Origin of the sequence: Pseudomonas sp. LF-5 (genome assembly GCF_037626295.1) — a bacterium.
Classification (GTDB): Bacteria; Pseudomonadota; Gammaproteobacteria; order Pseudomonadales; family Pseudomonadaceae; genus Aquipseudomonas; species Aquipseudomonas monsensis.
In genome coordinates, this window is the sequence record NZ_JARKMT010000009.1 from 111,994 (window position 1) to 169,664 (window position 57,671).

The window sequence follows — 57,671 nt, forward strand, 5'->3', positions numbered from 1 at the left end:
GCTGACGTCCTGATCGCCGATCATGATCGCGCCGCCGCTGATGGTTTCCAGACCGGCGATGCAGTTCATCAGGGTCGACTTGCCGCAGCCCGACGGGCCGACCAGGATCAGGAACTCACCGTCCTTGATCGACAGTTCGATGTTCTTCAGGGTGTCCGGCAGGCCGGCACCGTAGGTCTTGTTGACGTTGCGAAGTTCGAGCGTTGCCATGATTACCCCTTGACTGCGCCGGCCGTCAGCCCGCGCACGAAATACTTGCCTGCGACCACATAGACCAGCAGGGTCGGCAGCCCGGCGATCATCGCCGCTGCCATATCAACGTTGTATTCCTTGGCCCCGGTGCTGGTGTTGACCAGGTTGTTCAGCGCCACCGTGATCGGTTGCGAATCACCGCTGGAGAACACCACACCAAACAGGAAGTCGTTCCAGATCTGGGTGAACTGCCAGATCAGGCAGACCATGATGATCGGCGTCGACATCGGCAGAATGATGCGGCGGAAGATCGTGAAGAAACCCGCGCCATCCAGACGTGCAGCCTTCACCAGCGCATCGGGAATGCTCACGTAGTAGTTACGGAAGAACAGCGTGGTGAACGCCAGGCCGTAAACCACGTGAACAAACACCAGCCCGGTGGTGGTGCTCGCCAGGCCCATCTTGCCGAGGGTAAACGAGGCCGGCAGCAGCACGGTCTGGAACGGCAGGAAGCAGCCGAACAACAGCAGCCCGAAGAACAACTGCGAACCACGGAAGCGCCACATCGACAGCACGTAACCGTTCAACGCACCGATGGCGGTGGAGATGATTACGGCCGGCACGGTGATCTTGATCGAGTTCCAGAAGTAACCGTCAACCGTGGCCCAGGCCTTGACCCAGCCGATACCGCTGACCACGGTCGGCCAGCTCAGCAGGTTGCCGGTGCTGATGTCTTCCGGGGTCTTGAAGCTGGTCAGCAGCATGACTACCAGCGGCACCAGGTACAGGAACACGGCGAAAATCAGTACCGCGTAGATCGCGATGCGACTCAGGCTGATGGCAGGTTTGGCAGCGAGACTAGTCATGACGCTTGGTCCTCAGCTCGGAGTACAGGTAAGGCACGATGATCGCGAGGATCGCACCGAGCATCAGAATCGCACTGGCCGAGCCCATGCCCATCTGGCCGCGACTGAAGGTGAAGGAATACATGAACATCGCCGGCAGGTCGGAGGAATAACCCGGCCCCCCTGCGGTCATCGCCGCGACCAGGTCGAAGCTCTTGATCGCGATGTGGGCGAGGATCATCACCGCACTGAAGAACACCGGACGCAGGCTGGGCAGCACCACTTTCCAGTAGATGGTCGGCATGCTCGCGCCGTCGATCTGCGCAGCACGGATGATCGACTGATCGACACCGCGCAGGCCGGCGAGGAACATCGCCATGATGAAACCCGAGGCTTGCCACACTGCGGCGATCACCAGGCAGTACACCACGCGATCCGGGTCGATCAGCCAGTCCAGACGGAAGCCTTCCCAGCCCCAGTCACGCAACAATTTGTCCAGGCCCATGCCCGGGTTGAGCAGCCATTTCCACGCGGTACCGGTGACGATCATCGAGAGCGCCATCGGGTACAGGTAAATGGTGCGGATAAAGCCTTCGCGACGGATACGCTGGTCGAGGAACACCGCCAGCAGCACACCGATCACCAACGTGATGCCGATGAACATGCCACCGAACACCGCGAGATTCTTGCTCGCCACCCACCAGCGGTCGTTGTCGAACAGCCGGGCGTATTGCGCCAGGCCGGCCCACTTGTAGTTCGGCAGGAACGTCGAGGTGGTGAACGACAGCACGAACGTCCACAGGATGTAGCCATAGAAGCCAACCAGCACGATGACCATGCTCGGCGCCAGCACCAGTTTCGGTAGCCAGCGCTGCAGTGCATCGAACGGCGAGGCTTTGCTGAACACAGCAACAGAACTCATGGGGAAATCCAGTACGAAGGTAGAAAATTCACACGCTTTCCCCTTGTGGGAGCGAGCTTGCTCGCGAAGGCGTCCTGTCAGTTGATAGTTCGATTGCCTGACTCTCCGCCTTCGCGAGCAAGCTCGCTCCCACAGGGGCTACGGTGCTGGTGCTTATTTGGCCGACTGAACCGCCGCGCCCAGTTTCCTGGCCGCATCGGCCGGGTCGGCTTTCGGGTCGTTGATGTAGTTGGTGACTACGTCAAAGAACGCGCCCTGCACCGCCAGCGTGGTCGCCATGTTGTGCGCCATGCTTGGTTGCAGGCCGCCGGACTTGGCGTCCGCCAGGAAGTCCTTGGCCGCGGTCTGCGCGCAGGAGTCGAAACCGAGTTTCTCCATGTTGTTCAACATGTCGTTACGCACCGGGATCGAGCCTTTGTTGATGCTGAAGACTTTCTGGAAGTTTTCACCCAGCACGACTTTGGCGATGTCCTGCTGACCGGCCGCAGTGCCTTTGTCTTTCTGCTTGAACACCGCCAGGGAGTCGATGTTGTAGGTGAACGCCTTGTCGGTGCCCGGGAACGCTACGCACTCGTAGTCCTTGCCGGCGACTTTCTTGGCAGCAGTCCATTCGGACTTGGCCCAGTCACCCATGATCTGCATGCCGGCCTTGCCGTTGATGACTTTGGCCGCTTCCAGGTTCCAGTCCTGGCCTTTGCCGTCGACGTCCATGTAGGTCGCGACTTTCTTCAGCTCGGTCAGCGCCTTGACCATTTCCGGGCCGGTCAGCGCCTTGTTGTCCAGATCGACCAGGGCTTTCTTGTAGCCATCAACGCCCATGACCGACAGCACAACGGCTTCGAACACGGTGCTGTCCTGCCAAGGCTGACCGCCGTGAGCCAGCGGAATGAAGCCCGCTGCCTTCAGCTTATCGCCAGCAGCGTAGAATTCTTCGAGGGTGGTCGGGGCTTTGGCGATACCGGCTTTTTTGAATACTTCCGGGTTGATCCACAGCCAGTTGACGCGGTGAATGTTCACCGGCACGGCCACGTAATCACCGTCGTACTTCACGGTATCGGAGACTTTCTTGTCGAGCAGGCTGTCCCACTTTTCCGACTTGGCGACATCTTTGAGCACGTCGGTGTCAAGCAGGCCGGTCGACGCCCATTCCTGGATGTCCGGGCCTTTGATCTGGGCGACGCCCGGCGGGTTGCCAGCCACGGCACGGCTTTTCAGCACGGTCATGGCCGTGGCACCGCCACCGCCGGCGACAGCGCCGTCTTTCCAGGTGAAACCGTCTTTTTCGACTTGGGCCTTGAGCACATCAACGGCAGCTTTTTCGCCACCGGACGTCCACCAGTGCACGACTTCCACCGAACCTTTGGATTCGGCAGCGGAAACACTGAGAGGCAGAATTGCGAGCGGGAACAGGGAGGCGACAGAAATGACAGTAGCGAGGCGAGAAATCGCATTCATCTGAGATGTACCTTTCTTGTTGTTATGCATTGCAAGTCTGGTGCTTGCGCTGCATAGGAGTTTAAACAGGACGTTTCCCCTCGCAGGTAACGAAGGGACGCGCGAATGTCACCATATGGTTACACAGGACAGCTCTGGGACAACTGCGCCAGCGCAGTCGCCATGCTCGGCGACAAGGGTAGACGAGGGATCAGTACGGCTTGCCAGGCGTGGTACAGATCGGGTTTTCCCGGCCAGATATCGGCACTTGGCAGGTTTTGCGGATTGAGTTCGTGGTGCCAGCTGCCGTCGCAGCGGTCGATGAAATGGTTTTCGCAGAATTCCCAGAACAGTCGGTACCAGGCTTCGTATTGCGCATCGCCGGTGCGTTTGAGCAAGGCGCTGGCGGCGGCGCTGGCTTCTGCGTGCGTCCAGTGCAGGCGATGGCGCACCACGGATTGATTGTCCCAGTCGAGGGTGTAGACGATCCCCGGCGCGCCATCGACGTCCCAGCCGTGGCGGCAGTTGTTCTCGAACAGTTTTGCCGCATCAGTGGCAAGCCAGCCGGGTGTGAGCATGCCGGCCTGAACCCGCGCCGCTTCGAGGTGCAGCAACAGCCGCGCCCATTCGAAACCGTGACCCGGCGTGGTGCCGTAAGGGCGGAAACCGTCAGCGGGATTGTCGAGGTTGTATTCGCGCAGCGGTTGCCAATTGCGGTCGAAGTGCTCGATGACCATGTAACCGTTGGCGGCAGCATGACCGTGGATCACTCGCTCGACGATGCGTTGCGCACGGATCAGCCAGCGCGGATCTTCGGTGACATCGGCCAATGCAAGGAACGCTTCAGTCGCGTGCATGTTGCTGTTGGCACCGCGATAGGCTTCTTCTTCGCTCCAGTCGCGATTGAAGTATTCGCGCATGGCGCCCTCTTCTTCGCTCCAGAAATACGTGTCGATGATGTCGATGGCGTCATCCAGCAAGGCCTGGGCGCCGGGACGCTGTGCGACCACTGCAGAGCTGGCCGCGAGCGCGACGAAGGCATGCAGATAAGCGTTCTTGCCGGTATTGCCGTCGCGGTGTTCGGCGACCGCAAACCAGCCGCCGTGCAGTGCATCACGCAACGGGCCGCGCAGGGCCGCGATGCCGTGATCGACCAGGTCGGCGAAACCCGGCAGGCCCTGAATGTGGGCCATGGCGAAGCTGTGGGTCATGCGCGCGGTGTTCATGGTTTCGGCTTGCGCGTGCGCTGGCAGACGGCCGCGTTCGTCGAGATTGCCGAAACCTTCGGGCAGCTTTGAAGCCTTGGCGAATGCCAGCAGGCGCAGACCTTCGTCGGCGAGCCATTGCTGGTGGGCAGGGGCGTTCAGCCAACTGCTGAAGCCTGGGTGGAAGAGATCCATGGGTGGCCTTTTTTGTTGTTATGACTGCGGGCAGTCTAAACAACGGGTCGGGATGGGCTTGTAACGAAGGGGGCGGTTTTTGTCACTGATCCGTGACAAAGAGCAGCCCTCACCCCAGCCCTCTCCCGGAGGGAGAGGGGGCCGACCGCACGATACTGAAGAGTTACGTCGACCTGAAAGTGCCGTACCGAATCCACAATCGACTCAACGCATCAGGTCGGCGCAATTCGAATGAACAACGCGCTCAGTCCCCTCACCCCCCGGAAGAGGCAGCCAACCGAGGTGTAATAAGCTTTCCGCCGACCTGAAATACCGAGCCGATTATGGATTCGGCGTTGTACGGTCAGGTCGGCGTATCTCTGCAGCATCCCCCGATCAGTCCCCTCTCCCTTTGGGAGGAGGGAGAGGCAGCCAACCGGGGTGTAATAAGCTTTCCGCCGATCTGAAATACCAAGTCGATTATGGATTCGGCGCTGTACGGTCAGGTCGGCGTATCTCTGCAGCATCCCCCGATCAGTCCCCTCTCCCCCCGGGAGAGGGCTAGGGTGAGGGGCTCTTTTGAGCTAATCCACCGAGCGCGGCAGTTGCAGGGTCACGCGCAACCCACCCTCACGCAGGTTCTGCAACGTCACCTCACCGCCATGGCTATGGGCAATGTTACGTGCGATGCCCAAACCCAGACCATAACCCTGCTGCTGCCCCGCCAGACGAAAGTGTGGCTCGAACACCTGCTCCAGCCGCTGCTCCGGCACACCCGGGCCTTCATCGTCGACGTGCAGGACAAACGCGCGCTCATCGTCGTCGATGTGCAGATGAGCGTTCTGCCCGTATTTCAACGCGTTGTCGATCAGGTTACCGATGCAGCGTTTCAGCGCCAAAGGCTTGCCCGGATACGTCGCCAGCGCCTTGCCTTGCTGGGTCACGCGGCCATTGCCGTTGGGCGCCAGATACGGCTCCACCAGACAGTCGAGCACATGGTTCAGGTCCACCGGCTCGATGTTTTCGTGGATATCGGTGTCTTTCACGCACTGCAATGCGCCTTTGACCAGCAACTCCAGCTCATCCAGATCGCGGCCGAACTTGGCTTGCAGTTGCTCGTCCTCCAGCAGCTCGACGCGCAAGCGCAGGCGGGTGATCGGCGTGCGCAGATCATGGGAAATCGCACTGAACAACTGGCTGCGTTCGGTCAGGTAGCGGCTGATACGTTCGCGCATGGTGTTGAACGCACGGCCCACTTCCACCACTTCGCTGCCGCCGCCCTCGGCCACCGGTTCGACGTCGGCGCCCAGCGACAGATCCCGCGCCGCCCGCGCCAGGCGCTTGAGCGGCCGGCTCTGCCAGTGCACCAGCAGACCAATGAACAACAGCAAAAAGCCGCTGGTGAGCACGATGAACCATACCTGCTGCGCCGGCAGACCTTGTTCTTCAAGACTGGTGTAGGGCTCAGGCAACAGCGAGGCGATGTACAGCCATTCGCCCGGCGCCATCTGGATCTGCGTGACCAGCACTGGCGGGTTCACCGGTTCCAGGGTCAGCGCGTAATGCGCCCAGGAGCGTGGCAGTTCGTCGAGCTTCAGGCCGGCATTGAAGATGCGCAGATCTTCAGGACTGACGAAGGTCACCGAGATATCGGTGTCATTGCCCAGCGACTGGCGCAGCACTTCATCGACCGCTTTCATCACCGCAGCCTTGCGCGGGGTGACCGGCAGCACATCCATGCCCAGCGGTTTGTCGTTAAGCGTCACCACGAACCGCGTGCCGCCCATGCTGCGCAATTGATCCAGCACCAGAGGCCGATAAGCCACCGGCAACGAGCGGAAGTAACTGACGCTGGCGGTCATCGAATGGGCGAGGCTGCGGGCGCTGGTGACCAGCCCTTCAAGCTGCGTGGCGCGCAGTTGCGAGACCCAGATCACACTGGACAACGTCTGTGCAAACAACACGGCGAGCAAGGTCAGCAGCAACATCCGCCCGAGCAGCGAACGCGGCACCGGCACCCTGGCAGCAAGTTTGCGCAGCGACTCAGTGACCATTGCCGGCAACCACGTTGGCTGCCAGTTGGTAGCCGCTGCCGCGTACGGTGCGAATCAGTCGTGGCGGTTTTTCCGTGTCGCGCAGGCGTTGGCGTAACCGGCTGACGGCCATGTCGACGATGCGATCGAGCGGCATCAGGTCGCGGCCACGGGTGGCGTTACCGATGGTGTCGCGGTCGAGGATTTCCTGCGGGTGGTCGAGAAACAGCTTGAGCAGGGCGAAGTCGGCGCCGGAAAGAATCACTTCCTCACCGTCGGTGTGGAACAGCCGATGGCTGACCATGTCCAGCCGCCACTCGTCGAAGGCCAGCACTTCACTGCCGCTGCGTTCGTGGGCGAACTGCGCGCGACGCAGCAACGCCTTGATCCGTGCTTGCAGTTCGCGAGGGCTGAACGGTTTGCCGAGGTAGTCGTCAGCGCCGAGCTCCAGACCGATCACCCGGTCGGCCTCGTCGGAACTGGCGGTGAGCATGATGATCGGCACCTGCGCCTGACGCGGATGCTGGCGCACCCAGCGGCAGAGGCTGAAGCCGTCTTCGTCGGGCAGCATGACATCGAGGATCACCAGGTCGCTCGGCGCCTCGTTGAGGGCCTGGCGGAAACTGGCACCATCGGCGGTGGCCCGTACCTGGAACCCGGCACGGGTCAGGTAGGTTTCCAGCAACTCGCGTATTTCCTGGTCGTCATCGACCAACAATATCGACTTGTTGACTGAGCTCACTTCGAAGGCATCCTTGTTGTTGGAATTGGGGCGGATTATGCCTTAAGCATCAAACTAACAAACACCACAGAACCACTGTGGGAGCGAGCTTGCTCGCGAAGGCGTCATTACATTCAACATTTGGGTTGACTGATACTCCGCATTCGCGAGCAAGCTCGCTCCCACAGGGGGGATTGCATTTCAGGTTGGGATTGATTGGTCCAGGGCCACACCCGCACCGACCAGCCCCGAATACGGCGCTGTCACCAGCCATACCGGAATGCCCTTGAAGTAATCGCTCATGCACCCTTTGTCAGCAAAGCTGCGGGCGAAACCGCTTTCGAGGAAGAAATCGGCAAAGCGTGGAATCACACCGCCAACGATATACACCCCGCCACGTGCACCCGTGGTCAACACGTTGTTACCCGCGACGCGTCCGAGCCAGCAGCAGAACTGCTCCAGCACTTCCAGCGCAATCGGATCACCCGCAAGGCCAGCTGCCGTAATCGCTTCCGGCGTGTCGAGTACGGGCTCGTGGCCATCCACCGCGCAGATCGCCCGGTACACCCGCGGCAAGCCGCCACCGCTCAACGCGGTTTCCGCGCTGACATGGCCGATTTCGTTGTGGATGTGCTGCCAGAGTTGAGTTTCACGCGGGCTGCTCAACGGCAGATCGACGTGCCCGCCCTCCCCCGGCAACGCCGCGAACCGGCCCTCGCCAAGATCCAGCAACGTGCCGACGCCAAGGCCAGTGCCCGGACCGATCACCACCGCCGGACGCAACGGCTCCGGCGTGCCTTCGCAAACCACGCGGAATTCGCCCGGCTGCAAGCGGGTCATGCCCAGCGCCATCGCCGAGAAGTCGTTGACCAGCAACAACTGCTCGACCTGCAAGGTCTGGCAGAACGCCGTACGGCTCAGGCGCCAGTGGTTGTTGGTGAACTTGAATTCATCGCCACTGACCGGACCGGCCACCGACAGGCACACCGAACCGATCGAACCCGGCGCCAGACCGAGGCCGCTCAGATAGAGGCTGATGGCCTCCTCCGGGCTGGCATGGTCGGCCGTGGCCAGCACTTGAACCGATTCCAGTTGCTGGTTTTTCCACAACGCGAACCGCGCGTTGGTGCCTCCGATGTCACCGACCAAAGCCAGTTTCAATTAAGCGTCTCCAGGGCAGAAGTGAAGGCGCTGGCGCCCTGCTCCGCCGAGCTGAAGGCCAAACGCATGAAGCCAAACAGTTCGCGGCCACTGCCGATGTTGTTGCCCAACAGGCCTTTGGCGGGTTCGCGCGCTGCGAATTCGGCGGCGTCGACCTTGAGTTCCAAAGTACCTTTGACGCCATCGACGCGGATGATATCGCCCTCTTGCACCCGCGCCAAAGCACCACCGACATAAGCCTCGGGGCTGACGTGAATCGCCGCCGGGATTTTCCCCGACGCGCCGGACATCCGCCCGTCAGTCACCAGCGCGACTTTGAAGCCGCGATCCTGCAGCACGCCAAGGAACGGCGTCATCTTGTGCAACTCGGGCATGCCGTTGGAGCGCGGGCCCTGGAAGCGCATCACCGCGACAAAATCCTTCTCCAGCAAACCGGCCTTGAACGCGTCAGCCAGATCCTGTTGATCCTGGAACACCATCGCTGGCGCCTCGACGATCTGGTTTTCCAGCGCGACGGCGGAGACTTTCATCACCCCGCGGCCGAGGTTGCCTTCCATCACCCGTAAGCCACCCTCTGGCGAGAATGCGCGAGCGACCGGCCGCAGGATGTTTTCGTCGAGGCTGTCGGTCGGGCCTTCACGCCATACCAACTGGCCGTTATCGAGGAACGGCTCCTTGGTGTACTGGCTCAGGCCGTGGCCGAGCACGGTGTTGACGTCTTCGTGCAGCAGGCCGGCTTCGAGCAGTTCGCGGATCAGGAACGACATGCCGCCCGCCGCTTGGAAGTGGTTGATGTCGGCTTTGCCGTTCGGGTAGACGTGGCTCAGGGTCGGCACGACTTCGGAGAGGTCGGCCATGTCCTGCCAGGTGAGTTGAATACCCGCGGCCATGGCGATGGCCGGCATGTGCAGGGTGTGGTTGGTCGAGCCGCCAGTGGCGTGCAATGCGACGATCGAGTTGACCAGCGCCTTCTCGTCGACGATTTCGCCGATCGGCATGAAGTTGCCGTTCTGCTTGGTCAGGCGCGTGACCTGATGCGCGGCTTCGCGGGTCAGGGCATCGCGCAGCGGCGTATTCGGGTTGACGAACGAGGCGCCCGGCAAGTGCAGGCCCATGACTTCCATCAGCAACTGGTTGGTGTTGGCGGTGCCGTAGAAGGTGCAGGTGCCCGGGCTGTGGTAGGACTTCATCTCCGATTCCAGCAGCTCTTCACGGGTCGCCTTGCCTTCGGCGTACTTCTGCCGCACGTCGGCTTTTTCCTTGTTGGAAATCCCCGAGACCATCGGTCCGCCCGGGACGAAGATCGTCGGCAGATGACCGAAACGCAGCGAACCCATCATCAGGCCCGGGACGATCTTGTCGCAGATGCCGAGCATCAGCGCGCCATCGAACATGTTGTGCGACAGCGCCACCGCCGTGGACATGGCGATCACTTCGCGGCTCGGCAGGCTCAGCTCCATGCCCGGCTCACCCTGGGTCACGCCATCGCACATGGCGGGCGTGCCGCCAGCGAACTGGCCGACCGAACCGATTTCGCGCAGGGCATTTTTGATCTGTTGCGGAAACACTTCGTATGGCTGGTGCGCCGAGAGCATGTCGTTATACGACGAAACAATGGCGATGTTCGCCGAGTTCATCATCCGCAGGCTGTGCTTGTCTTCGCTGCCGCACCCGGCCACGCCGTGGGCGAAGTTGGCGCATTGCAGCTTGCCGCGCATCGGCCCGTCAGTGGCGGCGCCGCGAATCAGTGCAAGGTAAGCCTGACGCGTGGCGCGGCTGCGGGCGATAAGCCGTTCGGTGACCTCAAGGACGCGGGGATGCATGTGTAGAACTCCAGGCTAACGGATGTGGCGACCTGATTGTCTATGCTGATCAAACGCCGTTGTTGTTGGAATGACAGACGGCTTTTTTGACCATTCGGACCAGTTGATTCAGGTCACTCGTTGTAGATAAAACAAAATATTGCCACTAAAAAGGCTTGTTTTCTATTTTTATGCGAATAATCTTGTAATTCCAACAACAAAACGACGGCGGCGCTGTTCAATGACTCTTCGAATCGCAATCAATGGTTTTGGCCGCATCGGCCGTAATGTCCTGCGCGCACTGTATACCCAAGGCTATCGACAGGATTTGCAGATCGTCGCCATCAACGATCTGGGCGACAGCTCGATCAATGCCCATCTGCTCAAATACGACACCGTTCACGGCACGTTCGACGCGCAAGTCGAGCATGACAATGAAAGTCTGACCGTCAACGGCGACCGCATTGCGGTCAGCGCGATCCGCAACCCGGCCGAACTGCCATGGGCGGCGGAAAAGATTGATGTGGTGTTCGAATGCACCGGTCTCTTTACCGATCGCGCCAAAGCGGCCGCGCATATTACGGCCGGTGCACGCAAAGTGATCATCTCGGCCCCGGCCAAAGGCGCCGACGCCACCGTCGTTTATGGTGTGAACCACGACATTCTGCGCCAGTCGCACCAGATCATCTCCAATGCATCGTGCACCACCAACTGCCTGGCGCCAGTGGCGCAGGTGCTGCACCGCGAGCTGGGCATCGAAAGCGGTCTGATGACCACCATTCATGCCTACACCAACGACCAGAACCTGACCGACGTCTACCACACCGACCCGTACCGCGCACGTTCGGCCACGCAGAACATGATCCCGAGCAAGACCGGCGCCGCTGAAGCGGTAGGCCTGGTGCTGCCGGAACTGGCGGGCAAGCTGACCGGCATGGCCGTGCGCGTGCCGGTGATCAATGTGTCGCTGGTGGATTTGACCGTGCAGCTGAAAAAGGAAGCCAGCGCCGACGAAGTCAACGCGCTGATGAAGGCGGCCAGCCAGCACTCGAAAATTTTGGGTTACAACACGTTGCCGCTGGTTTCCAGCGACTTCAACCACAACCCGCTGTCGTCGATCTTCGACGCCAACCACACCAAAGCCAGCGGCAAACTGCTGAAGGTGCTGGCCTGGTACGACAACGAGTGGGGCTTCTCCAACCGCATGCTGGATAACTGCCTGGCGCTGTGCAACGCCGAGTAATCTCAAGTAATCCCCCTATCCCTGTGGGAGCGAGCTTGCTCGCGAAAGCGGTGGGTCAGTCGCTAGTTGAATTGGCTGACACTACGCCTTCGCGAGCAAGCTCGCTCCCACAGGGTTTCGATTTCAATTTGAAATCAACACTTGACCATTGAGCTAGATGATAAATATTATCATTCGCTCAAAATGAATCAGGTTCCCCCGTGAGTCAGTCGCGCTTCCACCACGTCTTCCTCACGCAGCGCACTTCGCTGCTGCGTACGCTGGAACGGATGGTCAACAACCACAGCACCGCCGAAGACCTGCTGCAGGAAACCTACCTGCGCGTGACGCGGGCGTTGAGCGAGCGGGCCGTCGATCACCTCGAACCCTTTGTCTTCCAGACTGCACGCAATCTGGCGCTGGATCATTTGCGTGCGCGCAAGATTCACTCGCGAACCATGGTCGACGACGTGCCGCAGGATGTCGTGCACAGCGTCGCGGCCCCTGCCAGCAGCGCCGAAGACGCCGCCCACGCCGAACAATTGCTGGAGCGCCTGAACGTGAGCCTCAGTCAACTCAGCCCCCGCCAGCAGCAGATTTTCATCCTCAGCCGCCTGCACGGGCACAGCTATCAGGAAATCGCCGACGAGTTGAACGTGTCCCTCAGCACCGTGCAGAAGGAACTCAAGCTGATCATGTCGATCTGCATCGGTGTCGCTGAACGACACGACAGCAGCGGCAAGCTGTAAGCTTCAGGCCCCAAGTAAAAACCAAAAGCAGTACACGCATCTGGCTTGCAGCTTGCGGCTTGAAACTTGAAACTGCTTTGCAAAAGCTCGAGGACACACCGTGACGGACACCCACCGCCCGCCTTCGCCCGCAACGGCGCAGGACGCCGCCCGTGCAATGGACCAGGCTCTGGACTGGCTCATCGTGCTCGGCAGCCCGGACGAGGAGCAGACCCGGCAGTTCCACGCCTGGCTGGCGGCCGATCCGTTGAATGCCGAGGCGTTCGCCAAGGCTCAGGCGATCTGGGATGGGCCGCAAGTGGTGCAATGCGCGCAGAGTCTCGCTGCGCAGCCTGCAAAAATCACTGTCCTCAAACGTCTGCGCCCGCACTGGAAACCATTGGCCACCGCCGCCGTGCTGATCCTCGGCCTGTTCAGTTTCAGCAACCTGCCGATGCGCCTCCAGGCCGATCACCTGACCGTGGTCGGCGAGCGTCAGCGCCTGCAACTGGAGGATGGCTCCAAGGTGCTGCTCAACACCAACTCCGCATTTTCCAGCACCATCAACGAGCGCCAGCGAGTAGCACGGCTGTATCAGGGTGAAGCGTTTTTCGAGGTCGCCGCCAACCGTGCTCAGCCACTGGAAATCGACGCCGGCCCGGTACAGGCCAGCGTGCGCGACACCGCGTTCGCCGTGCGTTATCTGGACGGCGTGGCGCAGGTCAATGTGCAACGTGGCGATGTCGATCTGCGCGCCACCCACAACGATGCACGGGTGCGGTTGTCCGCCGGGGAGAGCATCCGCATCGGCCCCAACGGTTTTGATCGCCCGGCCAAGCTCGATGCAACCACCGACCTGGCCTGGGTCCAGGGCCGGCTGGTGTTCGAGAACTGCCCGTTGAATCAGGTCCTGGCGGAACTGCGCCGCTACTACCCGGGCTGGATCATCAACACCAACGAGGAGCTGGCCGACGTCAATGTCACCGGTAACTATCGCCTCGACCAGCCACTGGACGCAGTGCGCTCCCTCGCCCACATCACATCGGCGCGCCTGCAGGAATTCCCGGCGCTGGTGATCCTGAACTAAATGAGAATTATTTTTACTCGATAGCGAAAGTCCGTTCGTCTCGTTATAGCCAATGCAATTGATTCGCATCTTCTGATGCCGATCAGCACCTATAAAGATTCGTGCGACACGGAGCGCTATCGATGTCCTCTCGCCTTACCCGCCAGACTGCTTCCCCTTCCCGCGTATTGTCGCTGCTGACGGCCGCCATCCTCATGGCCGGTACTGCACCGCTGATGGCTGCCACCGAACAACCGGCGCGCAACATGGGTGATTATTCGTTCTCGATCGGCCAGCAACCGCTGGTGTCGGCGCTCAATGCCTTCACCGCCGTGACCGGTTGGCAGGTCGGCTTGCCGGCGGAACTGGGTCAGGGTGTGTCCTCGCCGGGCGTGCGTGGCTCGCTGCCACCGGAAAAAGCCCTGGAGCGTCTGTTGGTGGGGACCAATCTGAGCTTCCGCAAAATCAGTAACAACAACGTCGTACTGGAAAAACGCAACGCCAGCGGCACGCTCAATCTGGATCAGGTGACCATCAGCGCCACCCGTCAGGAGCAATCGGTCAACAGCGTGCCGGCCACCGTCACCGTGCAGACCCGCCAGGATCTGGACCGCAACAACGTCAACACCATCAAGGATCTGGTGCGCTACGAACCGGGCGTGTCCGTCGGCGGTGCCGGCCAGCGCGGCGGCATCAGCGGCTACAACATCCGTGGTATCGACGGCGACCGCATCCTGACCCAAGTCGACGGTGTCGAAGTGCCGGACGGTTTCTTCAACGGCCCGTACGCCAAGACCCAGCGCAATTACGTCGACCCGGAAATCGTCAAACGCGTGGAAATCCTTCGCGGCCCGGCCTCGGTGCTGTACGGCAGCAACGCCATCGGCGGCGCCGTCAGCTACTACACCCTCGACCCGGACGACATCATCAAGCCCGGCAAGGACGTCGGCGCGCGCCTGAAAACCGGCTACAGCTCCGCCGATGACAGTTGGCTGAAATCCGCCACCGTCGCCGGCCGCGCCGAGCAGTTCGACGGCTTGCTGCACTACAGCCAGCGCGACGGCCATGAAACCGACTCCTACGGCAGCAACAACGGCACCGGTCTGCAACGCACCGCCGCCAACCCGGAAGACGTCAACGCCTACAACGTACTGGCCAAGATCGGCTGGAACTACAACGAAGATGCGCGTCTGGGCCTGACCTACGAAAAGTACAAGGATGATCGCGACACCGATCAGAAAAGTGCTTATGGCGGGCCGTACTTCAATGGCGCACCGACCATTCCGAACAGCGTACTGCCCGGCGGCATGTATCAGTGGCGGACCGGCAACGACACCATCACCCGTGAGCGTTTCGGCATCGAACACTCGTTCGCCCTCGACAGCCTGCTGGTCGACAACGTGAAGTGGAGCCTCAACCACCAGATCGCCAAGACCGACCAGAGCACCACCGAGTTCTACTACCCGATCACCCGTAAAGTGCTGCGCACCCGTGACACCCTTTACGAAGAAAAGCAGTGGGTGTTCGACGCTCAGCTGGACAAGGCCTTCGCCATCGGCGAGACCGACCACGTCCTGACTTACGGCACCACCATCAAGCAACAGAAAGTCACCGGCTCGCGCAGCGGCAACGGCACGTGCCTGGCCGTCGGTCGTGGCTGCACCGCCATTGGTGCGACCAGTAGCGCTGACGTGCTGACCAAGGCCACCGACTTCCCGGACCCGACCATCAACACCTACAGCGTGTTCGCTCAGGATCAGATCAGCTGGAACAACTGGACCTTCCTGCCGGGCCTGCGCTACGACTACACCCAGCTCAAACCGCACATCACCCAGGAATTCCTCAATACCGTGGCGGCTGATGGCCAAGGCACGGTCAGCGACGAGAACAAGACCTGGCACAAAGTCTCGCCAAAATTCGGCCTGACCTACGCCCTGACCGACCACTACACCTGGTACGGTCAGTACGCCGAAGGTTTCCGCACGCCGACCGCGAAAGCCCTGTACGGCCGCTTCGAAAACACCACCACCGGTTATAGCGTGGCGCCGAACCCGGACCTCGAACCGGAAAAAAGCAAAAGCTACGAAACCGGTCTGCGTGGCCAATTCGAACAAGGCTCGTTCGATGTGGCGGTGTTCTATAACAAGTACCGTGATTTCATCAACGAAGACGCTGTGACCCCGGGTCGCAACGAACTGACGTTCCAGTCGGCCAACATCAAGCACGCCACCATCAAGGGCGCGGAAGTCAAAGGTCGCTTGAATCTGGATGCGTTTGGTGCCCCGCAAGGCCTCTACACCCAAGGCTCGATCGCCTACGCCTACGGTCGCAACAACGACAACGGCGAGCCACTCAACAGCGTCAATCCGCTGACCGGCGTGTTCGGCCTGGGTTACGACCAGGACCACTACGGCGGCCTGCTGAGCTGGACCGTGGTGAAGAAAAAGGACCGCGTCGACGACAGCAACTTCAAGTCGCCGGATGGCGTCAGCAGCCAGTTCAAAACCCCGGGCTTCGGCATTCTTGATCTGGCCGGGTACTACAAAGTCACCGACGACGTCACCGTCAGCGGCGGCATCTACAACCTGACCGACAAGAAATACTGGCTGTGGGATGACGTGCGCGGTTACGACAGCGTCGGCGAGGCTTCGGTAACGCAACCGGCCAACCTTGATCGCCTGACCCAACCGGGCCGCAACTTCGCGATAAACCTGATCTGGGACATCTGATCCGGTCAACCTCACGGCGTGTGTTCAGGCACCGCGCCGTGAGGTTTTTTTACGCTTGCACGTTGCCTTGTTCGTCTCGTTATCAAGCGCCTCTTTTATCAAGGACATGTCATGACCATTTCGGAAAAAGCCCTGCGTTCACAACGCCTGAACCAGATCACCCACGCGCCGCACAGCAAGCTCGACGCCCTGGTCAAAGCCCACGCGCCGTTCGAGACCCGCGCCAGCTTCGCCCGCTTTGTGGTCGCGCAGTACCTGTTCCAGTCGGAACTGGTCGACCTCTACAACGACGCTGAACTGAGCGCCATCGTCCCGGATCTGCCGGCCCGTTGCCGCGCGGAAGCGGCCAAGGCTGATCTCGCTGATCTGGACACCGAAGTCCCGGCGCCAGTGGCGGGTGCCGTGGCCAACCCGAGCAAGGCCCGCGCCCTGGGCTGGCTGTTTGTTTCCGAAGGGTCAAAGCTCGGCGCGGCGTTCCTGATCAAGCGCGCCGTCGCGCTGGAGCTGAGCGAAAGCTTCGGTGCCCGTCACCTCGGCGAGCCAGAAGGCGGCCGTGCCGAAGGCTGGAAGCGCTTTGTGCGTACGCTCGATTCGCTGCAGTTCAGCGCTGAAGAAGAGGCTGAAGTCGAGCAAGGCGCACTGGATGCGTTCAACCGCTTCACCGTGCTGCTGGAACAGGCTTACGCCACCGAAGCAGAACCGGCCTGACTGACACAACACACGACCCTGTGGGAGCTGGCTTGCCAGCGATGGCGATAGATCAGTCAATACGATGTCGACTGTCCCACCGCTATCGCTGGCAAGCCAGCTCCCACAGGGATCTGTGCAAGCCTGTAGAATCCCCGTTTCGCCTCACTGCAATCCCGAGCCCATGCCGCAACCCGCCTCCTCGAAACTCGCCCGCCTGCTGTTCGGCCTGCTGGCCTACGTCAGCCTCGGCATTGGCCTGATTGCCATCGTCGTGCCCGGTCTGCCGACCACCGAGTTCATCCTGCTCGCCGCCTGGGCCGCGACCCGCAGCTCGCCGCGCCTGAGTGCCTGGCTGGAAAACCATCGGCTGTTCGGGCCGATCCTGAGCAACTGGCGCAACGGCAAGATCATCGCGCGTAAAGCCAAGGTCAGCGCCACGGTCAGCATGCTGCTGTGCGCGACACTGATGCTGATCATGCTCGATCATGGCTGGCCGGTTTACCTGGCGATTGCCGGGATGAGCCTGGGCAATCTTTGGATCTGGTCGCGCCCGGAATCTATCCCTGCCTGATTCCCTCGCCACAAAAGCCTCATCAGCACAAAAACACTCCGGCGTTCATCAGCCTGAAACTTCCCTGTAATTAATCGCCTTTTCAGCACAATCCCCTGCGCAAACGTTTAGCGCTGACCGTTCGTCGGCAACGTCCTCATGCACCTGCGTCAGGCGCCGATGTGCATGGCATGGCGCTGAATGGATTTGGCGAAACGGGTCGTGCGTACCCGAAGCCACCCGTTTATTCATTCACGAGATCGCCCCATGTTCGACTCTCTCTCCATTCGCCTGAAAATCGTCCTGCTCTCCGGTCTGTGCCTGCTCGGTGTGGTCGCGTTGATCGTCGGCATGAACATTTACCAGACCAACCAGAACGACGAACTGGTCAGCGACTCCAGCAACAAGTTGCTCACCGCCAGCGTGCAGAACCTGTTGCAGGCCAAGGCTGCGGAACAAGCAGTGCGGGTGCAGAAAACCTTCGGCGAAAGCCTGACGGTGATCACCGCCCTCGCCGACCAGATCAAGGACATGCGGGTGATGGCCGCCAAGCGTTCGCTGGACGCCGGCGCCCTGCGCGAAGAGCTGAACCTGAGCCTGAAGACCGCCTTCGAGCGCAACGACAAAGTGCTCGGCATCTGGCTCGCCTTCGAACCCAACGGCCTCGACGGCAAGGACAGCGAGTTCGTCAATGACGCCGCACGCCAGTCCAACGAAGCCGGGCGTTTCGCGACGTATTGGAGCCGCGCTGCCGGCTCGGCGCTGAACACGATCATGGTCGAAGAAGACATGACCAAGACCACCCTCAGCCTCAGCGGCACGCCGTACAACAGCTGGTACACCTGCCCTCGCGACAACAAGCGTACCTGCCTGCTTGACCCGTACGCCGACACCGTCGGTGGCAAGGAAATGCTCATGACGACCATTTCCGTGCCGCTGATCGTCGACGGCAAGGCCATTGGCGTGGTCGGGGTCGACATCGCCCTCGACGCCCTGCAAGCGGCCGCCGTGGATTCCCAGCGCAACCTGTTCAACAACGCCGGGCACATGCTGATCGTCTCCGGCAGCGGCGTGCTCGGTGCCGACAGTTCCGATGCAACCAAGGTCGGCAAGAAAATCACTGACACCCTCGGCGCCGACGGCAAGGACCTGCTGCAACTGATCAACAGCGGCACACCAAAGATTCTCGAACAGGGCGAGCTGATTCGCGCCGTGTATCCGGTCGACCCGATTGGCAACTCGCGGGCCTGGGGCGTGGTCATCGACCTGCCGAAACAGGTGCTGCTGGCCGACTCGGTCAAGCTGCAAGCGGTGCTCGACGACGCGCAGGAAACCGGTGTGATCACCGCGCTGCTGGTCGCTGTGGTCGCCGGCCTGATTGGTCTGCTGCTGATCTGGCTGACCGCGTCCGGCGTCACCCGGCCGATCAACAGCGTTGCTGAAATGCTGAAGAACATTGCCAGCGGTGAAGGTGATCTGACTCAGCGTCTGAACTACAGCAAAAAGGACGAACTGGGCGAACTGGTGAACTGGTTCAACCGCTTCCTCGACAAGCTGCAACCGACCATCGCCCAGATCAAGCAGAGCATCACCGAGGCCCGGGGCACCGCCGATCAGTCTTCGGAAATTGCGCGCCAGACCAGTGAAGGCATGCAGGTGCAGTTCCGCGAAATCGATCAGGTCGCCACCGCGTCCAACGAAATGAGCGCCACCGCCCACGACGTCGCCAACAGCGCCTCGAACGCCGCCAACGCGGCCAAGGGTGCCGATCAATCGGCCAGGGACGGCATGTCGATCATCGAACGCAGCACCCGCGACATCAATCAACTGGCCGACGAAGTCAGCAAAGCGGTGACCGAAGTCGAAGCGCTGGCGGTCAACAGCGAGCAAATCGGCTCGGTGCTGGAAGTGATCCGCAGCATCGCCGAACAGACCAATCTGCTGGCCCTGAACGCCGCCATCGAAGCGGCCCGCGCCGGTGAGAGCGGCCGTGGTTTCGCGGTGGTGGCCGATGAAGTGCGCAACCTCGCCAAACGCACCCAGGATTCGGTGGAAGAAATCCGCATCGTCATCGAGCGCATCCAGACTGGCACCCGTGGCGTGGTCGCGACCATGCATTCGAGCCAGACCCAGGCCCACAACAACGCCGGGCAGATCCGTCAGGCGGTGGACGCACTGGGCAAGATCAGCGATGCGGTGACGGTGATCAGCGACATGAACCTGCAGATCGCCAGCGCCGCCGAGCAGCAGAGCGCGGTGGCCGAAGAGGTCAACCGCAATGTCTCGGCGATTCGCACCGTCACCGAGACACTGACCGAGCAAGCCACTGAGTCGGCGGCGATCAGCAGCCAGCTCAATGCACTGGCCAGTCAGCAGATGAAATTGATGGATCAGTTCCGCGTATAAGCCACACCGTTGAACCCTGTGGGAGCGAGCTTGCTCGCGAATGCGGTCTGCCATTCAATGATGATGTTGAATGTGATGACCTCTTCGCGAGCAAGCTCGCGCCCACAGTGGTGAGTGTTCACCCGCTGGCGTTTTCATCTGACTCGAGATTGTTTTGCACTATCATCGCCCTCTCTTCCGGAGGGCCTTCGATGACTGATCTGCTCACGTCCATTCAAGCCGCACTCGGCTTGCCGCACACGCCGATTCCCTTCACCGCACAGGGCGCCCTGCCCTCGGCATTCGCCGTCACCGACCTGGCCTGCGCGAGCATCGCCGCGGCCGGTCAGGCCGTCAGCGAACTGCTCCAGCAACAAACCGGACACTTGCCCGCCGTCGAAGTCGACCGAAGACTGGCCTCGTTCTGGTTCGCCACCTCGTTGCGTCCGATGGGCTGGGAAGTCCCACCACTGTGGGATGCGGTGGCCGGTGACTACGCAACCCGGGACGGCTGGGTCCGCCTGCACACTAATGCCCCGCACCACCGCGCCGCCGCTGAACATGTGCTCGGCGCCTGCGCCGACCGTGCCGCGATGGCAGCAAAAGTCGCGCAGTGGACCAGTGCCGATCTGGAACAAGCACTGGTCGAGACCAAGGGCTGCGCCGCCGAAATGCGCAGTTGGGCGCAGTGGCAGCAGCATCCGCAGGGAATGGCGGTGAATGCCGAACCGCTGGTGCATGTCATCCATTCGCAGGCTGGAAACGTCAGTGTGTGGCAAGGCTCGGCGGCGCAACCGCTGGCCGGCCTCAAGATGCTGGACCTGACCCGCGTACTCGCCGGCCCCACCGCCAGCCGTTTTCTTGCGGGCCTCGGCGCGAACGTGCTGCGGATCGACCCACCGGGCTGGAACGAACCAGGCGTGGTCCCGGAAGTCACCCTTGGCAAACGCTGCGCTCGGCTGGATCTGCATGTTCCGGCAGATCGTGCGGTGTTTGAAAACCTGCTCAAGGACGCCGACATCCTGTTGCACGGCTACCGCGCCGACGCGCTGGAACACCTCGGTTTCGGCGCCGAGCGCCGCCGACAACTGGCCCCAGGGCTGATCGACGTCTGCCTCAACGCCTACGGCTGGAGCGGCCCGTGGCAGAACCGTCGCGGCTTCGACAGCCTGGTGCAGATGAGCAGCGGCATCGCCGAGGCCGGGCAGCGCTGGAAAACCGCTGACAAGCCAACGCCACTGCCGGTGCAGGCGCTGGACCATGCGACCGGGTATCTGCTGGCGGCGAGTGCGATGCGCCTTTTGACTGAACGTTTAAAGACTGGTCGGGGTGGCGCGGCGCGTCTGTCACTGGCGCGCACGGCGAAGTTGTTGATTGAGCATGGGCCGGGGACGAGCGAGGCGTTGCGCGCCGAAGATGCGCAGGATCAAAATTCAGTGTTGGAGCAGACACCCTGGGGGCCGGCGCACCGCTTGCTGGCACCGCTGAAGATCAGCGGAACGCCGCTGCAGTGGGCGTTGCCGGCCAGCGAATTGGGTACACATCGCCCACAGTGGTTTTAATAACAGCCCCTCACCCTGACCCTCTCCCCGAGGCGCGGGGACTGATTGGGGGATATTGAAGAGGTTCACCGACCTGAAAGATCGAAGTTGAATCCATAATCGACTCGATCTTTCAGGTCGATGTCTCACGAAAGACACCGCGGTCAGCCCCCTCTCCCTCCGGGAGACGGCTGGGCTGCGGGCACAGCGCTCAAAGACGTCCACAACACCTGCGCCGCATACCCGCGACAGGGTCGCCAGGCCTCAGCCCGATCAGCCAGTTCCCGCGCCGCGGGTCGCACACCTTCCAGCACCTCCAGCGCCCGCAGCAACCCGACATCGCCATGGGGAAACCCGTCCATATCGCGCAACTGGCGCAACGCGATGTACTGCGCCGTCCACTCGCCGACCCCGTGCAACGCCAGCAAACGCGCCACGCCACTCTCGCGCCCCGGCTCGAACAACAGCGGATCTTCCAGCAGCGCCTGCGCCATGCCCGAAAGCGTCCGTCCACGACTTTTCGGCATGCCCAACGCCGCCAGATCAGCCGCCGCCAGCACCTGGACATCGGGAAATACTCGAGTCAAACCCGGTACCGCCGAGCACAACGGCGCGCCATATTGCGCCACCAGTTTCCCCGCCAGCCGGATCGCCGCGACCACGGTAATCTGCTGCCCGAGTACCGCACGAAAGGCCAGCTCCAGACCGTCCCACGCCCCCGGCACTCGCAGCCCCGGACGTTCGGCGATCAACCGCGCCAGTAACAGATCGTCAGCCAGATGCCGGTGCATCGACGGCAGATCGGCATCCAGATCAAACAACCGCCGCAGCCTCGCAACAATCTCGGGCAGTGCTGCCGGATCGGGAAAATCCAGCTCGACCTCCAACGCATCGCCCCTCCCCGGCCAGACCGACAGCGTGCCGTGGACACCGTTCAAGCCGATGCTGCGCGAATACACGCCGTCCACCACGGTTTCCATGCCGACCACTGACCGTGCAGCGAGAAAGCCCAGCATCGCCGTCCAGTCATAGGGTGGCCGATAGGCCAGCATCAACCTCACAGCGACAGCACACCACTGTACAAACCGTACGCCGCCAGCCCGGCGCCGATGATCACGCAGGTGAAAATCGCCTTCTCGACATGGGTGAACAACGGCTCGCCCTGCTCACGCTTGGCCTTGGCGAACAGCAACACCCCCGGCGCATACAACAACGCCGACAGCAGCAGATACTTCACTCCGCCGGCGTACAACAACCACACCGCGTAGCACAGGGCGATGCCGCCGATCAGCAGGTCTTTGGTGCGCTCGGCCGACGCGTGCTCATAGGTTTCGCCGCGACCGCTCAACAGCACCGCGTACGCCGCCGACCACAAATACGGCACCAGAATCATCGACGAGGCCAGGTAAATCAGGCTGGTGTAGGTGCCTGCGGAGAACAGCGTGATCAACAGGAAAATCTGGATCATCACGTTGGTCAGCCACAGTGCGTTGACCGGCACGTGGTTCTTGTTTTCCTTTTTCAGGAACGCCGGCATGGTCTTGTCCTTGGCCGTGGCGAAGAGGATTTCCGCGCACAGCAATGCCCACGACAGCAACGCACCGAGCAGGGAAATCGCCAGGCCGACGCTGATCAACAACGCGCCCCACGGCCCGACAATATGCTCGAGCACCGCCGCCAGCGAAGGGTTCTGCAGGGTCGCCAGTTCCGGCTGGCTCATGATCCCCAGCGACAGCACGTTGACCAGCACCAGCAGCGCCAGCACCCCGATGAAACCAATCACCGTGGCGCGGCCGACGTCGCTGCGTTTCTCTGCTCGCGCCGAGTAGACGCTGGCGCCTTCGATGCCGATGAACACGAACACCGTGACCAGCATCATGTTGCGCACCTGGTCCATCACCCCGCCAAAATTCGGGTTGCTGTGGCCCCAGATGTCACGGGTAAAAATATCTGCCTTGAACGCCAGCGCCGCGATGACGATGAACATGATCAACGGCACGACCTTGGCCATGGTGGTCAACTGGTTGATCAGCGCCGCCTCCTTGATCCCGCGCATCACCAGAAAATGCACGGCCCACAACAACACCGACGCGCAGGCAATGGCGACCGGGGTGTTGCCCTGACCGAAAACCGGAAAGAAGTAGCCGAGGGTGCTGAACAGCAGGACGAAATAACCGACGTTGCCCAGCCAGGCGCTGATCCAGTAACCCCACGCCGACGAGAACCCCATGTAGTCGCCAAACCCGGCCTTGGCGTAAGCGTAGACACCGGAGTCCAGTTCGGGTTTGCGATTGGCCAGGGTCTGGAACACGAACGCCAGGGTCAGCATGCCGATGGCGGTAATGCCCCAGCCGATCAGGATCGCCCCGGCATCGGCGCGTGCCGCCATGTTCTGCGGCAGGGAAAAAATCCCCCCGCCAATCATCGAACCCACTACCAAGGCGATCAACGCCCCCAGTCGCAGCTTTTGCGTCGGTTGCGACATTCCAGTCTCCCTCTTCCTGACAAAGGTTCTCGAAACCTGTTTATACCTGTGGCGAGGGGATTTATCCCCGATGGGTGGCGAAGCCGCCCCAAAACCTGAGAACTCGTTCTGCCTGATGCACCGCGCTGAATGGATCTGGGGCGGCTACGCCACCCATCGGGGATAAATCCCCTCGCCACAAGGTGTGTCTATTTCTGGGTATTAACTAAACGGATAAGCGTAAGTACGTTTATTGAATAACGCCAATCAACGCCTTTTATATATAGCCAACAACGCTAACGCATAACACGGTTAATCCGTTTTGTGCACCAATCCTGATTAATCGATTCTGTATTGAAAACAGATGCCAAAAATTTGCCAAAAGCTGAAAAGCAACTAGCGTGATAATTCGAAAGTAATAGGAGCAATTCCCAACCACATCTGCCAAAAGCCTCTGGAACAGGGCTCTTCAGGCAGCAGCTTTATGCCATCAGTCCTTTCTTAAGTCATTCATTAACAATGGAATGTGACCATGAACTGATCCAAGTCAGCTGTTTGCACAGATAACACCACTACGCTGTGAACTCTTCTCTCCTGCAATGGAGTTATGCAATGTCTGAAGCTCCCGGAAAACTACGACTCGGTGCACTCGTTGCATTGGTAGTCGGTTCAATGATCGGTGGCGGGATATTTTCGTTACCACAAAACATGGCCGCCAGCGCCGACGTCGGCGCGGTCCTGATCGGATGGGCCATCACCGCAGTCGGCATGCTCACCCTCGCTTTTGTCTTTCAGACCCTCGCCAATCGCAAACCTGACCTGGACGGCGGTGTCTACGCCTACGCCAAGGCCGGTTTCGGCGATTACATGGGTTTCTCGTCCGCCTGGGGTTACTGGATCAGTGCCTGGCTGGGCAACGTCGGTTACTTTGTTCTGCTGTTCAGCACCCTCGGGTATTTCTTTCCGGTCTTCGGCGAGGGCAACACCGTTGCTGCGGTGATCGGCGCCTCGGTGCTGCTGTGGGCCGTGCACTTCCTGGTGTTGCGCGGGATCAAGGAGGCGGCGTTCATCAACCTGGTGACCACCGTCGCCAAAGTCGTGCCGCTGCTGCTGTTCGTCCTGATCGCGGTCTTCGCGTTCAAACTGGACATCTTCACCGCTGATATCTGGGGCCTGAAAAACCCCGACCTGGGCAGCGTGATGAACCAGGTGCGCAACATGATGCTGGTCACCGTGTGGGTGTTCATCGGCATCGAGGGCGCGAGCATCTTCTCGGCGCGGGCGGAAAAACGCTCCGACGTGGGTAAGGCCACTGTAATCGGCTTCATCACCGTGCTGCTGTTCCTGGTGCTGGTGAACGTGCTGTCGCTGGGCATCATGACTCAGCCAGAACTGGCCAAGTTGCAGAACCCGTCGATGGCCGCCGTGCTCGAGCACGTGGTCGGTCACTGGGGCGCGGTGCTGATCAGCGTCGGGCTGATCATCTCGCTGCTGGGGGCGCTGCTGTCGTGGGTGCTGCTGTGCGCGGAGATCATGTTCGCCGCCGCCAAAGACCACACCATGCCGGAGTTCCTGCGTAAGGAAAACGCCAACCACGTACCGGTCAACGCCCTGTGGCTGACCAACGCGATGGTGCAGATTTTCCTGATCATCACTCTGTTCTCGGCCAGCACTTACCTGTCGCTGATCTACCTCGCCACCTCGATGATTCTGGTGCCGTACCTGTGGTCGGCAGCCTACGCCCTGCTGATCGCGGTGCGTGGCGAAACCTACGAAGGCTTCGCGGCCGAGCGGCGCAAGGACCTGATCATCGGCGGCATCGCCCTGGTCTACGCGGTCTGGCTGCTGTACGCCGGCGGCGTCAAGTACCTGCTGCTCTCGGCCCTGCTGTATGCCCCCGGCGCGATCCTGTTCGCCAAGGCCAAGCTCGAACTCAAACAAGCGGTTTTCACCAACGTCGAGAAGCTGATTTTCGCCGCGGTGGTCGTCGGTGCCCTGGTGGCTGCCTACGGTCTCTACGACGGCTTCCTGACTCTGTAATTGCCCAAAATTTTATCTCTGGAGGATCACTGCAATGACCACGGAAAAAGTTAAGTACGGCGTCCATTCCGAAGCCGGCAAACTGCGCAAAGTCATGGTTTGCTCCCCAGGTCTGGCCCACCAGCGGCTGACCCCGAACAACTGCGATGAACTGCTGTTCGACGACGTGCTGTGGGTCGCCCAGGCCAAGCGCGACCACTTCGACTTCGTGACCAAGATGCGTGAACGCGGGATCGACGTGCTGGAAATGCACAACCTGCTGACCGACATCGTCGCCATCCCTGAAGCGCTGGACTGGATTCTCGACCGCAAGGTCACCGCCGACTCGGTGGGCCTGGGCCTGATCAGCGAAGTCAAATCCTGGCTGAAAAGCCTTGAGCCACGGCACATTGCCGAGTTCCTGATCGGTGGCGTGTCGGCCGATGATCTGCCAGACAGCTTCGGTGGCAAGACCATCCAGATGTTCCGCGACTTCCTCGGCCACTCCAGCTTCATTCTGCCGCCGCTGCCGAACACCCAGTTCACCCGCGACACCACCTGCTGGATCTACGGCGGCGTGACGCTGAACCCGATGTACTGGCCGGCGCGCCGTCAGGAAACCCTGCTGACCACCGCCATCTACAAATTCCACCCGCAGTTCACCAACGCCGATTTCGAGATCTGGTACGGCGACCCGGACAAGGATCACGGCAGCGCCACCCTTGAGGGCGGCGACGTGATGCCGATCGGCAACGGTGTGGTGTTGATCGGCATGGGCGAACGTTCTTCTCGCCAGGCCATCGGCCAACTGGCGCTGAACCTGTTCAAGAACAAAGCCGTGGAGAAAGTCATCGTCGCCGGCCTGCCGAAGTCCCGCGCCGCGATGCACCTGGACACCGTGTTCAGCTTCTGCGACCGCGACCTGGTGACGATCTTCCCGGAAGTGGTCAACCAGATCGTCGCGTTCACCCTGCGCCCTGACGAAAGCAAACAGGGCGGCATCGACATTCGCCGCGAAGAAACCAACTTCCTCGATACCGTGGCCAAAGCCCTCAACCTGCCGAAGCTGCGCGTGGTGGAAACCGGCGGCAACAGCTTCGCCGCCGAACGCGAGCAATGGGACGACGGCAACAACGTGGTGGCCGTGGAACCGGGCGTGGTCATCGGCTACGACCGCAACACCTACACCAACACCCTGCTGCGCAAGGCGGGCGTGGAGGTCATCACCATCAGCGCCGGCGAACTCGGCCGCGGCCGTGGCGGCGGCCACTGCATGACCTGCCCGATCATCCGCGATCCGATCGATTACTAAACCTCTGAGCCCTGGCCGGCACTTATAAAGTGCGGCCAGGGGGATAACCGACACCGAAGGAGATCCATCATGGCTTTTAACATTCACAACCGTAACCTGCTCAGCCTGGAACACCACACCCCACGTGAGCTGCGTTACCTGCTCGACCTGTCCCGCGACCTCAAGCGCGCGAAATACACCGGCACCGAGCAACAACACCTGAAGGGCAACAACATCGCCCTGATCTTCGAAAAAACCTCGACCCGCACCCGCTGCGCGTTCGAAGTGGCGGCCTATGACCAGGGCGCCAACGTCACCTACATCGACCCGAATTCCTCGCAGATCGGCCACAAGGAAAGCATGAAAGACACGGCCCGCGTGCTGGGTCGCATGTACGACGCCATCGAGTACCGTGGCTTCAAACAGGAAATCGTCGAAGAGCTGGCGAAGTTCGCCGGGGTGCCGGTGTTCAACGGCCTGACCGACGAATATCACCCGACGCAAATGATCGCCGACGTGCTGACCATGCGTGAGCACGCCGACAAGCCGATCCATGAAATCAGCTACGCCTACCTCGGCGACGCCCGCAACAACATGGGCAACTCGCTGCTGCTGGTTGGCGCCAAACTCGGCATGGACGTGCGCATCTGTGCGCCGAAAGCCCTGTGGCCGCATGACGATCTGGTCGAGCGCTGCAACAAGTACGCGGAAGAAAGCGGTGCACGCATCACCCTGACCGAAGACCCGAAAGCCGCCGTCAAGGGCGTCGACTTCATCCACACCGACGTCTGGGTGTCGATGGGTGAACCGGTGGAAGCCTGGGCCGAACGTATCCAGCAACTGCTGCCGTACCAGGTCAACGCCGAACTGATGAAAGCCACCGGCAACCCGCGCACCAAGTTCATGCACTGCCTGCCGGCCTTCCACAACAGCGATACCAAGGTCGGCAAACAGATCGCCGAGCAGTATCCGCACCTGGCCAACGGCATCGAAGTGACCGACGACGTGTTCGAGTCGCCCGCCTGCATCGCCTTCGAGCAAGCGGAAAACCGCATGCACACGATCAAGGCGATTCTGGTCTCGACCCTGGCTGATCTGTAATTGATCGACACGGTCACTGTGGGAGCTGGCTTGCCAGCGATAACGGTGTGTCAGCCGACAGCAATGCTGACTGATACACCGCCATCGCGGGCAAGCCCGGCTCCCACAGGGATCGTATTCGTCCTGCACGAACTCACTGTTTTCTAGAAGGACATGCACCATGCGTATCGTCGTAGCTCTGGGCGGTAACGCCCTGCTCCGCCGTGGTGAACCGATGACCGCTGACAACCAGCGCGCCAACATCCGCATCGCCACCGAGCAAATCGCCAAGATCCATCCCGGCAACCAGTTGGTCATCGCCCACGGCAATGGCCCGCAAGTCGGCCTGCTGTCGCTGCAGGCGGCGGCGTACACCTCCGTCACCCCTTACCCGCTGGACGTGCTCGGTGCCGAAACCGAAGGCATGATCGGCTACATCATCGAACAGGAACTGGGCAACCTGCTGGACTTCGAGGTGCCATTCGCCACCCTGCTGACCCAGGTTGAAGTCGACGCCAAGGACCCGGCCTTCCAGAACCCGAGCAAACCGATCGGCCCGGTCTACGACAAGGCCGAAGCGGAAAAACTCGCCGCCGAGAAAGGCTGGGCCATCGCCCCGGACGGTGACAAGTTCCGCCGCGTGGTCGCCAGCCCACGGCCGAAACGCATCTTTGAAATCCGTCCGATCAAGTGGCTGCTGGACAAGGGCAGCATCGTCATCTGCGCCGGTGGTGGCGGGATTCCGACCATGTACGACGAGAATCGCCACCTCAAGGGCATCGAGGCGGTGATCGACAAGGACCTGTGCTCGTCGCTGCTCGCTGAACAGCTGGAAGCCGATTTGCTGGTGATCGCCACCGACGTCAACGCGGCGTTCATCGACTACGGCAAGCCAACGCAGAAAGCCATCGCCGAGGCGCATCCGGATGAACTGGAACGGCTGGGCTTCGCCGCCGGTTCCATGGGACCGAAGGTGCAGGCAGCCTGCGAATTCGCACGCCATACTGGCAAGGTCGCGGTGATCGGTTCGCTGGCGGACATCGAAGCAATCGTCCAGGGCACCGCCGGTACTCGCGTCAGCACCGCGAAGCCGGGCATCAGTTATCGATAAATAGAAACTCCGGGGGCAGACCCAGGGTCTGCCCTTCTCCCATGCCTTGAAAGGAGAAACCCATGGCCCAATTCGAACCTGGTCATTTGCATATCGAGCGGCACGCATTGACGCCGGATGACGTCAGTTACAACGTGTGCCTCGACTATGAAGTGTTCACCGATCCGCAAAAAGGCAAAGGCATCCAGTTCACGATGCATGGCAGCCTTCAGGGAAAGGACATGAAAGAGACCTTCTTCCTGCCCAAGGAAGAGGCTTACAACTTTGCCAACAACGTGACACGAATCGCCGAGAAATACGGCATCCCCAGGACCCACAGCCAGATCGGCTCGGTGCACAAGCATTACGATCTGATGTTCGAAGACATCCGCAAGCAGCTCGATATGAAATCCGGCGACCCGGTCAATCTCGAGCACTTCGAATAACCTCAAAAGCCCCTCACCCTAGCCCTCTCCCAAAGGGAGAGGGGACTGACCGATGTGTCTGAGGACAGACATCGACCTGAAAGACCGAGTCGATTATGGATTCGCAGCCGTATTTTTCAGGTCGGCGTACCTCGTGATTCACAGCCGTATTTTCAGGTCGACGTACCTCGTGATTCACAGCCGTCTTTTCAGGTCGACGTACCTCGTGAGCATTCCGCTATCGGCCCCCTCTCCCTCCGGGAGAGGGCTGGGGTGAGGGTGTTTTTGATTTAAGGCATACTTGCCACCCTTCGCACTGCAGATCACTGAACCGCCCCATGCGTATCCACGTCAGCTTCATCGACCGCGTCGGCATCACCCAGGAAGTCCTGGCTATCCTCGGTGGGCGCAATCTCAATCTGGATGCGGTGGAGATGATTCCACCGAACGTCTACATCGACGCCCCGACCCTGAGCCCGCAAGTGCTCGAAGAGCTGAAAGATGCGCTGTTTCGCGTGCGCGGCGTGGAAGCGGTGACGGTCGTCGACATCCTCCCCGGCCAGCGTCGGCACCTGCAACTCGATGCCTTGCTCGCGGCGATGACCGACCCGGTGCTGGCCCTCGACAGCGCCGGCAAGGTGTTGCTGGCCAACCCGGCCTTGATCGCGCTGTACGGGCGTGAACCGGCGGGGGAAAGCGTCTCCGAGCTGTTCAACGATCCCGGCCTGCTAGACACCCTGCTCGAGCAAGGCTTCCGCCTGCCGCTGCGCGAGATCACCGTCAACGGCCAGACCCTGTTGCTCGACGCCACACCGATCACCGATGCCGGCGCCTTGCTCACGCTCTATCAACCCAACCGCATCGGCGAACAATTGTCGGCACTGCACCACGACCACGCCGAAGGTTTCGATGCATTGCTCGGCGAATCCCCGGCGATCCGCACCCTCAAGGCGCGCGCGCAACGGGTCGCGGCCCTCGACGCGCCGCTGCTGATTCAGGGCGAAACCGGCACCGGTAAAGAACTGGTGGCTCGCGCCTGCCATGCCATCAGTGCGCGGCACAGTGCGCCGTTTCTCGCCTTGAACTGCGCGGCGCTGCCGGAGAACCTCGCCGAGAGCGAACTGTTCGGCTACGCCCCCGGCGCCTTCACTGGCGCGGCGCGTGGTGGCAAACCGGGGCTGATGGAGCTGGCGAACCAGGGCACGGTGTTTCTCGATGAAATCGGCGAGATGTCGCCGTACTTGCAGGCCAAGCTGTTGCGCTTTCTCAATGACGGCAGCTTCCGTCGGGTCGGCGGTGATCGCGAAGTGAAGGTCAACGTGCGGATCCTCAGCGCCACCCACCGCGACCTGGAAAAAATGGTCAGCGAAGGCCTGTTCCGCGAAGACCTGTTCTACCGCCTCAACGTGCTCAACGTTGAAGTGCCACCGCTGCGCGAACGCGGTCAGGACATCCTGCTGCTGGCGCGCTATTTCATGCAGCAGGCTTGCGCGCAGATCCAGCGCCCGGTCTGCCGCCTCGCCCCCGGCACCTATCCGGCACTACTCGGTAATCGTTGGCCGGGCAACGTGCGGCAACTGCAGAACGTGATCTTCCGCGCCGCCGCGATCTGCGAAAGCAGCCTGGTCGATATCGGCGATCTCGACATCGCCGGCACCTCCGTGGCGCGCCAGACCGACAGCGATGTCGACAGCCTCGAACAAGCCGTCGAGTCCTTCGAAAAATCGCTGCTGGAAAAGCTCTACGTCAGCTACCCCTCGACCCGGCAACTGGCGAGCCGCTTGCAAACCTCGCACACCGCCATCGCCCATCGCCTGCGCAAGTACGGCATTCCCAACAAGCCCTGATCACGCCGCATACCCCCTGGCAGGCTCACTCCTACAATGATTTGTGACGGATTCGAAATCCGTTCAAAAGCGACCTCCATCTGTACTGAAAGCGCTACAGCGGAACGATATCGCTACACCCTCTTCCGGCGACCACAGTGCAAGGCTTTGATCCCGTTCAGCTTTTTTCCCCGCCCCAAGCTGTAGCGATTTCGCTACACGCACGCAATCTGCGGCAGCGCAAAAAATAGCTATCCAATTGATTTATAACGATAAATCCAAGATGGCCGCGTTCTTGCTAAGTAACCGTTCATAAAATCAGGGCTTTGCCGCCCGAGCCTTCCACCGCGTCCACCAGACGAGTCTGGCCCCCTTAGGAGTTTCCATGAGCGAGTTGCGTTTTACTGAAGATCACGAATGGCTGCGCACTGAAGCTGACGGCAGCGTTACTGTCGGCATCACCGCTTTCGCGCAGAACGCCCTGGGCGACGTGGTGTTCGTGCAACTGCCTGAGCTGCAGGCTTACGAAAAAGGCGCCGAAGCCGCCACCGTGGAATCGGTGAAAGCCGCCAGCGGCGTGTACATGCCCCTCGATGGCGACGTATTGGAAATCAACCCGGCACTGGAAGACGCACCGGAACTGGTCAACGAAGATCCGCTGGGCGAAGGCTGGTTCTTCCGCTTCCAGCCAAGCGACGCCTCGGCTGTGGCGAAACTGCTGGATCAAGACGCCTACGACCGTTTGATCAAAGCCCAAGCCGAAGCCTGAGGAGTAGCGACATGACCCAAGTAAACCTCGGCACTGCCAACGAATTCATCGCCCGTCACATCGGCCCGCGCGCCGCTGACGAGCAAGCCATGCTCAACAGCCTCGGCTTCGATTCCCTCGAAGCCCTGAGCGCCAGCGTGATCCCGGAAAGCATCAAGGGCACCAGCGTGCTCGGCATGGACGACGGCCTCAGCGAAGCCGACGCCCTGGCGATGATCAAATCCATCGCCGGCCAGAACCAGCTGTTCAAGACCTACATCGGCCAGGGCTACTACAACTGCCACACGCCGTCGCCGATCCTGCGCAACCTCCTGGAAAATCCGGCCTGGTACACCGCGTACACCCCGTACCAGCCAGAAATCTCCCAGGGCCGTCTCGAAGCGCTGCTGAACTTCCAGACCCTGATCAGCGACCTCACCGGCCTGCCGATCGCCAACGCCTCCTTGCTCGACGAAGCCACCGCCGCTGCCGAAGCCATGACCTTCTGCAAACGCCTGAGCAAGAACAAGGGCAGCCACCAATTCTTCGCCTCGATCCACAGCCACCCGCAAACCCTCGACGTGCTGCGCACCCGTGCCGAGCCGCTGGGTATCGACGTGGTTGTCGGTGACGAGCGTGAACTGACTGACGTGACGCCGTTCTTCGGCGCGCTGCTGCAATACCCGGCGAGCAACGGTGACCTGTTCGACTACCGCGAACTGACCGAACGCTTCCACGCCGCCAACGCGCTGGTCGCCGTGGCTGCCGACCTGCTGGCGCTGACCTTGCTGACCGCCCCGGGCGAGTTCGGCGCGGACGTCGCCATCGGCTCGGCGCAACGCTTCGGCGTGCCGCTGGGCTTCGGCGGCCCACACGCCGCGTACTTCTCCACCAAGGATGCGTTCAAGCGCGACATGCCGGGCCGTCTGGTCGGTGTCTCGGTTGACCGTTTCGGCAAGCCGGCCCTACGCCTGGCGATGCAGACCCGCGAGCAACACATTCGCCGCGAGAAGGCCACGTCGAACATCTGCACCGCGCAAGTGCTGCTGGCCAATATCGCCAGCATGTACGCCGTGTACCACGGCCCGAAAGGCCTGACCCAGATCGCCAACCGCGTGCATCACCTGACCGCAATTCTGGCCAAGGGTCTGAACGCACTGGGCGCCAACGTCGAGCAGGACAGCTTCTTCGACACCCTGACCCTCGCCACCGGCGCGCAAACCGCCGCGCTGCACGACAAGGCGCACGCTCAGCAGATCAACCTGCGGGTGATCGACGCTCAGCGTCTGGGCCTGTCGGTGGACGAAACCACCACCCAGGCGGATATCGAAACCCTGTGGAGCCTGTTCGCCGACGGCAAGACCCTGCCGGATTTCGCTGCGCTGGCCGCCTCGGTGCAAAGCACCATCCCGGCTGCGCTGGTGCGTCAGTCGCCGATCCTCAGCCACCCGGTGTTCAACCGCTATCACTCGGAAACCGAGCTGATGCGCTACCTGCGCAAACTGGCGGACAAGGATCTGGCACTGGATCGCACCATGATCCCGCTGGGCTCGTGCACCATGAAACTCAATGCCGCCAGCGAAATGATCCCGGTGACCTGGGCCGAATTCGGCGCACTGCACCCGTTCGCTCCCGCCGCACAGAGCGCCGGCTACCAGCAACTGACCGACGAACTGGAAGCGATGCTCTGCGCCGCAACCGGTTACGACGCGATCTCGCTGCAACCGAACGCCGGTTCGCAGGGTGAATACGCTGGCCTGCTGGCGATTCGCGCTTACCACCAGAGCCGTGGCGATGAGCGCCGCGACATCTGCCTGATCCCGTCGTCAGCCCACGGCACCAACCCGGCCACCGCCAACATGGCCGGCATGCGCGTGGTTGTGACCGCGTGCGACGCGCGCGGCAACGTCGACATCGAAGACCTGCGTGCCAAAGCCATCGAGCACCGCGAACACCTCGCTGCACTGATGATCACCTACCCGTCGACCCACGGCGTGTTCGAAGAAGGTATCCGCGAAATCTGCGGGATCATTCACGACAACGGCGGCCAGGTGTACATCGACGGCGCCAACATGAACGCGATGGTCGGCCTCTGCGCGCCGGGCAAGTTCGGCGGCGATGTTTCGCACCTGAACCTGCACAAGACGTTCTGCATTCCACACGGTGGTGGCGGCCCGGGCGTCGGCCCGATTGGCGTCAAGTCACACCTCGCACCGTTTATGCCGGGCCACGCCCAGATGGAGCGCAAGGAAGGCGCGGTCTGCGCGGCACCGTTCGGCAGCGCGAGCATTCTGCCGATCACCTGGATGTACATTCGCATGATGGGTGGCGCGGGTCTCAAGCGCGCTTCGCAACTGGCGATCCTCAACGCCAACTACATTTCCCGTCGTCTGGAAGAGCACTACCCAGTGCTGTACACCGGCAGCAACGGGCTGGTGGCGCACGAGTGCATCCTCGACCTGCGTCCGCTGAAAGACAGCAGCGGCATCAGCGTCGATGACGTTGCCAAGCGCCTGATCGACTTCGGCTTCCACGCGCCGACCATGTCGTTCCCGGTCGCCGGCACGCTGATGATCGAGCCGACCGAGAGCGAATCCAAGGAAGAACTGGATCGCTTCTGCGACGCCATGATCCGCATCCGCGAAGAAATCCGCGCAGTGGAAAACGGCACGCTGGACAAGGACGACAACCCGCTGAAGAACGCCCCGCACACTGCGGCGGAGCTGGTCGGCGAGTGGACCCACCCGTACAGCCGCGAGCAAGCGGTGTATCCGGTGGCGTCGCTGGTTGAAGGTAAATACTGGCCGCCGGTCGGCCGCGTCGACAACGTGTTCGGCGACCGCAACCTGGTGTGCGCCTGCCCGTCGATCGAAAGCTACGCTTAAAGGAATGAGGGGCGGGAATACCTGCCCCTTTCTCCAGAACACCACGGATCCCTGTGGGAGCTGGCTTGCCAGCGATGAGGGTGGATCAGTCTCAATCTCTGTTGCCTGACACACCGCCATCGCTGGCAAGCCAGCTCCCACAAGGAGCGCATCAAGCCTGATATTCCGCCAATTCCTATAACAAGAAACCGGAGAACCACTCATGTCGTTAAGCGTGTTCGACCTGTTCAAGATTGGCATCGGCCCTTCCAGTTCCCACACCGTTGGCCCGATGCGTGCCGCTGCGCGCTTCGCCGAAGGTCTGCGCCGGGAAAACCTGCTCAGCGCAACCGCCAGCGTGCGCGTCGAGTTGTATGGCTCGCTGGGCGCTACCGGCAAAGGTCACGGCAGTGACAAGGCCGTGCTGCTCGGCCTTGAGGGGGAACACCCGGACACCGTCGACACCGAAACCGTCGCCGCCCGCCTGCAAGCCATTCGCGGTAATGGCCAGCTGAACCTGCTCGGCGAACACAGCATTGCGTTCAACGAGAAAGAACATCTGGCGATGATCCGAAAGCCATTGGCCTATCACCCCAACGGCATGATCTTTCGCGCATTCGACGCCGCCGGCATTCAGATCCGCAGCCGCGAGTACTACTCGGTTGGCGGTGGTTTTGTCGTCGACGAAGACGCTGCCGGCGCCGACCGGATTGTCGAAGATGCTACGCCGCTGACCTTCCCGTTCAAAAGCGCCAAGGATTTGCTCGGTCATTGCGCCACTTATGGGCTGTCGATCAGTCAGGTGATGCTGACCAACGAGAGCGCCTGGCGTCCGGAGGCGGAAACCCGCGCCGGCCTGCTGAACATCTGGCAAGTGATGCAGGACTGCGTCGCCGCCGGATGCCGCAACGAAGGCATCCTGCCGGGCGGGCTGAAGGTCAAACGCCGGGCGGCGGCGCTGCATCGGCAACTGTGCAAGAACCCGGAGTCGGCACTGCGCGATCCGCTGTCGGTACTCGACTGGGTCAACCTGTACGCGCTGGCGGTCAACGAAGAAAACGCCAATGGCGGACGCGTGGTCACCGCCCCCACCAATGGCGCGGCGGGAATCATCCCCGCAGTGCTGCATTACTACATGCGCTTTATTCCCGGAGCCAACGATGACGGCGTCGTGCGCTTTCTGCTGACCGCTGCCGCCATCGGCATTCTGTACAAGGAAAACGCCTCGATCTCCGGCGCTGAAGTCGGCTGTCAGGGTGAAGTCGGTGTCGCCTGTTCAATGGCCGCCGGTGCGTTGTGCGAAGTCCTTGGCGGCAGCGTGCAGCAAGTGGAAAACGCTGCGGAAATCGGCATGGAACACAACCTCGGCCTGACCTGCGACCCGATTGGCGGACTGGTGCAGGTGCCGTGCATCGAACGCAATGCGATGGGCTCGGTGAAAGCGATCAACGCGGTACGCATGGCCATGCGCGGAGACGGCCAACACTTCGTCTCCCTCGACAAGGTCATCCGCACCATGCGCCAGACCGGCGCCGACATGAAAAGCAAATACAAGGAGACCGCCCGCGGCGGTCTGGCGGTCAACATTATCGAATGCTGAACCTTATTTAACTCCGCCTCCCTCAGGGAGACGATCGTACTTGGCACCCTCTCCCTCCGGGAGACAAACGTAACTAGCTCCCTCTCCCTCCGGGAGAGGGCCGGGGTGAGGGGCTTTTGATCTTGCCCCCGATCCCGAATCACATTTTCAAGGAGCCACGCATGTCCACCGAACAACTGTCGAAAACCCCGCTGCACGCTCTGCACCTCGAACTTGGTGCCCGTATGGTGCCGTTCGCCGGCTACGACATGCCGGTGCAATACCCGCTGGGCGTGATGAAGGAACATCAACACACCCGTGAGCACGCCGGCCTGTTCGATGTCTCGCACATGGGCCAGATCCGCCTGACCGGTGCCAATGCCGCCAAAGCCCTGGAAACCCTGGTGCCGGTGGACATCATCGACCTGCCGGTAGGCATGCAGCGTTATGCGATGTTCACCAACGACAACGGTGGCATCCTCGACGACCTGATGGTCGCCAACCTCGGTAACGACGAGCTGTTCCTGGTGGTCAACGCCGCGTGCAAGGATCAGGACCTGGCGCATCTGCAAAAACACATCGGCGATCAGTGCACCATAACGGAGCTGTTCGAAGCGCGCGCCCTGCTCGCCCTGCAAGGTCCGGCAGCCGTCACCGTGCTCGCGCGGCTGGCGCCGGACGTGGCGAAAATGACCTTCATGCAGTTCAATCGCGTGCAACTGCTGGGTGTCGATTGCTTCGTCAGCCGTTCGGGTTACACCGGTGAAGACGGTTTCGAAATCTCGGTGCCAGCCGCTGATGCGGAAAAACTCGCCCGCGCCCTGCTGGCTGAACCGGAAGTCCAGGCCATCGGCCTCGGCGCCCGCGATTCACTGCGTCTGGAAGCCGGCCTGTGCCTTTACGGCCACGACATGAACACCGAGACCACGCCGATTGAGGCCAGCCTGTTGTGGGCGATCTCGAAGACACGCCGTGCCGACGGCGCGCGAGCCGGCGGTTTCCCGGGGGCGGAGCAGGTATTTGCCCAGCAGCAGAATGGTGTCGCACGCAAACGCGTCGGCCTGTTGCCGCAGGAACGCACCCCGGTGCGTGAAGGCGCGGAAATCGTCAACGAGGCGGGCGAGATCATCGGCAGCGTGTGCAGCGGCGGCTTCGGGCCGACCCTGGGCGGCCCTCTGGCGATGGGATACCTCGACAGCGCTTATGTCACCCTCGACACCACCGTTTGGGCAATCGTCCGTGGGAAAAAGGTGCCAATGCTTGTAAGCAAAATGCCATTTGTTCCACAACGCTACTATCGTGGCTGATTGACTGTTTCTATAAGTAACGCGATTGCGTTATGCGTGCACTAATGTGTAACGCAATCGCCACAAAAAAGTGCATTTTCTAACATCTGATTCGAATATGAACTTTGCTTATAACGTTCGAAAACAATTGAACGAGCTAATCGTCTAAGCCGCACTAGTGAATTGACTAACTGCCAGCAAGTGCAGGAAAACCGGGGCCTTCGCGGGGCTTGTTTTTTCTCCCGTAGTTGGCGTAGAGTTTGTCCACTGTGTTTGCATGGGTCAGCTTGGAATCGTGACCTGGGCAGTAGCCTACAAGTTAGCTACATCCCGTTCGACGTCTTCTTACTCTCCTGCAACCAGCCCCAGTACTCTTTCATGAGGAAGAGACTGTCATCAATTTTTGCGTCAAAGGAAATAAGAAATGTCCCAACGTCAGAGCGGTACCGTCAAGTGGTTTAACGACGAGAAAGGTTTTGGTTTTATCACTCCAGAAAGCGGTCCGGATCTGTTCGTGCATTTCCGCGCTATTCAGGGCAACGGCTTCAAAAGCCTGAAAGAAGGCCAGAAAGTGACTTTCGTTGCTGTGCAAGGCCAGAAAGGCATGCAGGCTGACGAAGTACAAGCAGAAGCCTGATTTCTGTTACGAAAAAGCCCCTGATATTGATATCAGGGGCTTTTTTGTGCGCGCGAATCCGTAAAATGGCGCTTCATTTTGCGTCCAGAGGCTGCCATGTCGAAAACCTTGCTCATCCCACAGGGCGACTTTCCTGCCGTTGGCCTCGGCCGTCGCCTGGCCGCGATGTTCTATGACTTCCTGCTGTGCACCGCCCTGCTGATCGTCACCGGATTCGTCTACAAGTTGATCCAGGCAGCGATCATCGGCGAAGAACGCCTGCGGGTGATGACGGACGCCGGGCAACTGGACGGTGATCCGCTGTACTCCACGGTGCTGCTGCTGGTGCTGTTCGCGTTCTTCGCCAAGTTCTGGACCCATGGCGGGCAGACGCTGGGCATGCAGGTGTGGGGGATTCGGGTGCAGAACGCCAATGGCACGGCGATCAGTCTGTGGCAGGCGCTGTTGCGGTTTATGGTGTCGATTGCGTCGTGGCTGTGCGTGGGGCTGGGATTCTTCTGGTCGCTGTACGACAAGCAGAAGCGCACGTGGCATGACATCTATTCCGATACCCGCCTCGTGCGAATTCCGAAAAAGACCAAATAACTTCGTGACACCCCATACCACTGTGGGAGCGAGCTTGCTCGCGAAGGCGTCGTATCAGTCGATTCCAATGGTGACTGACACACCGCTTTCGCGAGCAAGCTCGCTCCCACAGGTTTTGTGTAATGCCTTTGAGCTTAAGCGTTGCCGGCCAGTTTCATCCGTGCCGCCTGGGTGAAATCCAGCATGCGCTTCAAAGGTCGGATCGCCTGCGGAATCAACGCCGGATCAACAAAGATCTCGTTCGTCCCTTCTTTCAGGCTCTTGAGCGTGCGCTCAAGGGTGTTCATGGCCATCCACGGGCAATGTGCGCAACTGCGGCACGCAGCGCCGTTACCGGCGGTAGGCGCCTCGATGAAGACCTTGTCCGGGCACAGCTGCTGCATCTTGTAGAAGATGCCACGGTCGGTGGCGACGATCAGGGTCTTGTTCGGCAGCGATTGAGCGGCGGCGATCAACTGACTGGTCGAACCGACGGCGTCGGCCAGTTCGATCACCGAGGTCGGCGATTCCGGGTGAACCAGAATCGCGGCATCCGGGTACAGCGCCTTCATGTCTTCAAGCTGCTTGGACTTGAACTCTTCGTGGACGATGCAGGCACCGTCCCACAGCAGCATGTCGGCACCGGTCTTGCGCTGAATGTAAGTGCCCAGGTGCTTGTCCGGGCCCCAGATGATGGTCTCGCCGTTGTCCATCAGGCTTTCGACGATCTCCAGTGCGCAGCTCGACGTCACGACCCAGTCAGCCCGGGCTTTGACCGCTGCCGAGGTGTTGGCGTAAACCACCACCGTACGCTCCGGGTGCTGATCGCAGAACGCCGAGAACTCGTCGACCGGGCACCCCAGGTCCAGCGAGCAGGTGGCGTCCAGGGTCGGCATCAGCACGCGTTTTTCCGGATTGAGGATCTTCGCGGTCTCACCCATGAATTTAACGCCGGCGACCACCACGGTCTTGGCCGGGTGGGCATTGCCGAAGCGAGCCATTTCCAGGGAGTCGGAAACACAGCCACCGGTTTCTTCGGCCAGGGCCTGAATCACCGGATCGCAATAAAAGTGAGCCACCAGCACCGCGTCCTGAGCCTTGAGCTCGGCGGCGATGGCGGAACGATAGTAAGCCTCTTCCTCGGCAGTCAGCGGTTTGGGCTGTTTGGCGTCGAGGTGGGCTTGAACCAGTAGGCGTTCGGAAATCTGCGTCATGTTCGCAAGACCTGCAGGCGCGTTCGCGCGAAAGTCGAGTATACACCCGGCTCCGGACCGCTTGAGGGTACCGCCGGGAGAGTGAGTATTATCAGGCACGGACAACATTGAAGCTGCGCAAGGCTACAGAATATCCCGTAGATGCAAAAGATGATTCTGACCTGCGTCAGCGCGGACACCGGGAAAGAACACACCCCGGAATCGCAGGCAAAAAAAAACCCGGAAATCCTCACTTTCGTGGGCCTTCCGGATTTTCTAAACCGCCAAATATGGTGGGTCGTGTGGGATTCGAACCTACGACCAATTGGTTAAAAGCCAACTGCTCTACCAACTGAGCTAACGACCCGCTGTGTGGTGGCGCGTATAATACTGATTTTTAAGGACTATTCAACACCTTTTTGAAAAAAATCAAAAATAAGGTGTTGGATCGCTTACACCGGCTGCCGCGAAGCCTTCCGCACGCAGGCGGCAGCTGTCGCATTTGCCGCAGGCACGGCCATCATCATCGGCCTGATAGCAGGAAACGGTCAGGCTGTAATCGACACCCAGCTTCACACCCGCGTGGACGATCTGCGCCTTGCTCAGGTTCTGCAGCGGCGCCTGAATACGGAAGCCATTGCCCTCCACGCCCGCCTTGGTCGCCAGATTGGCCATGCGCTCGAACGACTCAATGAACTCGGGACGGCAATCCGGGTAACCGGAATAATCCACGGCATTGACACCGATAAAGATGTCACGGGCGCCGAGCACTTCAGCCCAGCCCAAGGCCAGCGACAGGAACACGGTGTTGCGCGCCGGCACGTACGTCACCGGAATGCCCTCGCCCAGCGCTTCAGGGATATCAATGCTGGTATCGGTGAGCGCCGAGCCGCCCATGCCGTTCAGGTTCAGGCCAATCACTTTGTGCTCGACCACACCGAGGTCGCGAGCAACGCGCGCGGCGGCATGCAACTCTGCATGCGAACGCTGTCCGTAATCGAAACTCATGGTGTAGCAGGCATAGCCTTCAGCCCGGGCCATCGCCACGACTGTGGCCGAGTCCAGGCCACCGGACAGCAGAATGACTGCACGTTTTTCGCCAGCTTTCAGTGGTTCAGTCATCTCAGCGCCCCGGCTCATCATTCCAAAGATATTTATGCAGCTGCAGTTGCAGGCGCACCGGCAGGTTATCCGCCACCACCCAGTCCGCCAGATCTCGAGCATTCAGGTCATGGTGACTTGGGGAAAACAGCACTTCGCCTGCACGTCGCTCGAGACCGTACTGAATCAGCTTGGACACCGCCCAGTCATAGTCTTCCCGCGAGCAGATGACAAACTTCACCTGATCGTTGGCGGTCAGCAGCTCGATGTTCTCGTAACGGTTGCGATGGGCCTCTTTCGAGTCCGGCGTCTTCAAGTCGACAACACGACTGACGCGCGAATCGACTGCCGAGATGTCGAGCGCACCACTGGTTTCCAGTGACACTTCGTAACCGGCATCACACAAACGCTTGAGTAAAGGGATAGCGTTCGGCTGTGCCAGCGGCTCGCCGCCGGTGACACAGACATAGCGCGGACGATAGCCAGCCACTTGCTCGAGGATGTCGTCGAGGGTGCGGATCGTACCGCCGCTGAACGCATAGGCGCTGTCGCAGTATTGGCAACGCAATGGGCAACCGGTCAGGCGCACAAAAACCGTGGGCAGCCCGGCAGTCCGCGTTTCCCCCTGCAACGAGTAGAAAACTTCGGTGATTCTCAATGTGTCTTGCATAGTCGCCACGGGCGTAACAGCTAAACAGGCTGTCCGCCTCCGTCAGGCACCTCAGGCAACCCCGCCATCGCGTAGATCACCAGAAGCGTGTTTCAGAAAAAGGGCGTGAATTCTAACGAAAAAACCCGCGACAAGCGCGGGTTTCTTCCAAACGGGTGAAGCTGAATTACATGCGCTGCAGATCGCGCTGGGCCAACTGAGCGGCGGAGGTACCCGGATATTGGGAAACCACCTGCTGCAGAATGCCCTTGACCTTGTCGGTGTGACCGAGGCGGCGCTCTACGTCAGCCAGCTTGTACAGCGAATCCGGCACTTTGGCGTGCTTCGGATACAACTGCGAAACCTTGGCGAACGCCTGACCTGCGCCTTGCAGATCACCCTTCGCCAGATTCACCTCACCCAACCAGTACTGGGCATTGCCCGCGTATTGGCTGTTCGGGTATTTGCGCAGGAAAGCGGCAAAAGCCTGACTGGCCTTGTCGAAATCCTTGGCTTTGATCAAGTCGAAAGCGGCATCGTAATACAGCTTTTCCTTGGCCGGATCACCCGGCTCACTGCTCGCGGCAGGCGCTTGGGCCGCAGCGGCAGCCCCGGCACCGGCAGCAGCACTTGCGTCGCCACCGGCAGAAGAATTCTCAGGAGTCGCGGCTGGTGCAACACCGGATCCTATGCGCCGATCAAGATCCTGGTATCGCTCCAGGGATTCCTGTTTCATGCGCGCAACTTGATTCTGCAGTTCTTCGATCACGCCTTGCTGGCGAGAAATCTGATCCTGCATCTGTTGCAGTTGGTTGAACAGCATGCCTTGTGCCGAGGCAGGGGCCGAAGCCGCTCCCCCGGCATAGGCGCCGTTCGTACCGTAACCCGCAGGCGGATAACTGCTCCCGCTATTGTTATAACCGGAGTTGTCATCGACCACAGGAACCGCAGCCCACGCCGCAAGCGGCGCGAGGCTGAGAGCCAGAACAGTTACAGCACGACGGCACGTTCGCATATCGAATTACTTACGCAGTTCGACGCGACGGTTTTGAGCCCAGGACTGCTCGTCGTTGCCGGTAGCAACTGGACGCTCTTCGCCGTAGGAAACCAGTTCCAGCTGAGCTGGGGAAACACCTTGCAGTACCAGGTAGCGTTGAACGGCTTTCGCACGACGCTCGCCCAGTGCCATGTTGTACTCACGAGTACCACGTTCGTCGGTGTTGCCTTCCAGAACAACGCGAGCGCCGTTTGCTTTCAGGTCTTTGGCGTGAACGTCCAGAGCGCGCATGGCTTCTGGCTTCAGGTCCGAGCTGTCGTATTCGAAGTAGAAGGTGGTGATTGCGCGCAGAGCAGCTTCTTCGCTCAGGGAACCGTCAACGGCACCAGTGTTTGCGCCGTAACCAGCGTTTGGATCAACAGCGCCTTCACCGGCGTTGTCGCCGCCTTTGGACGAGCAACCTACAGCTACAGCCATGGCCAGAGCCAGCGCAGCAAATTTACCAAACTTCAGCATTTCCATCGTGAAACTCCTAATGAACCCCAGTGTGTTAAGTAAAACGTAAAGCGCCGCGTCAGTTCAGGTAAGGGGACCAGGACGGTTCTCTGACTTCGCCTTGAGCGGTAGGAAGCGGGAGCCTCACGCGTCCATTAATGGACACGAGCATCAAGACTCCCCGGCCCTGCTGGCGGGTGGCGTAGATTACCATGGTGCCGTTGGGCGCAACAGTAGGCGACTCGTCCAGAGTGCTATCAGTTAGGATTTTTACACTTCCGCGCTGCAAATCCTGAGCCGCCACTTTGAAATTGGTGAAACCGTCCTGACGATGGATCATCACCAGGGTCTTTTCGTCAGCCGAAAGTTTCGGGTTGGCGTTGTAGTTACCGATGAAGGTCACACGCTCGGCACCACCGCCACTGGCGCTGGTTTTGTAGATCTGTGGCTTGCCGCCACGGTCCGAGGTGAAGTAGATGGTCGAGCCATCCTTGCCCCAGTACGGTTCGGTGTTGATGCCAGGGCCCGCAGTGACGCGAGTGATCTGACGCGAACCGAGGTTCATCACGTAGATGTCCGGGTTACCGTCTTTCGACAGCACGAACGCCAGGCGATTGCCATCCGGCGACCAGGCAGGCGCACCGTTCAGGCCTTCGAAGTTGGTGATCTGCTCACGGCGACCGGTGTCGATGTTCTGCATGAAGATGCGCGGACGCTTCTGCTCGAACGACACATAGGCAATGCGTTTGCCATCCGGCGCGAAACGCGGCGACAGGATCGGCTCGCGCGATTGCAGCAGGGTCACCGCGCGGGCACCGTCGTAGTCCGAACGCTGCAGGGTGTAGCGAGTGTTCTTCTCGGAAAAACGCTCGGCTGTGACGTACAACAGACGGGTCGAGAACGCACCTTTGATACCGGTGAGTTTCTCGAACGACTGGTCAGAGATGTAGTGCGCCATGTCACGCAGTTGCTCGGTGGTACCGGAAACGCTGCCGTCAGCCACTTTCTGCTCGGTGGCCACGTTGAACAGCGCCCATTGCACCTGCAGGCGACCGCCCGCTGGAACGATGCTGCCGACCATCATGTATTGAGCACCCACCGCCTTCCAGTCACGGAAGATGATTTCGCTCGGCTGGCTTGGCTGGCTGATCATGTTTTGCTTTGGAATCGGCGAGTAATAGCCCGAGTTGCGCAAATCGTTACCAATGATTTCAGCCATGTCATCCGGCAGGACGGCACCGCCCTGGAAACCGAACGGTACAACGGCGATCGGAGTAGCCCGATCGCTGCCGCTGGTGACCAGAATGTTCTTTTCATCAGCCATCGCGATCCCTGCCATGCAGCAGATCACGACCAGCATTCCTCGAAGAAGGTTTCTCACAAGGCTAAGTCCTCAGGTGTGAATGTCATCTTGAATGAACGATATGGAGCGAAATCGCTCGCCTTCATTCCCTGCATTTCTGTCAAACGTCCAATATTCTTCACCGCCGCCACTGCCGAGGCATCGAACGGACCGTCGCCACTGGACTTGGCCACGCTGACCGAAGTCACCGTACCGTCCGGCAACATGCCAATCTGCAGCACGACCGTCATGCCTTTGCGTGCCGAAGGAGGACGAGCCCAACCTTCTGCTGCCCGTGCACGAATCAAGTCATCGAAACTGCCCGCGACTTCGTCACCCTGCTCATCGGCCAAGGCCTGCTGACGCTGCGGCGTGTCGGAAAGCAAATCAGCCAGGGCCTGAGCCTTTTTCTCTTCGGCGGATTTACGTGCCGCTTCCTGCGATTTCTTCTTCGCAGCATCGGCAGCAGCTTTCTTCTTCGCTTCGTCGGCGACTTTCTTCTTCGCCTCTTCAGCTTCAGCTTTCTTCTTGGCGTCTTCGGCGGCTTTCTTCTTCGCGTCTTCGACGATTTTCTTCTTGGCTTCTTCAGCGGCCGCTTTCTTGGCCTCTTCTTCAGCTGCCTTTTTGGCTTCTTCTTCGGCTTTCTTCTTGGCTATATCAGCCAATTGTTTCTCTTCTGCCTTCTTGGCCTCGGCTTTCTTCGCGTCGTCGGCTTTCTTGGCTTCATCAGCCTTCTTCGCTTCGTCCGCTTTCTTCGCCTCGTCGGCCTTCTTGGCTTCCTCGGCCTTTTGAGCCGCTTCTTCTTTCTTTTGTTCCGCAGCCTTCACCGCTTCCTGCTCGACCTTTTTCTGCTCCATCTGCTCGACTTCAGTCTGGCGCGCGGCGGATTTCTTCGCCTCACCCGCAATCTTCTGATTGGTCTGGGTGGTTGCCTGACTTTTCGATTTCAGTTGATACAGGGTCGCCTGGACAATCGGCTTGGCCGGCGGCAGTTCTGGTGTGAAGGCGAAACTGACGAACAGCATGCCGAACACCAGCACGTGCAGGACAATCGCCAGAACACTAGGCCAGAAGTAGCTTTCCGAGGCGGACGGCTCTCGCTGTTGCTGCATCAGGGGGCCTCGGTAATCAAACCAACATTACCGACCCCGGCTTTCTGCAACCCGCCCATGGCGCCCATGACGGCGCCGTAATCGACGGATTTGTCGCCGCGGATAAAGACCTGGGTACGCTTGCCGCCTTCGGTGCCGGCACGAATGATCTTGGTCACCGCGTCGGTCATCTGCGGCAGGGTCATGGCCCTGTCCTGCTGCTTCTCGGTATCGACTTCGCTGCCAAGGTTCCAGTAATAGGTCTTGTCAGCCTTGATCGAAATCGTCAGCACCTGAGTGTTGTTGTCCTGCGGCAAGGCTTCGCTGGAAACCTTGGGCAGATCCACTTTCACGCCCTGATTGAGCATCGGCGCGGTCACCATGAAGATGACCAGCAGTACCAGCATCACGTCGATGTAGGGCACTACGTTCATCTCGGCGACCGGCTTGCGCTTGTTTCGGGCTCGAGCGATTAAAGCCATCGGGAAATACCTGCTTATTCTTCGCTGGTGTGCACTTTGCGGTGCAGGATCGCCTGGAATTCATCGGCGAAGGTGTAGTAGCGGCTCAGCAAGGTTTCGCTGCGGGCAGAGAAACGGTTGTAAGCGATAACGGCCGGGATCGCGGCAAACAGGCCGATCGCCGTGGCGATCAGGGCTTCGGCGATACCCGGAGCCACGGTGGCCAGGGTCGCTTGCTGGGCGCTGGCCAGACCGCGGAAGGAGTTCATGATGCCCCATACAGTACCGAACAGACCGATGTACGGGCTGACCGAGCCGACAGTGGCGAGGAACGGCAGGCTCTGTTCCAGTTTCTCTTCTTCGCGGGAGATGGCGACGCGCATGGCACGGGCCACGCCTTCCATCACCGCTTCAGGATCGACGCCAGGCTGCTGACGCAGACGGGAGAATTCCTTGAAACCGGCACGGAAGATCTGCTCCACACCCGAATCCGGGTCCGGGTTGCTGCCCGCCTGGCGGTACAGCTTGGACAGGTCGATGCCCGACCAGAAGCGCTCCTCGAAGCTCTCCAGGGCGCGTCGACCGGCACGCAGCAGGTTGCTGCGCTGAAAGATCATGATCCATGAGGTCACCGATGCGGCCACCAGAGTCAACATTACCAACTGCACCACGATGCTGGCATTGCTGACCAGGCTCCACATGGAGGAATGGTCGACGACGTTAGCTTCCACGCTTTATCTCCTGCTTAGAGTGTGTACCCGGACCGACCGCGTCGGCGAAGGCCGCACGCAGATCATCGGGAAGGGCCCGGGGTTTCAAACTGTTAGTGCGCACACAGGCCACCAAAAACTGCCCTTCACAGAGCAGCACATTATCCGTTGCCCGCCTGACCTGCTGTTTGAAGCGCAGGCTGGCACGGTTCAATTCGATTACATCAGCGCTTACCAACAGTTCATCGTCCAGTCGCGCCGGCGCGTGGTAACGCGCTTCGCTGGAATGCACGACGAACAACAGGTCCTCCCCTGCCAGCTGCGATTGGGCAAAGCCCAGCTCGCGGAGCCGCTCGGTTCGAGCCCGTTCCATAAACTTGAGGTAATTAACGTAATACACGATGCCGCCCGCATCGGTGTCCTCGTAATAAACGCGACAACGATGTGCGAACGGCTCAAGCCCGTTTTGCGCGCGCATACTCTAGTGCTTACTCCTCAGGTTGCCAATCCGGCCAGACAACTGTTTTTCATTGATTCGCGGCTTTACCGCAAAAGTACCGTCCTCTGACAGTACAAACCCTGAATAAATCGCCAAAAAATGTGTATCAGTCGTCGACGGCATCGAGAAACTCGTCTGCCACGGGCATTTCGCCCATTCGTGACGGAATGTTTAAACCGAAGTGCAGATAGGCATGTCGCGTCACCACCCGGCCCCGCGGCGTGCGCATGATGTAGCCCTGCTGAATCAGATACGGCTCCAGCACATCTTCGATGGTGTGGCGTTCTTCGCTGATGGCAGCGGCGAGGCTGTCGACCCCCACCGGACCGCCATCGAACTTCTCGATCATGGTCAGCAACAGACGCCGGTCCTGATGATCGAAACCATGTTCGTCGACATCCAGCAGGTTCAACGCCAGGTCCGCCACTGCTTTGGTGATATGCCCCTTGGCCCGCACTTCGGCGAAATCGCGCACCCGGCGCAACAGCCGGTTGGCGATTCGCGGCGTCCCGCGAGCCCGGCGTGCCACTTCAAAGGCGCCGTCCGGATCAAGCGGCAAGCCGAGAATGTTCGCCGAGCGACTGACAATGGTCGACAGGTCAGCGGTGCTGTAGAACTCAAGACGCTGGACGATACCGAAACGGTCACGCAACGGATTGGTCAGCATGCCGGCCCGGGTGGTTGCACCCACCAGCGTAAACGGTGGCAAATCGAGTTTGATCGAACGCGCCGCCGGTCCTTCACCGATCATGATGTCGAGCTGGAAGTCTTCCATCGCCGGGTACAGCACCTCTTCAACGATCGGCGACAGGCGATGGATTTCGTCGATGAACAACACGTCGTGCGGTTCAAGGTTGGTCAGCAGCGCGGCGAGATCGCCGGGACGCTCGAGCACCGGGCCCGACGTGCTTTTGATCGACACGCCCATTTCCTGGGCGATGATGTTGGCCAGCGTGGTCTTGCCCAGCCCCGGCGGGCCGAAAATCAACGTATGGTCGAGGGATTCGTTTCGGCCACGGGCAGCCTGAATGAACAGCTCCATCTGCTCGCGTACCGTCGGCTGGCCTATATAGTCGGCCAGACTGACCGGGCGGATGGCCCGGTCCTGGACTTCTTCGCGCTCGCGCGGACTGTGCGCGGCGGCGATCAGACGATCAGCTTCAATCACTTAAATCATTCCCTTCAGGGCGCGGCGGATCATGTCTTCACTGCTCAAATTCTTGTCCTTGATCGCGGAAATCGCCTTGCTCGCTTCCTGCGGCTTGTAACCCAGGGAAATCAGCGCGCTGACCGCGTCGTTTTCGGCGGTATTGACCGGCGCCGGGCCGTCAGGCTGGTTCGGCACCAGAGCAAACATCGCCGGCGAGGTTTCCCAGGCCTTGAAGCGATCCTTCAGTTCGACCAGCAAACGTTCGGCAGTCTTCTTGCCAACCCCCGGCACCTTGGTCAACGCCGAGGTGTCTTGCGACTGCACACAGCGAATCAGCTCGTCGACTTCCAGGCTCGACATCAGTGCCAGCGCCAGCTTCGGCCCGACACCATTGAGACGGATCAACTCGCGAAAAAAGTCTCGCTCACGCTTGCCGGCAAAACCATAGAGTAACTGCGCGTCTTCGCGTACGACCAAATGGGTATGCAGGGTCAGTGGTTCACCGACCGACGGCAGGCGATAAAGGGTGGTCATGGGCACTTCCAGCTCATACCCAAGGCCGTTTACATCCAGAATCAGGTGCGGCGGCTGCTTCTCAGCCAGAGTACCGCGCAAGCGTCCAATCACGTTTCAGATCCTTGAGCACTGGCCAGCCGGGGGCTGGCGACTGTTGGAATGCGGGTTGCGCACCGACAACCCAGGGGCGCCATCCGCATTCCGGAAAAATTGATGCTGATGCTATCAGAGACGCAAGCGCCCGCCACGACTGCGTGCGGCGCCCAGACCGTGAGGCAACAGACTGGAGCGGGTGTGCGCGTGACAAATGGCGATCGCCAGGGCATCCGAGGCATCGATCTGCGGTTTGCTGGTCAGTTTCAGCATGTGCATGACCATCATCTGCACTTGTTCTTTATTAGCCGCCCCGGTGCCGACCACGGCTTGCTTGACCTGTGTTGCAGTGTACTCGGCAATCTCCAGGCACTCTTCAGCGCCCGCCACAATAGCAGCCCCGCGGGCCTGTCCCAGCTTCAGCGCTGAATCGGCATTTTTTGCCATGAACACTTTTTCGATGCCCATGGTCACCGGACCGTAGGTCTGAATGATTTCACGCACGCCGCGATAGACGATCTGCAGACGCTCATGCAGTTCGCCGGCGCCGGTGCGGATACAGCCCGAGGCCACGTAGATACAGCCACCGCGCCCGGTATCGCGAACAATCCCGTAACCGGTGATGCGCGAGCCGGGGTCGATACCAAGAATTAAAGTCATAGGCCTGCTGGTTCGAAATAACACAAAAACAAATGTGGGAGCTGGCTTGCCAGCGATGACGGAGTGTCAAGCGCCATCATTACCTGATGGGTCGACGCCATCGCTGGCAAGCCAGCTCCCACATTCAAGCCTAGTCGCTCTTAACCGAGCTGAGCGGCCACGTCTTCCGGAATGTCCGCATTGGAATAGACGTTCTGCACATCATCGAGGTCCTCAAGCATGTCGATCATCTTGAGCACCTTCTCCGCGCCTTCCAGATCCAGCTCGGCACTGGTGGTCGGCTGCATCACGATTTCCGCGTCATCACCCTTGAACCCGGCCGCTTCCAGCGCGTTGCGCACGGCGTAGAAGCTGGTGAACGAGGTGAACACGTCGATCGAACCGTCGTCGTGGGTCACCACGTCGTCGGCATCGGCTTCCAGCGCCGCTTCGGTCAAGGCATCCTCGTCAACGCCCGGCGCGAAGCTGATCTGGCCCTTGCGTTCGAACAGGTAGGCCACCGAACCGTCGGTGCCAAGGTTGCCCCCGCATTTGCTGAACGCATGGCGTACGGCGGCGGCAGTACGGTTGCGGTTGTCGGTCATGCACTCGACCATCACCGCCACACCGCCCGGGCCGTAACCTTCGTAGGTCAGTTCCTCGACGTTGTCCGCTTCGGTCGCACCGGCGCCACGGGCCACGGCGCGGTCGATGATGTCGCGGCTCATGTTTGCACCCAGCGCCTTGTCCAGGGCCAGACGCAGACGCGGGTTGGAACCCGGATCGCCGCCGCCCTGACGGGCGGCAACGGTCAGTTCACGGATCCACTTGGTGAAAATCTTGCCTCTCTTGGCATCCTGACGTTCTTTGCGGTGCTTGATGTTCGCCCACTTGGAATGACCTGCCATAACTCGCTCCGAATTCTCTTTGAAACGTTGCCCGCCGCGCGAAACTGCGCTGGCCGGCAAACAAAAAAATCTCGACCTGCTCTCTCTGGAAAGAAAAAAGGCGCATCCGAAGATGCGCCTTCAGGCCCGTCTTACTCAGCCTTTGGCGTTTCGCGCAAACGGATGTGCAGTTCGCGCAGCGCCTTGGCATCCACCACACCCGGTGCTTGCGTCATGACGTCGGCAGCGCTCTGGGTTTTCGGGAAGGCGATCACTTCACGGATCGACTGGGCGCCGGTCATCAGCATCACCAGACGGTCCAGACCGAAGGCCAGACCACCGTGCGGCGGTGCACCGTACTTCAGCGCGTCGAGCAGGAAGCCGAATTTCTCTTCCTGTTCTGCTTCATTGATACCCAGCAGACGGAACACCGCTTGCTGCATTTCCTTGCGGTGGATACGGATCGAACCGCCACCCAGTTCAGTGCCGTTCAAAACCATGTCGTACGCACGGGACAGTGCACCGGCCGGATTGGCTTCCAGTTCTTCAGGAGAGCACTTCGGCGCAGTGAACGGGTGGTGAAGGGCCGAGAAGCTGCCGTCGTCGTTTTCTTCGAACATCGGGAAGTCAACGACCCACATCGGTGCCCACTTGCAGGTCAGCAGGTCCAGATCGTGACCGAGCTTGATCCGCAGCGCGCCCAGGGCTTCGCTGACGATCTTGGCCTTGTCGGCGCCGAAGAACACGATGTCGCCATCGACAGCACCGACGCGATCGAGGATCACGTTCAGCTTGTCTTCAGGGATGTTCTTCACGATCGGCGACTGCAGGCCTTCAACACCGGCAGCACGCTCGTTGACCTTGATGTACGCCAGGCCCTTGGCACCGTAGATGCCGACGAACTTGGTGTAGTCGTCGATCTGTTTGCGCGGCATGCTCGCGCCGCCTGGAACGCGCAGTGCGGCGATACGGCATTTCGGATCGTTGGCCGGGCCGCTGAAGACCTTGAATTCAACTTCTTTGAGTTGATCGGCAACATCGACCAGTTCCAGCGGGTTACGCAGGTCCGGCTTGTCGGAGCCGTAACGACGCATGGCTTCTTCGAAGGTCATGTGCGGGAATTCGCCGAATTCCAGATCCAGCACTTCCTTGAACAGGTTGCGGATCATGCCTTCGGTCAGGCCCATGATGTCTTTTTCGTCGAGGAAACTGGTCTCGATGTCGATCTGAGTGAACTCAGGCTGACGGTCGGCACGCAGGTCTTCGTCGCGGAAGCACTTGGCGATCTGGTAGTAACGGTCGAAGCCGGCGACCATCAGCAGTTGCTTGAACAGCTGCGGCGATTGCGGCAGGGCGAAGAACGAACCGGCGTGAGTACGGCTTGGCACCAGATAGTCACGGGCGCCTTCTGGCGTTGCGCGAGTCAGGATCGGCGTTTCCACGTCAAGGAAGCCGTTCTCGTCGAGGTAGCGACGAATGCTGGTGGTCATGCGCGAACGCAGACGCAGCTTCTCGGCCATTTCCGGACGACGCAGGTCGAGGAAGCGATAGCGCAGGCGGGTTTCTTCGCCGACGTCGGAGTATTCGTTGAGCGGGAACGGCGGGGTTTCCGACTCGTTCAGCACTTCCAGCTCGTAGCCCAGCACTTCGATCATGCCCGACGCCATGTTGGCGTTGGTCGCGCCGGCCGGACGCAGACGCACTTTACCGGTGATCTTCACCACGTACTCGCTGCGCACACGGTCAGCGGCGGCGAAGCTCTCGGCGCGATCCGGGTCAAACACCACCTGAGCCAGACCATCACGGTCACGGATATCGAGGAAAATCACCCCGCCGTGGTCGCGGCGACGGTGAACCCATCCGCAAAGGGTAATTTCCTGGCCTTCCAGGCTTTCATTCAGTTGGCCGCAATAGTGGCTGCGCATCATGGTAGTGGTTCGCTTCTCGTAATTCGAAATTCGGTGGAGATCCCGCCGCACTCAAGCATTGTGCGACATGTAGAAACTCACGCGTGTCGTTCGACCTGGGCCTGAACCCTAGTCAGATTTGTCGCCACCGGCCAGATTCTTCTTGGCGCCGGTCTTGAAATCGGTTTCGTACCAACCGCTGCCGCTGAGGCGAAAGCCTGGCATGGACAGCTGTTTCCGGAGCTCTGGCGCCTGGCAGGCAGGGCAGTCGACCAGCGGTGCCTCGCTGATCTTTTGAATGGCTTCCAACTGATGACCACAGGAAGCACATTGGTAATCGTACATCGGCATGGGGGTGTCTCGGCGATCAGATTGCCACCGCGCGCAGGGCTTTGCGGCGAAAGAGCGGGATTATATCCATTAAATGCGGCCTGTGCAGCCGTAAGACTGCACAGGCCGCGACCTTACTGACGACCGCCGTTTTCAAAGCGCAATGGCGGGCGCCTTCTCCTTGGCGCCGTTCATCACGCACACGACCCGAACCAGTGCACTGAAGTTTTTCACCCCCCCGTGACGCAATTGCACTTCGCGATCGACGCGGGACAACAGTGAACTGACCGAACAACGATTGTCGGCGGCCATTTGGCCGAGGATGTTCCAGTAGACCTGCTCCAGTCTCAGGCAGGTCGCATAACCATTCAAACGAACGGACCGGGATAACGGCCGGATCAATGACATGTCGAATTCATTGACGAACGAATCGACTCTCAACGCATGAGGCACGCCAGTATGGCTGTCGCCTCGCCTGTCTCCATCTACCATATCGGTGACACTCCTTTGTCATCTCTGCCTGTTGTGAAAGTCACTCCCTGTGGCCTTCATAAAAGCGCAGACGCAAAGTTATATCCAGATGACTTATTGACCATCAACGTAGGATAAGCCAACGACAGCAGTAAGATTGCGGACAGCGCGCGAGCAACCCTCAGGCCTGCCCGCGCGCGCCGTCGGTCAGGCCTCGAGCAAGGCGCGCAACATCCATGCAGTTTTCTCATGCACTTGCATGCGCTGGGTCAACAAGTCGGCCGTCGGCTCGTCGCTGACCTTGTCCAGCAGCGGGAAAATGCCGCGCGCGGTGCGGGTCACGGCTTCCTGCCCCTCGACCAGTTGTTTGATCATGGCCTCCGCGCTCGGGACACCCTCCTCCTCCTTGATAGAAGAAAGACGTGCGTAAGTGGCATAGGCGCCCGGTGCCGGGAACCCCAGGGCCCGGATACGCTCGGCGATCAAGTCCACGGCCAGCGCCAGTTCGTTGTATTGCTCTTCGAACATCAAATGCAGCGTACGGAACATGGGACCGGTCACGTTCCAGTGGAAGTTATGGGTTTTCAGATACAGCACGTAGGTGTCCGACAGCAGACGCGACAGCCCCTCAACGATGGACTTGCGATCCTCTTCACTGATACCGATATCGATTGCCATGTTTACCCCCTAACGGCGATTGAATTCATCCAACAGGTGCAGACCCACTCTAGCAAGGCTATTGACAGCCCGCAGCCCTGATCGGGTGCACAGCCTGCGACAAATCGACCGTCGCCATGCCGTCGGCCGGGCTGATTTGAGTAGCCGCAGGCTTTGCTGTTAAATAGGCAGTGTGTCGCCACGCCCCATTTTTCGGGGCGTGGCGCATAGGCTGATGCCGTGTACGTGCCTACCGCCTCTTTATTTTGTTCGAAGCGAACCGTGCGCCTTCAGCTCTTCCTTGTGAGCCGTCATAAAACGTGAGCCAATCAAAATGTTGAAAATCGTCCACCTGCTAATGGGCGCAGCGGCATTGCTGCTGTCGTTCATCCCTAGCTTGAAATCCGAAGCTGTTCCCTACCTGCAACAACCCGATGCACTTTACCTGGCCTTTTTCGGCCTGCTGAACCTGCTTCTCGCCCCAGTGATCCCGTACTGGAACAAGGGCCCGCGTCAGCATCTGCAAAACCTGGTCAGCGCGCTTCTGATCCTGACCGTCGTCCTGCAAACGCTGACCCTGATCGCGCCGATGCCTGTCATCGCCGGCCAGCCAGCCGTGCTGTTCAGCCTGGCGATTGCCCTGGTGGCCGTGATCCTGCACCTGGCCGTCAGCTTCTATAAGTCTTCACCTGCCGCCGCGCCAACCAGCTACGACATGAGCAACCGCGATACCGGCACCGTCAAGTGGTTCAACACTTCCAAAGGCTTCGGCTTTATCTCCCGGGATTCCGGCGATGATATTTTCGTGCACTTTCGCGCCATCCGTGGCGAAGGCCACCGCGTTCTGGTCGAAGGCCAGCGCGTGGAGTTCTCGGTGATGAACCGGGACAAGGGTCTGCAAGCCGAAGACGTGATCGCCGCTCTGCCGCGTCGCTGATCCAAAGCAAAAAAAACCGCGAACAGCCTGAGCTGTGCGCGGTTTTTTTATGCCTGGAGAAAAGCTCCCGGCTCAATAGTGTGGCGGCGGCGCCTCTTCCTCGAACGATTCGAACTGCCCGACCATCTCCTCCTGACGCTTGAGCAATGCGGCCATCTGCAATTGCAGCCGCTCGACTACCCGCTGCTGCGCCACCAGGACGTCGTTCAACGCCTGAATGGTGTCATCCTGAAAGGCCAGACGGCTTTCCAGATCGGTAACGCGTTGTTCCAGGCTCATGATTCAGCCCTCCAGAAACGTGAAATCTTCGGTCAGCACCAGGCGCAAGCGCTCGCGAATCGCGGCCACCTGCCCGGCGCTGTAAGGTCTGGCCGGGTGCTTGCCCCAGACCGGCGCCGGCCATGCGGCGTCGTCGCGCTTACGCACAATCACATGCATGTGCAACTGACTGACGACATTCCCCAGGGTCGCCACGTTCAGCTTGTCGGCGTCGAACGAATCCTTGAGCAACTCGGCCAGCGTGGTGGTTTCCTGCCACAGCTGCTGCTGGTCGGCGACATCCAACTGAAACAACTCGCTGATATCGTCGCGACGAGGCACCAGGATGAACCACGGGTAGTTGGCGTCATTGGACAGCAGCAGCCGGCACAGCGGAAAGTCACCGATGACCAGCGTGTCCTGTTGAAGTCGTGAATCTAAAGCAAACACTGCGCGCACTCCCGGCTGATCGACATTATTCAGCTTAGCGGCCCTTCTCGCGAAAGACGCACCAAGCGACAGGACGGCAGCATACCTGCGAATGCGCCGACCTTCACGAAGGCTGTGATCGCGAGCGCTGTGCCCGCCCCGGCATGGAACATTTATCGAGACCGCGCACCAGTACAGCACCCATATCGGTTTCAGAAGCAAGGAAATGACTGAAAAACCCTGATGTGCTCAGCCTCCAGCCCGATCTCAACTGTATGAATCCGGAACAGCAGTAAAAATTTTTGCACCAAAACCGCACAGTGCGTCTACGCTAAGTGCGTCGGGTATCCGCCAAATACTCACTGGCGGGGTGAACCGGTAACGTTTTTGGTTGTCACGCGCACTTTACGGTGCGGCAACACCATAGAAGGAAAGGCGTCAAGCAATGAAAAAATCGGGCTTGAAGCCTAGGTTTCACAAGGTTTTCACATGCTCAAGCGGGTGTTCAGAAAAATAACCGCAGCAAAATTGCGGTTTGTGCACGCTTGTTGCATTCATACCCATATGGACTATAAGCGCACCACTGGAAGTGGATGCCTTAAGCCCCATAAGAACAGTGGCAGGGTTGCCCGATGGAGATTCAAGTGTTTTGCCAGGGACTCTTTTTTACCGATGCAAAAAGGCCCATAAACAGCGAGAAAGTTGTCAGTCCGGCTGCGTCGGTACTGTGAATTTGCGACATCCACCACGCCATTTGCGACACCGTCGTAAAGATGCTGAAAGGTTGGATCAGCAAGTATCGCCAACATTGTCGGCGTGATATAAGTTTGCGCCGACACAAAAAGAAAGAGCCGCCCAGATAATAAAACAGGTGGGACGGCAGTACTCTTCTAAAACCAAAGGAGCAAATCACGATGCGCGTGATGAAGTGGAGCATGATCGCACTGGCAGTTGCTGCAGCAGCCAGTACTCAAGTGGCAACGGCCGCCCCGTTTGTAAGTGACCAGGCTGAAGCCAAAGGTTTTGTTGAAGACGCGAAGTTTGATGTGTTGCTGCGCAACTATTACTTCAACCGAGACAGAAAAGCCGGATCAAACGATCAGCGAGACTGGACTCAAGGTTTCCTGAGCAACTTCAGCTCCGGTTACACCCAAGGTACCGTCGGCGTGGGTGTTGATGCGTTCGGCTACCTGGGCATCAAACTGGATGGTGGCGATGGCACCACAGGTTCGGGCAACACCAGCCTCGACTCCCAAGGTCATGCCAACGACTCCCTCGGTAAAGCAGGCGCAGCGATCAAGGCCCGCATCTCCAAGACCGAGCTGAAATTCGGCGAGTTCCAGCCAAGCACCGCTCCAGTCTTCGCCGTTGGCGGCTCCCGTCTGATTCCTCAGACCGCAACCGGTTTCCAACTGCAAAGCAGCGAAATCGACAACCTGGATCTGGAAGCAGGCCACTTCTACTCGGCCTCCAGCCAGGACGAGATGAACAGCGATGGTGAGTTGCACTCGCAGTACTCCAGCACCGGTGAAAACCCTGTCACCGGCAAAACCATGGACTTTGCCGGTGGTAAATACGGCATCACC

At 60.2% G+C, this 57,671-nt stretch carries 52 protein-coding genes, 1 tRNA gene and 2 pseudogenes (2 of these 55 only partly in view); 23 read left to right on the forward strand and 32 right to left on the reverse strand.

From position 1 onward, the window contains the following. The 9 genes from PseuLF5_RS22175 to edd all read right to left on the reverse strand — a co-directional run. Nucleotides 1-210 carry the start of an ABC transporter ATP-binding protein gene (locus tag PseuLF5_RS22175; RefSeq protein WP_123467136.1) on the reverse strand. The gene continues 951 nt to the left of window position 1, outside the view, so the window shows 210 of its 1,161 coding nt (coding positions 1-210); its start codon is at nucleotides 208-210; its stop codon lies beyond the left edge, outside the window. 2 nt (nucleotides 211-212) lie between these two features. Continuing rightward, nucleotides 213-1,058, reverse strand: coding sequence for a carbohydrate ABC transporter permease (locus PseuLF5_RS22180; RefSeq protein WP_042607262.1), 846 nt, complete (start codon nucleotides 1,056-1,058; stop codon nucleotides 213-215). Then, nucleotides 1,051-1,959: a carbohydrate ABC transporter permease gene (locus PseuLF5_RS22185; protein ID WP_123467138.1), complete on the reverse strand. Its 909-nt coding sequence runs from the start codon at nucleotides 1,957-1,959 to the stop codon at nucleotides 1,051-1,053. Before PseuLF5_RS22185 ends, PseuLF5_RS22180 begins: the two co-directional genes overlap by 8 nt. 153 nt (nucleotides 1,960-2,112) lie before the next feature. Further along, entirely contained in the window at nucleotides 2,113-3,414 is a 1,302-nt protein-coding gene (locus tag PseuLF5_RS22190) for an ABC transporter substrate-binding protein (protein ID WP_123467140.1), read from the reverse strand. A gap of 119 nt (nucleotides 3,415-3,533) precedes the next feature. Beyond that, on the reverse strand, nucleotides 3,534-4,793 hold the full coding sequence (locus PseuLF5_RS22195; protein WP_340134766.1) for a D-mannose isomerase: 1,260 nt from the start codon (nucleotides 4,791-4,793) through the stop codon (nucleotides 3,534-3,536). A gap of 563 nt (nucleotides 4,794-5,356) precedes the next feature. Then, the gene (locus PseuLF5_RS22200; protein WP_128616502.1) at nucleotides 5,357-6,826 is read right to left on the reverse strand and encodes an ATP-binding protein; all 1,470 of its coding nucleotides are present in this window, start codon (nucleotides 6,824-6,826) and stop codon (nucleotides 5,357-5,359) included. Next, nucleotides 6,816-7,547, reverse strand: a complete 732-nt coding sequence (locus PseuLF5_RS22205) for a response regulator (protein WP_123467146.1) — start codon at nucleotides 7,545-7,547, stop codon at nucleotides 6,816-6,818. Before PseuLF5_RS22205 ends, PseuLF5_RS22200 begins: the two co-directional genes overlap by 11 nt. 180 nt (nucleotides 7,548-7,727) lie before the next feature. Beyond that, a complete protein-coding gene (locus tag PseuLF5_RS22210) occupies nucleotides 7,728-8,687 on the reverse strand; it encodes a glucokinase (RefSeq protein ID WP_186746672.1) in 960 nt (319 codons plus the stop codon). Then, a complete protein-coding gene (edd, locus tag PseuLF5_RS22215) occupies nucleotides 8,684-10,510 on the reverse strand; it encodes a phosphogluconate dehydratase (protein WP_267799138.1) in 1,827 nt (608 codons plus the stop codon). The genes PseuLF5_RS22210 and edd overlap by 4 nt, the downstream gene beginning before the upstream one ends. A gap of 220 nt (nucleotides 10,511-10,730) precedes the next feature. On the opposite strand from edd, the gene gap reads away from it, so the two are divergent. The 9 genes and pseudogenes from gap (at nucleotide 10,731) to PseuLF5_RS22255 (ending at nucleotide 21,421) form a co-directional block, all read left to right on the forward strand. Next, entirely contained in the window at nucleotides 10,731-11,732 is a 1,002-nt protein-coding gene (gene gap, locus PseuLF5_RS22220; protein ID WP_123467154.1) for a type I glyceraldehyde-3-phosphate dehydrogenase, read from the forward strand. A 200-nt stretch (nucleotides 11,733-11,932) separates the two neighbouring features. Then, nucleotides 11,933-12,460 (forward strand): RNA polymerase sigma factor, encoded by a 528-nt coding sequence (locus PseuLF5_RS22225; protein ID WP_123467156.1) that lies wholly within the window; start codon nucleotides 11,933-11,935, stop codon nucleotides 12,458-12,460. Nucleotides 12,461-12,560: 100 nt separating this feature from the next. Next, entirely contained in the window at nucleotides 12,561-13,526 is a 966-nt protein-coding gene (locus PseuLF5_RS22230) for a FecR family protein (RefSeq protein ID WP_123467158.1), read from the forward strand. Nucleotides 13,527-13,648: 122 nt separating this feature from the next. After that, the gene (locus PseuLF5_RS22235; RefSeq protein ID WP_340134767.1) at nucleotides 13,649-16,234 is read left to right on the forward strand and encodes a TonB-dependent receptor; all 2,586 of its coding nucleotides are present in this window, start codon (nucleotides 13,649-13,651) and stop codon (nucleotides 16,232-16,234) included. 111 nt (nucleotides 16,235-16,345) lie between these two features. Beyond that, entirely contained in the window at nucleotides 16,346-16,942 is a 597-nt protein-coding gene (locus PseuLF5_RS22240) for a biliverdin-producing heme oxygenase (protein ID WP_340134768.1), read from the forward strand. Nucleotides 16,943-17,105: 163 nt separating this feature from the next. Next, nucleotides 17,106-17,495, forward strand: a complete 390-nt coding sequence (locus tag PseuLF5_RS22245) for a YbaN family protein (RefSeq protein ID WP_123467163.1) — start codon at nucleotides 17,106-17,108, stop codon at nucleotides 17,493-17,495. Between the two features lie 519 nt (nucleotides 17,496-18,014). After that, nucleotides 18,015-19,022 (forward strand): annotated as a pseudogene (locus PseuLF5_RS28325) (PDC sensor domain-containing protein); the annotation flags it as partial. 330 nt (nucleotides 19,023-19,352) lie between these two features. Continuing rightward, a pseudogene (locus tag PseuLF5_RS28330) lies at nucleotides 19,353-19,880 on the forward strand (methyl-accepting chemotaxis protein); the annotation flags it as partial. Nucleotides 19,881-20,071: 191 nt separating this feature from the next. Beyond that, on the forward strand, nucleotides 20,072-21,421 hold the full coding sequence (locus tag PseuLF5_RS22255) for a CoA transferase (protein ID WP_340134769.1): 1,350 nt from the start codon (nucleotides 20,072-20,074) through the stop codon (nucleotides 21,419-21,421). A 143-nt stretch (nucleotides 21,422-21,564) separates the two neighbouring features. On the opposite strand, the gene PseuLF5_RS22260 is transcribed toward PseuLF5_RS22255, so the two are convergent. Beyond that, the gene (locus tag PseuLF5_RS22260) at nucleotides 21,565-22,461 is read right to left on the reverse strand and encodes a DNA-3-methyladenine glycosylase family protein (RefSeq protein WP_340134770.1); all 897 of its coding nucleotides are present in this window, start codon (nucleotides 22,459-22,461) and stop codon (nucleotides 21,565-21,567) included. Then, nucleotides 22,458-23,885, reverse strand: a complete 1,428-nt coding sequence (arcD, locus tag PseuLF5_RS22265; protein ID WP_186746688.1) for an arginine-ornithine antiporter — start codon at nucleotides 23,883-23,885, stop codon at nucleotides 22,458-22,460. Before arcD (PseuLF5_RS22265) ends, PseuLF5_RS22260 begins: the two co-directional genes overlap by 4 nt. Nucleotides 23,886-24,476: 591 nt before the next feature. Between arcD (PseuLF5_RS22265) and arcD (PseuLF5_RS22270) the strand changes: the two genes are divergently transcribed. From arcD (PseuLF5_RS22270) to PseuLF5_RS22325, 12 genes are all read left to right on the forward strand, one after another. Next, entirely contained in the window at nucleotides 24,477-25,904 is a 1,428-nt protein-coding gene (arcD, locus tag PseuLF5_RS22270; RefSeq protein ID WP_222832207.1) for an arginine-ornithine antiporter, read from the forward strand. Between the two features lie 34 nt (nucleotides 25,905-25,938). Then, the gene (gene arcA, locus PseuLF5_RS22275; RefSeq protein WP_123467175.1) at nucleotides 25,939-27,195 is read left to right on the forward strand and encodes an arginine deiminase; all 1,257 of its coding nucleotides are present in this window, start codon (nucleotides 25,939-25,941) and stop codon (nucleotides 27,193-27,195) included. A gap of 69 nt (nucleotides 27,196-27,264) precedes the next feature. Next, nucleotides 27,265-28,275, forward strand: a complete 1,011-nt coding sequence (locus tag PseuLF5_RS22280; protein ID WP_128614871.1) for an ornithine carbamoyltransferase — start codon at nucleotides 27,265-27,267, stop codon at nucleotides 28,273-28,275. 160 nt (nucleotides 28,276-28,435) lie between these two features. Further along, nucleotides 28,436-29,365 carry a carbamate kinase gene (arcC, locus tag PseuLF5_RS22285; RefSeq protein ID WP_123467179.1) on the forward strand — a complete coding sequence of 310 codons (930 nt, stop codon included), beginning with the start codon at nucleotides 28,436-28,438 and terminating at the stop codon, nucleotides 29,363-29,365. A gap of 62 nt (nucleotides 29,366-29,427) precedes the next feature. Next, nucleotides 29,428-29,790 (forward strand): DUF5064 family protein, encoded by a 363-nt coding sequence (locus PseuLF5_RS22290; protein ID WP_123467181.1) that lies wholly within the window; start codon nucleotides 29,428-29,430, stop codon nucleotides 29,788-29,790. 317 nt (nucleotides 29,791-30,107) lie between these two features. After that, the gene (locus tag PseuLF5_RS22295; protein ID WP_123467183.1) at nucleotides 30,108-31,616 is read left to right on the forward strand and encodes a sigma-54-dependent transcriptional regulator; all 1,509 of its coding nucleotides are present in this window, start codon (nucleotides 30,108-30,110) and stop codon (nucleotides 31,614-31,616) included. A gap of 364 nt (nucleotides 31,617-31,980) precedes the next feature. Further along, nucleotides 31,981-32,364 (forward strand): glycine cleavage system protein GcvH, encoded by a 384-nt coding sequence (gcvH, locus tag PseuLF5_RS22300; protein ID WP_123467185.1) that lies wholly within the window; start codon nucleotides 31,981-31,983, stop codon nucleotides 32,362-32,364. 11 nt (nucleotides 32,365-32,375) lie between these two features. Further along, nucleotides 32,376-35,228, forward strand: a complete 2,853-nt coding sequence (gcvP, locus tag PseuLF5_RS22305; RefSeq protein ID WP_322376156.1) for an aminomethyl-transferring glycine dehydrogenase — start codon at nucleotides 32,376-32,378, stop codon at nucleotides 35,226-35,228. Between the two features lie 202 nt (nucleotides 35,229-35,430). Beyond that, nucleotides 35,431-36,807, forward strand: coding sequence for an L-serine ammonia-lyase (locus tag PseuLF5_RS22310; protein WP_128613969.1), 1,377 nt, complete (start codon nucleotides 35,431-35,433; stop codon nucleotides 36,805-36,807). 161 nt (nucleotides 36,808-36,968) lie between these two features. Further along, nucleotides 36,969-38,093, forward strand: a complete 1,125-nt coding sequence (gcvT, locus tag PseuLF5_RS22315) for a glycine cleavage system aminomethyltransferase GcvT (protein WP_267799112.1) — start codon at nucleotides 36,969-36,971, stop codon at nucleotides 38,091-38,093. A 403-nt stretch (nucleotides 38,094-38,496) separates the two neighbouring features. Next, nucleotides 38,497-38,709, forward strand: a complete 213-nt coding sequence (locus tag PseuLF5_RS22320; RefSeq protein ID WP_003175786.1) for a cold-shock protein — start codon at nucleotides 38,497-38,499, stop codon at nucleotides 38,707-38,709. A gap of 96 nt (nucleotides 38,710-38,805) precedes the next feature. Then, complete coding sequence (locus PseuLF5_RS22325; protein WP_340134771.1) at nucleotides 38,806-39,294, forward strand: RDD family protein; 489 nt, start codon at nucleotides 38,806-38,808, stop codon at nucleotides 39,292-39,294. Nucleotides 39,295-39,428: 134 nt separating this feature from the next. Here the strand turns inward: PseuLF5_RS22325 and nadA are convergent, their stop codons facing one another. From nadA to PseuLF5_RS22420, 19 genes are all read right to left on the reverse strand, one after another. Next, nucleotides 39,429-40,487, reverse strand: coding sequence for a quinolinate synthase NadA (gene nadA / locus PseuLF5_RS22330; RefSeq protein WP_003227499.1), 1,059 nt, complete (start codon nucleotides 40,485-40,487; stop codon nucleotides 39,429-39,431). Between the two features lie 270 nt (nucleotides 40,488-40,757). Further along, nucleotides 40,758-40,833 (reverse strand) — tRNA-Lys (locus PseuLF5_RS22335). 62 nt (nucleotides 40,834-40,895) lie between these two features. After that, on the reverse strand, nucleotides 40,896-41,588 hold the full coding sequence (gene queC / locus PseuLF5_RS22340; RefSeq protein WP_340134772.1) for a 7-cyano-7-deazaguanine synthase QueC: 693 nt from the start codon (nucleotides 41,586-41,588) through the stop codon (nucleotides 40,896-40,898). Between the two features lies 1 nt (nucleotide 41,589). Then, nucleotides 41,590-42,237, reverse strand: a complete 648-nt coding sequence (gene queE / locus PseuLF5_RS22345) for a 7-carboxy-7-deazaguanine synthase QueE (protein WP_123467196.1) — start codon at nucleotides 42,235-42,237, stop codon at nucleotides 41,590-41,592. A 166-nt stretch (nucleotides 42,238-42,403) separates the two neighbouring features. Next, complete coding sequence (gene ybgF, locus PseuLF5_RS22350; protein ID WP_340134773.1) at nucleotides 42,404-43,231, reverse strand: tol-pal system protein YbgF; 828 nt, start codon at nucleotides 43,229-43,231, stop codon at nucleotides 42,404-42,406. A gap of 6 nt (nucleotides 43,232-43,237) precedes the next feature. After that, complete coding sequence (gene pal / locus PseuLF5_RS22355; protein WP_003178634.1) at nucleotides 43,238-43,735, reverse strand: peptidoglycan-associated lipoprotein Pal; 498 nt, start codon at nucleotides 43,733-43,735, stop codon at nucleotides 43,238-43,240. Between the two features lie 52 nt (nucleotides 43,736-43,787). Beyond that, entirely contained in the window at nucleotides 43,788-45,068 is a 1,281-nt protein-coding gene (gene tolB, locus PseuLF5_RS22360) for a Tol-Pal system beta propeller repeat protein TolB (protein WP_171057245.1), read from the reverse strand. Between the two features lie 17 nt (nucleotides 45,069-45,085). Then, a complete protein-coding gene (gene tolA / locus PseuLF5_RS22365) occupies nucleotides 45,086-46,162 on the reverse strand; it encodes a cell envelope integrity protein TolA (protein ID WP_123467200.1) in 1,077 nt (358 codons plus the stop codon). Continuing rightward, nucleotides 46,162-46,614: a protein TolR gene (gene tolR, locus PseuLF5_RS22370; RefSeq protein ID WP_161794900.1), complete on the reverse strand. Its 453-nt coding sequence runs from the start codon at nucleotides 46,612-46,614 to the stop codon at nucleotides 46,162-46,164. Before tolR ends, tolA begins: the two co-directional genes overlap by 1 nt. Nucleotides 46,615-46,637: 23 nt before the next feature. After that, a complete protein-coding gene (gene tolQ / locus PseuLF5_RS22375) occupies nucleotides 46,638-47,333 on the reverse strand; it encodes a protein TolQ (protein ID WP_007912733.1) in 696 nt (231 codons plus the stop codon). Then, entirely contained in the window at nucleotides 47,323-47,790 is a 468-nt protein-coding gene (gene ybgC / locus PseuLF5_RS22380; protein ID WP_123467202.1) for a tol-pal system-associated acyl-CoA thioesterase, read from the reverse strand. The genes tolQ and ybgC overlap by 11 nt, the downstream gene beginning before the upstream one ends. Nucleotides 47,791-47,917: 127 nt before the next feature. Beyond that, the gene (gene ruvB, locus PseuLF5_RS22385) at nucleotides 47,918-48,979 is read right to left on the reverse strand and encodes a Holliday junction branch migration DNA helicase RuvB (protein WP_123467205.1); all 1,062 of its coding nucleotides are present in this window, start codon (nucleotides 48,977-48,979) and stop codon (nucleotides 47,918-47,920) included. Continuing rightward, entirely contained in the window at nucleotides 48,980-49,588 is a 609-nt protein-coding gene (ruvA, locus tag PseuLF5_RS22390; RefSeq protein ID WP_123467207.1) for a Holliday junction branch migration protein RuvA, read from the reverse strand. It abuts the gene before it with no gap. Between the two features lie 114 nt (nucleotides 49,589-49,702). Next, nucleotides 49,703-50,230 carry a crossover junction endodeoxyribonuclease RuvC gene (gene ruvC, locus PseuLF5_RS22395; protein ID WP_123467209.1) on the reverse strand — a complete coding sequence of 176 codons (528 nt, stop codon included), beginning with the start codon at nucleotides 50,228-50,230 and terminating at the stop codon, nucleotides 49,703-49,705. Nucleotides 50,231-50,370: 140 nt separating this feature from the next. Then, the gene (locus PseuLF5_RS22400) at nucleotides 50,371-51,117 is read right to left on the reverse strand and encodes a YebC/PmpR family DNA-binding transcriptional regulator (RefSeq protein ID WP_123467211.1); all 747 of its coding nucleotides are present in this window, start codon (nucleotides 51,115-51,117) and stop codon (nucleotides 50,371-50,373) included. Nucleotides 51,118-51,248: 131 nt separating this feature from the next. After that, a complete protein-coding gene (gene aspS, locus PseuLF5_RS22405; RefSeq protein ID WP_123467213.1) occupies nucleotides 51,249-53,024 on the reverse strand; it encodes an aspartate--tRNA ligase in 1,776 nt (591 codons plus the stop codon). A 108-nt stretch (nucleotides 53,025-53,132) separates the two neighbouring features. Continuing rightward, complete coding sequence (locus PseuLF5_RS22410; protein ID WP_025112785.1) at nucleotides 53,133-53,354, reverse strand: FmdB family zinc ribbon protein; 222 nt, start codon at nucleotides 53,352-53,354, stop codon at nucleotides 53,133-53,135. A 132-nt stretch (nucleotides 53,355-53,486) separates the two neighbouring features. Next, nucleotides 53,487-53,825: a ribbon-helix-helix domain-containing protein gene (locus tag PseuLF5_RS22415; protein WP_128616506.1), complete on the reverse strand. Its 339-nt coding sequence runs from the start codon at nucleotides 53,823-53,825 to the stop codon at nucleotides 53,487-53,489. Nucleotides 53,826-54,011: 186 nt separating this feature from the next. Beyond that, nucleotides 54,012-54,482, reverse strand: a complete 471-nt coding sequence (locus tag PseuLF5_RS22420; protein ID WP_123467217.1) for a Dps family protein — start codon at nucleotides 54,480-54,482, stop codon at nucleotides 54,012-54,014. Between the two features lie 313 nt (nucleotides 54,483-54,795). Between PseuLF5_RS22420 and PseuLF5_RS22425 the strand changes: the two genes are divergently transcribed. Further along, on the forward strand, nucleotides 54,796-55,398 hold the full coding sequence (locus PseuLF5_RS22425) for a cold-shock protein (protein WP_123467219.1): 603 nt from the start codon (nucleotides 54,796-54,798) through the stop codon (nucleotides 55,396-55,398). A 72-nt stretch (nucleotides 55,399-55,470) separates the two neighbouring features. Here PseuLF5_RS22425 and PseuLF5_RS22430 read toward each other — a convergent pair whose 3' ends face one another. Together PseuLF5_RS22430 and PseuLF5_RS22435 are read right to left on the reverse strand one after the other, a co-directional pair. Then, nucleotides 55,471-55,677, reverse strand: coding sequence for a SlyX family protein (locus PseuLF5_RS22430; protein WP_123467221.1), 207 nt, complete (start codon nucleotides 55,675-55,677; stop codon nucleotides 55,471-55,473). 3 nt (nucleotides 55,678-55,680) lie between these two features. Continuing rightward, a complete protein-coding gene (locus PseuLF5_RS22435) occupies nucleotides 55,681-56,106 on the reverse strand; it encodes an HIT family protein (protein WP_123467222.1) in 426 nt (141 codons plus the stop codon). An 893-nt stretch (nucleotides 56,107-56,999) separates the two neighbouring features. Between PseuLF5_RS22435 and PseuLF5_RS22440 the strand changes: the two genes are divergently transcribed. Beyond that, nucleotides 57,000-57,671 carry the start of an OprD family porin gene (locus tag PseuLF5_RS22440; RefSeq protein WP_150774433.1) on the forward strand. Its footprint extends 675 nt past the window's final position, so only the first 672 of its 1,347 coding nucleotides appear in the window; its start codon is at nucleotides 57,000-57,002; its stop codon lies beyond the right edge, outside the window.

Bases quoted from the DNA above. Each gene is read 5' to 3' on its own strand.
- gcvH (WP_123467185.1), top strand. From the start codon at position 31,981: ATGAGCGAGTTGCGTTTTACTGAAGATCACGAATGGCTGCGCACTGAA.
- PseuLF5_RS22200 (WP_128616502.1), bottom strand. From the start codon at position 6,826: ATGGTCACTGAGTCGCTGCGCAAACTTGCTGCCAGGGTGCCGGTGCCG.
- arcC (WP_123467179.1), top strand. From the start codon at position 28,436: ATGCGTATCGTCGTAGCTCTGGGCGGTAACGCCCTGCTCCGCCGTGGT.
- pal (WP_003178634.1), bottom strand. From the start codon at position 43,735: ATGGAAATGCTGAAGTTTGGTAAATTTGCTGCGCTGGCTCTGGCCATG.
- PseuLF5_RS22185 (WP_123467138.1), bottom strand. From the start codon at position 1,959: ATGAGTTCTGTTGCTGTGTTCAGCAAAGCCTCGCCGTTCGATGCACTG.
- PseuLF5_RS22310 (WP_128613969.1), top strand. From the start codon at position 35,431: ATGTCGTTAAGCGTGTTCGACCTGTTCAAGATTGGCATCGGCCCTTCC.
- ybgF (WP_340134773.1), bottom strand. From the start codon at position 43,231: ATGCGAACGTGCCGTCGTGCTGTAACTGTTCTGGCTCTCAGCCTCGCG.
- gcvP (WP_322376156.1), top strand. From the start codon at position 32,376: ATGACCCAAGTAAACCTCGGCACTGCCAACGAATTCATCGCCCGTCAC.
- aspS (WP_123467213.1), bottom strand. From the start codon at position 53,024: ATGATGCGCAGCCACTATTGCGGCCAACTGAATGAAAGCCTGGAAGGC.
- PseuLF5_RS22410 (WP_025112785.1), bottom strand. From the start codon at position 53,354: ATGCCGATGTACGATTACCAATGTGCTTCCTGTGGTCATCAGTTGGAA.
- PseuLF5_RS22255 (WP_340134769.1), top strand. From the start codon at position 20,072: ATGACTGATCTGCTCACGTCCATTCAAGCCGCACTCGGCTTGCCGCAC.
- PseuLF5_RS22400 (WP_123467211.1), bottom strand. From the start codon at position 51,117: ATGGCAGGTCATTCCAAGTGGGCGAACATCAAGCACCGCAAAGAACGT.
- queC (WP_340134772.1), bottom strand. From the start codon at position 41,588: ATGACTGAACCACTGAAAGCTGGCGAAAAACGTGCAGTCATTCTGCTG.
- PseuLF5_RS22195 (WP_340134766.1), bottom strand. From the start codon at position 4,793: ATGGATCTCTTCCACCCAGGCTTCAGCAGTTGGCTGAACGCCCCTGCC.
- PseuLF5_RS22235 (WP_340134767.1), top strand. From the start codon at position 13,649: ATGTCCTCTCGCCTTACCCGCCAGACTGCTTCCCCTTCCCGCGTATTG.
- PseuLF5_RS22295 (WP_123467183.1), top strand. From the start codon at position 30,108: ATGCGTATCCACGTCAGCTTCATCGACCGCGTCGGCATCACCCAGGAA.
- arcD (WP_186746688.1), bottom strand. From the start codon at position 23,885: ATGTCGCAACCGACGCAAAAGCTGCGACTGGGGGCGTTGATCGCCTTG.
- ybgC (WP_123467202.1), bottom strand. From the start codon at position 47,790: ATGCGCGCGCAAAACGGGCTTGAGCCGTTCGCACATCGTTGTCGCGTT.
- PseuLF5_RS22325 (WP_340134771.1), top strand. From the start codon at position 38,806: ATGTCGAAAACCTTGCTCATCCCACAGGGCGACTTTCCTGCCGTTGGC.
- PseuLF5_RS22415 (WP_128616506.1), bottom strand. From the start codon at position 53,825: ATGGTAGATGGAGACAGGCGAGGCGACAGCCATACTGGCGTGCCTCAT.
- PseuLF5_RS22280 (WP_128614871.1), top strand. From the start codon at position 27,265: ATGGCTTTTAACATTCACAACCGTAACCTGCTCAGCCTGGAACACCAC.
- ruvC (WP_123467209.1), bottom strand. From the start codon at position 50,230: ATGACTTTAATTCTTGGTATCGACCCCGGCTCGCGCATCACCGGTTAC.
- PseuLF5_RS22245 (WP_123467163.1), top strand. From the start codon at position 17,106: ATGCCGCAACCCGCCTCCTCGAAACTCGCCCGCCTGCTGTTCGGCCTG.
- tolA (WP_123467200.1), bottom strand. From the start codon at position 46,162: ATGCAGCAACAGCGAGAGCCGTCCGCCTCGGAAAGCTACTTCTGGCCT.
- PseuLF5_RS22420 (WP_123467217.1), bottom strand. From the start codon at position 54,482: ATGGCAATCGATATCGGTATCAGTGAAGAGGATCGCAAGTCCATCGTT.
- gcvT (WP_267799112.1), top strand. From the start codon at position 36,969: ATGTCCACCGAACAACTGTCGAAAACCCCGCTGCACGCTCTGCACCTC.
- PseuLF5_RS22180 (WP_042607262.1), bottom strand. From the start codon at position 1,058: ATGACTAGTCTCGCTGCCAAACCTGCCATCAGCCTGAGTCGCATCGCG.
- PseuLF5_RS22290 (WP_123467181.1), top strand. From the start codon at position 29,428: ATGGCCCAATTCGAACCTGGTCATTTGCATATCGAGCGGCACGCATTG.
- gap (WP_123467154.1), top strand. From the start codon at position 10,731: ATGACTCTTCGAATCGCAATCAATGGTTTTGGCCGCATCGGCCGTAAT.
- edd (WP_267799138.1), bottom strand. From the start codon at position 10,510: ATGCATCCCCGCGTCCTTGAGGTCACCGAACGGCTTATCGCCCGCAGC.
- PseuLF5_RS22240 (WP_340134768.1), top strand. From the start codon at position 16,346: ATGACCATTTCGGAAAAAGCCCTGCGTTCACAACGCCTGAACCAGATC.
- arcD (WP_222832207.1), top strand. From the start codon at position 24,477: ATGTCTGAAGCTCCCGGAAAACTACGACTCGGTGCACTCGTTGCATTG.
- PseuLF5_RS22320 (WP_003175786.1), top strand. From the start codon at position 38,497: ATGTCCCAACGTCAGAGCGGTACCGTCAAGTGGTTTAACGACGAGAAA.
- nadA (WP_003227499.1), bottom strand. From the start codon at position 40,487: ATGACGCAGATTTCCGAACGCCTACTGGTTCAAGCCCACCTCGACGCC.
- PseuLF5_RS22430 (WP_123467221.1), bottom strand. From the start codon at position 55,677: ATGAGCCTGGAACAACGCGTTACCGATCTGGAAAGCCGTCTGGCCTTT.
- queE (WP_123467196.1), bottom strand. From the start codon at position 42,237: ATGCAAGACACATTGAGAATCACCGAAGTTTTCTACTCGTTGCAGGGG.
- arcA (WP_123467175.1), top strand. From the start codon at position 25,939: ATGACCACGGAAAAAGTTAAGTACGGCGTCCATTCCGAAGCCGGCAAA.
- tolB (WP_171057245.1), bottom strand. From the start codon at position 45,068: ATGCTGGTCGTGATCTGCTGCATGGCAGGGATCGCGATGGCTGATGAA.
- PseuLF5_RS22190 (WP_123467140.1), bottom strand. From the start codon at position 3,414: ATGAATGCGATTTCTCGCCTCGCTACTGTCATTTCTGTCGCCTCCCTG.
- PseuLF5_RS22425 (WP_123467219.1), top strand. From the start codon at position 54,796: ATGTTGAAAATCGTCCACCTGCTAATGGGCGCAGCGGCATTGCTGCTG.